The 57,671-nt window shown below is 36.4% G+C and carries 41 protein-coding genes (1 of these 41 cut by a window edge); 27 read left to right on the top strand and 14 right to left on the bottom strand.

Annotation, left to right across the window (positions count from 1 at the left end):
- Nucleotides 1-234: 234 nt before the first annotated feature.
- The gene (locus tag K5X82_09915) at nt 235-1,518 is read right to left on the bottom strand and encodes an IS1380 family transposase (protein ID QZT35638.1); all 1,284 of its coding nucleotides are present in this window, start codon (nt 1,516-1,518) and stop codon (nt 235-237) included.
- Nucleotides 1,519-2,157: 639 nt separating this feature from the next.
- Between K5X82_09915 and K5X82_09910 the strand changes: the two genes are divergently transcribed.
- Both K5X82_09910 and K5X82_09905 read left to right on the top strand, forming a co-directional pair.
- The gene (locus tag K5X82_09910; protein ID QZT35637.1) at nt 2,158-3,390 is read left to right on the top strand and encodes an insulinase family protein; all 1,233 of its coding nucleotides are present in this window, start codon (nt 2,158-2,160) and stop codon (nt 3,388-3,390) included.
- A 16-nt stretch (nt 3,391-3,406) separates the two neighbouring features.
- Entirely contained in the window at nt 3,407-4,048 is a 642-nt protein-coding gene (locus K5X82_09905; GenBank protein ID QZT35636.1) for an O-methyltransferase, read from the top strand.
- Between the two features lie 86 nt (nt 4,049-4,134).
- Here K5X82_09905 and K5X82_09900 read toward each other — a convergent pair whose 3' ends face one another.
- Complete coding sequence (locus K5X82_09900) at nt 4,135-5,898, bottom strand: chloride channel protein (protein QZT35635.1); 1,764 nt, start codon at nt 5,896-5,898, stop codon at nt 4,135-4,137.
- 246 nt (nt 5,899-6,144) lie between these two features.
- On the opposite strand from K5X82_09900, the gene K5X82_09895 reads away from it, so the two are divergent.
- Together K5X82_09895 and K5X82_09890 are read left to right on the top strand one after the other, a co-directional pair.
- Complete coding sequence (locus tag K5X82_09895) at nt 6,145-6,450, top strand: hypothetical protein (protein QZT35634.1); 306 nt, start codon at nt 6,145-6,147, stop codon at nt 6,448-6,450.
- A gap of 73 nt (nt 6,451-6,523) precedes the next feature.
- The gene (locus tag K5X82_09890) at nt 6,524-7,372 is read left to right on the top strand and encodes an IS3 family transposase (GenBank protein QZT39111.1); all 849 of its coding nucleotides are present in this window, start codon (nt 6,524-6,526) and stop codon (nt 7,370-7,372) included.
- A gap of 521 nt (nt 7,373-7,893) precedes the next feature.
- On the opposite strand, the gene K5X82_09885 is transcribed toward K5X82_09890, so the two are convergent.
- The 5 genes from K5X82_09885 to K5X82_09865 all read right to left on the bottom strand — a co-directional run bounded on the left by K5X82_09885 (nt 7,894) and on the right by K5X82_09865 (nt 19,607).
- Nucleotides 7,894-8,901, bottom strand: a complete 1,008-nt coding sequence (locus K5X82_09885) for a hypothetical protein (protein ID QZT35633.1) — start codon at nt 8,899-8,901, stop codon at nt 7,894-7,896.
- 6 nt (nt 8,902-8,907) lie between these two features.
- Complete coding sequence (locus K5X82_09880; protein QZT35632.1) at nt 8,908-10,539, bottom strand: SusD/RagB family nutrient-binding outer membrane lipoprotein; 1,632 nt, start codon at nt 10,537-10,539, stop codon at nt 8,908-8,910.
- Between the two features lie 10 nt (nt 10,540-10,549).
- Nucleotides 10,550-13,714, bottom strand: coding sequence for a SusC/RagA family TonB-linked outer membrane protein (locus tag K5X82_09875; GenBank protein QZT35631.1), 3,165 nt, complete (start codon nt 13,712-13,714; stop codon nt 10,550-10,552).
- Nucleotides 13,715-14,783: 1,069 nt separating this feature from the next.
- Complete coding sequence (locus K5X82_09870) at nt 14,784-16,403, bottom strand: RagB/SusD family nutrient uptake outer membrane protein (protein QZT35630.1); 1,620 nt, start codon at nt 16,401-16,403, stop codon at nt 14,784-14,786.
- Nucleotides 16,404-16,430: 27 nt separating this feature from the next.
- Nucleotides 16,431-19,607, bottom strand: a complete 3,177-nt coding sequence (locus K5X82_09865) for a TonB-dependent receptor (GenBank protein ID QZT35629.1) — start codon at nt 19,605-19,607, stop codon at nt 16,431-16,433.
- Between the two features lie 725 nt (nt 19,608-20,332).
- Between K5X82_09865 and K5X82_09860 the strand changes: the two genes are divergently transcribed.
- The 12 genes from K5X82_09860 to K5X82_09805 all read left to right on the top strand — a co-directional run bounded on the left by K5X82_09860 (nt 20,333) and on the right by K5X82_09805 (nt 39,877).
- Nucleotides 20,333-21,286, top strand: coding sequence for a nitronate monooxygenase (locus K5X82_09860; GenBank protein ID QZT35628.1), 954 nt, complete (start codon nt 20,333-20,335; stop codon nt 21,284-21,286).
- Nucleotides 21,287-21,564: 278 nt separating this feature from the next.
- Nucleotides 21,565-22,815, top strand: coding sequence for an insulinase family protein (locus K5X82_09855; GenBank protein QZT35627.1), 1,251 nt, complete (start codon nt 21,565-21,567; stop codon nt 22,813-22,815).
- A gap of 3 nt (nt 22,816-22,818) precedes the next feature.
- Nucleotides 22,819-24,108, top strand: coding sequence for an insulinase family protein (locus tag K5X82_09850; protein QZT35626.1), 1,290 nt, complete (start codon nt 22,819-22,821; stop codon nt 24,106-24,108).
- 310 nt (nt 24,109-24,418) lie between these two features.
- Nucleotides 24,419-28,552: a DEAD/DEAH box helicase gene (locus tag K5X82_09845; GenBank protein ID QZT35625.1), complete on the top strand. Its 4,134-nt coding sequence runs from the start codon at nt 24,419-24,421 to the stop codon at nt 28,550-28,552.
- Between the two features lie 595 nt (nt 28,553-29,147).
- Nucleotides 29,148-31,040, top strand: a complete 1,893-nt coding sequence (locus K5X82_09840; protein QZT35624.1) for a hypothetical protein — start codon at nt 29,148-29,150, stop codon at nt 31,038-31,040.
- A gap of 57 nt (nt 31,041-31,097) precedes the next feature.
- Nucleotides 31,098-31,652, top strand: coding sequence for a membrane lipoprotein lipid attachment site-containing protein (locus K5X82_09835; GenBank protein QZT35623.1), 555 nt, complete (start codon nt 31,098-31,100; stop codon nt 31,650-31,652).
- 51 nt (nt 31,653-31,703) lie between these two features.
- Nucleotides 31,704-32,804 carry a hypothetical protein gene (locus tag K5X82_09830; protein ID QZT35622.1) on the top strand — a complete coding sequence of 367 codons (1,101 nt, stop codon included), beginning with the start codon at nt 31,704-31,706 and terminating at the stop codon, nt 32,802-32,804.
- A 989-nt stretch (nt 32,805-33,793) separates the two neighbouring features.
- Nucleotides 33,794-35,074, top strand: a complete 1,281-nt coding sequence (locus tag K5X82_09825; protein ID QZT35621.1) for a DUF2851 family protein — start codon at nt 33,794-33,796, stop codon at nt 35,072-35,074.
- Between the two features lie 51 nt (nt 35,075-35,125).
- Nucleotides 35,126-36,151, top strand: coding sequence for an NAD-binding protein (locus K5X82_09820; GenBank protein QZT35620.1), 1,026 nt, complete (start codon nt 35,126-35,128; stop codon nt 36,149-36,151).
- 203 nt (nt 36,152-36,354) lie between these two features.
- Nucleotides 36,355-36,624 (top strand): 30S ribosomal protein S15, encoded by a 270-nt coding sequence (gene rpsO / locus K5X82_09815; protein QZT35619.1) that lies wholly within the window; start codon nt 36,355-36,357, stop codon nt 36,622-36,624.
- Nucleotides 36,625-36,709: 85 nt separating this feature from the next.
- Nucleotides 36,710-38,941 carry a polyribonucleotide nucleotidyltransferase gene (locus tag K5X82_09810; protein QZT35618.1) on the top strand — a complete coding sequence of 744 codons (2,232 nt, stop codon included), beginning with the start codon at nt 36,710-36,712 and terminating at the stop codon, nt 38,939-38,941.
- Nucleotides 38,942-39,208: 267 nt separating this feature from the next.
- Complete coding sequence (locus K5X82_09805) at nt 39,209-39,877, top strand: polyprenol monophosphomannose synthase (protein ID QZT39110.1); 669 nt, start codon at nt 39,209-39,211, stop codon at nt 39,875-39,877.
- 151 nt (nt 39,878-40,028) lie between these two features.
- Here K5X82_09805 and ribD read toward each other — a convergent pair whose 3' ends face one another.
- Nucleotides 40,029-41,102 (bottom strand): bifunctional diaminohydroxyphosphoribosylaminopyrimidine deaminase/5-amino-6-(5-phosphoribosylamino)uracil reductase RibD, encoded by a 1,074-nt coding sequence (gene ribD, locus K5X82_09800; protein QZT35617.1) that lies wholly within the window; start codon nt 41,100-41,102, stop codon nt 40,029-40,031.
- A gap of 260 nt (nt 41,103-41,362) precedes the next feature.
- Between ribD and prmC the strand changes: the two genes are divergently transcribed.
- Both prmC and K5X82_09790 read left to right on the top strand, forming a co-directional pair.
- A complete protein-coding gene (prmC, locus tag K5X82_09795; GenBank protein ID QZT35616.1) occupies nt 41,363-42,202 on the top strand; it encodes a peptide chain release factor N(5)-glutamine methyltransferase in 840 nt (279 codons plus the stop codon).
- A gap of 7 nt (nt 42,203-42,209) precedes the next feature.
- Nucleotides 42,210-42,707 carry a RecX family transcriptional regulator gene (locus K5X82_09790; protein QZT35615.1) on the top strand — a complete coding sequence of 166 codons (498 nt, stop codon included), beginning with the start codon at nt 42,210-42,212 and terminating at the stop codon, nt 42,705-42,707.
- Here the strand turns inward: K5X82_09790 and K5X82_09785 are convergent.
- Nucleotides 42,644-43,426 (bottom strand): hypothetical protein, encoded by a 783-nt coding sequence (locus K5X82_09785; protein QZT35614.1) that lies wholly within the window; start codon nt 43,424-43,426, stop codon nt 42,644-42,646. The two genes, K5X82_09790 and K5X82_09785, sit on opposite strands and share 64 nt — an antisense overlap.
- 221 nt (nt 43,427-43,647) lie before the next feature.
- On the opposite strand from K5X82_09785, the gene K5X82_09780 reads away from it, so the two are divergent.
- From K5X82_09780 to K5X82_09770, 3 genes are all read left to right on the top strand, one after another.
- Nucleotides 43,648-44,187, top strand: a complete 540-nt coding sequence (locus K5X82_09780; GenBank protein QZT35613.1) for a 30S ribosomal protein S16 — start codon at nt 43,648-43,650, stop codon at nt 44,185-44,187.
- Between the two features lie 148 nt (nt 44,188-44,335).
- Nucleotides 44,336-44,875, top strand: coding sequence for a ribosome maturation factor RimM (rimM, locus tag K5X82_09775; protein ID QZT35612.1), 540 nt, complete (start codon nt 44,336-44,338; stop codon nt 44,873-44,875).
- A gap of 19 nt (nt 44,876-44,894) precedes the next feature.
- The gene (locus tag K5X82_09770; protein ID QZT35611.1) at nt 44,895-45,596 is read left to right on the top strand and encodes a DUF2807 domain-containing protein; all 702 of its coding nucleotides are present in this window, start codon (nt 44,895-44,897) and stop codon (nt 45,594-45,596) included.
- Nucleotides 45,597-45,792: 196 nt separating this feature from the next.
- Here K5X82_09770 and K5X82_09765 read toward each other — a convergent pair whose 3' ends face one another.
- Nucleotides 45,793-46,365, bottom strand: coding sequence for a threonylcarbamoyl-AMP synthase (locus K5X82_09765; GenBank protein ID QZT35610.1), 573 nt, complete (start codon nt 46,363-46,365; stop codon nt 45,793-45,795).
- A gap of 296 nt (nt 46,366-46,661) precedes the next feature.
- Between K5X82_09765 and K5X82_09760 the strand changes: the two genes are divergently transcribed.
- Genes K5X82_09760 through K5X82_09740 form a run of 5 tightly spaced genes read left to right on the top strand, consistent with a single transcriptional unit; the run spans nt 46,662 to nt 51,647 of the window.
- Nucleotides 46,662-46,964, top strand: a complete 303-nt coding sequence (locus tag K5X82_09760; protein QZT35609.1) for a hypothetical protein — start codon at nt 46,662-46,664, stop codon at nt 46,962-46,964.
- A gap of 18 nt (nt 46,965-46,982) precedes the next feature.
- Entirely contained in the window at nt 46,983-48,905 is a 1,923-nt protein-coding gene (gene mutL, locus K5X82_09755; protein QZT35608.1) for a DNA mismatch repair endonuclease MutL, read from the top strand.
- 17 nt (nt 48,906-48,922) lie between these two features.
- Nucleotides 48,923-49,726: a rhomboid family intramembrane serine protease gene (locus K5X82_09750; GenBank protein ID QZT35607.1), complete on the top strand. Its 804-nt coding sequence runs from the start codon at nt 48,923-48,925 to the stop codon at nt 49,724-49,726.
- A 2-nt stretch (nt 49,727-49,728) separates the two neighbouring features.
- The gene (locus K5X82_09745; protein ID QZT35606.1) at nt 49,729-50,613 is read left to right on the top strand and encodes a rhomboid family intramembrane serine protease; all 885 of its coding nucleotides are present in this window, start codon (nt 49,729-49,731) and stop codon (nt 50,611-50,613) included.
- Entirely contained in the window at nt 50,610-51,647 is a 1,038-nt protein-coding gene (locus K5X82_09740; protein ID QZT35605.1) for an endonuclease/exonuclease/phosphatase family protein, read from the top strand. The genes K5X82_09745 and K5X82_09740 overlap by 4 nt, the downstream gene beginning before the upstream one ends.
- An 80-nt stretch (nt 51,648-51,727) precedes the next feature.
- Here the strand turns inward: K5X82_09740 and trxA are convergent, their stop codons facing one another.
- From trxA to K5X82_09720, 4 genes are all read right to left on the bottom strand, one after another.
- On the bottom strand, nt 51,728-52,045 hold the full coding sequence (gene trxA / locus K5X82_09735; GenBank protein QZT35604.1) for a thioredoxin: 318 nt from the start codon (nt 52,043-52,045) through the stop codon (nt 51,728-51,730).
- 63 nt (nt 52,046-52,108) lie between these two features.
- Entirely contained in the window at nt 52,109-55,741 is a 3,633-nt protein-coding gene (gene dnaE / locus K5X82_09730; protein QZT35603.1) for a DNA polymerase III subunit alpha, read from the bottom strand.
- A gap of 76 nt (nt 55,742-55,817) precedes the next feature.
- On the bottom strand, nt 55,818-56,483 hold the full coding sequence (locus K5X82_09725) for a hypothetical protein (GenBank protein QZT35602.1): 666 nt from the start codon (nt 56,481-56,483) through the stop codon (nt 55,818-55,820).
- Between the two features lie 13 nt (nt 56,484-56,496).
- Complete coding sequence (locus K5X82_09720; GenBank protein QZT35601.1) at nt 56,497-56,982, bottom strand: RNA polymerase sigma factor; 486 nt, start codon at nt 56,980-56,982, stop codon at nt 56,497-56,499.
- Between the two features lie 233 nt (nt 56,983-57,215).
- Between K5X82_09720 and K5X82_09715 the strand changes: the two genes are divergently transcribed.
- Nucleotides 57,216-57,671: the 5' portion of a hypothetical protein gene (locus K5X82_09715; protein QZT35600.1), read on the top strand. It continues 426 nt past the right edge of the window; the window shows 456 of its 882 coding nt (coding positions 1-456); it begins with the start codon at nt 57,216-57,218; its stop codon lies off the right edge, out of view.

Genomic DNA, 57,671 nt, shown 5'->3' with positions numbered 1-57,671 from the left:
CATAATTAATAGACATGGTGTTTTAGCAAATTTAGTTCTTAACCTAAAATACGCAGATGTTTTTCTTGCATACCTCAAATCTTTATTATGGGGTAATATCCTGATTTTAAGCCTGCATTTGGAGATACTACGTGCTACATCTATGAATTTAGACCTTTGTTAGACACAACCTCCCTTACCCACTTATGTCTTAAGGCTAATGAGGGAGAGCCAATACCAGTTCCGTTTATCATTCTATCCAGCCTTTGTAGATTTAATTAGTTTCTTATTGTTTGTTGCTAAATGAACAATCACTCTTCGCCCACTTTTGGTAATCTTAGCTGCCACCGTAACAAAGCGAAATATAAATGCTTTGAGTCTACTTGTTGTCTTTAACCCGTCGACTAAATCAGCAAACTTTGATATTATGTATCGATATAGAATGTGTGCTACAGCCATTATTATCAAGTAAACAGTGTTCTCTTCTAAGTTGCTGTGAGGCATTGATTTCCAATTAAAATCATTGTTCTGAATGTCAAAAACCTTCTCGCTAGCTCCTCGTTGATTATAGAATATAATAGCTTGTTCTTCTGTAATATCCCAATCATTGGTTACTATAAACTGATAACTCTTCGCATCATTGGTTATCAATGACATTTGATTGGACTTATTGGGTTTTCGGTATGCGATGATTCTATGTGTATATTGACCAAATTCATATTTGAAGCTATTGACTTCATATGCTTGATTATTTATCTCACAACAAGACCAATTATCTGTTTTTGATGCTTTTGATAGTAATACGTTAGAGTGAGAGGCTCTAATCGAAAATAGAATACCCTCTTGATGAAAGTAGTCTGTAACCTCTTTGATATATGAACCACAGTCCATTCTTGCATATCGTAATTTTACACCTTTGGATGCCAACAACTCTAATGCTCGTTTATGGGTCTCTAATTGAGCCGTTTTAACATGACAATTTCCATTTCGTCCTTCAATATATACAGGAATGTTACCTATGGTTGCGACTCCTGGAAAGTATCCTTCTGTCTTCTTATAGCTATATTCTGCATCACTCTTTTTAGTGGGAATAAACTGGTGATCAAAATCATAGATAAGATCAGAAGCATTAGGATCTAACTGTTTAAACTTAATAGCACTAGCCAACAAGAATTTATTCATTAGTGTGTTAACATTTATCTTTTGGCCTTTAATTGTAGTCTTTCCTTCGATAATCTCACATGGAGTAGAAAGCTCCACATCTCCTCTTAGAATGGTATCAGCAGAAGGGATAGAAATTGATCTCAAGTTATTCAATGTATTATCCCGAAGATAGTTAATATCTTCCGTAGCACTACCTCCACAAAAAGTAGTATATATGCGTGGTAATAACAAATCAGAGAACTTATAGATACACTTTGGACCTCGGTCTACTAATTGCTCATTAATAAATTGAATAATGCCGTTTGAAATTAGCAAATCATGAATTAAATATATCCCACCAAATGGAGTCACCTTTGAATTAAAATCTTTGATCATTCACCTAAATAGGTGATTTTTTCTGAACATATAAAAGCCTTACTATGCATTGTCTTACTGATGTTTACTTAAAATTAATATAATACACGTGCGGATTCAAGGTATTAAACAGACTTACCCTTAAGTTAGACCCTAACCAAACAGTAATTAAACAGTGAGATCAGAGGGGTTTAATACGGAATACAAACGGTTCGAATACGGTGATGATTCAAGTATCGCTCGAAGTTCCTTCGAAGTTGATTCGATAAAAAGGCCAAATCTTTGAAGGAACTTCGAAGGAATATTGAACAAACTATGAATCATCACCGTATTCGAACCGTATAAAACCCGTTTTAAGACGGTATTAAAGCAGGGGAAAGCAACTGTCAAGTAAGGGGAAAACCATAGTGAACCAAGTTGGGATTCATTATTGGATGTATAATTCGTGTTTATCGCGACAATCTAGTGAGATAACACAAACATAACCAAAGAGTTGCACTAAGTAAAACAAACATATAACGAGTAGATAAATAGAAAAGGGAGAGCCTTCATTTTACCTCGAATGTAGATCTTAGTCACACGATCATGAAAAAAGGAGTTCAAAGTGCTAATTGTAACAATATTAAATCCTACTTTTGCAGTTCGATAAAATCATAATAAATGCAATATAACGCTTTTACATTAGCCAACGGCATACGTTTACTACATATACCTTCTCAATCGACGGTTGCTCATTTCGGAGTTGTCCTCAATACAGGATCAAGAGATGAGACAGATGACGAAATAGGTATGGCCCATTTTATTGAACATGTCATATTTAAGGGAACAAAAAAAAGAAAAGCATATCATATTCTTAGTCGTCTTGAAGATGTTGGAGGAGATCTAAACGCCTACACAACGAAGGAAGAGACGGCTATCTATGCGACATTCTTAAAAGATGACTATACTAGAGCCATTGAATTACTAAGTGATATTCTCAAGAATAGTACTTTTCCTAAGCACGAGATAGATAAAGAGAAAGAGGTTATTATCGAGGAGATCAATTCATATTTGGACAGTCCTTCTGAACTAATATATGATGATTTCGAAGATCTCATCTTTAAAGGACATCCTATTGGAAGACAAATATTAGGAACGCCAGAGAAAATCATGACCTATGATAAGAATGACATTGAGCGTTTCATGAGTAACAATTATAACACCGATGAAATAGTATTGTGTTTCGTTGGTAATATTCCATTTGAGCGACTTAAGAGACGAATACAATTCTATTTTGAAGATATCCCTGAAAATAGGCGTAAACACACTCGTAGTCATTTCACAGATTTTAAACCCCAACAACTTATCCTTGATAAAGAGACCTATCAAAACCATACGGTGATTGGAACTGTTGCCCATGAAATGGGAAATAAAGATCGTACTTCAATGGTCCTTCTCAACAACATTATGGGTGGGACATCTATGAATAGTCGTTTGAACCTTGCCATCAGAGAAAGGCATGGTATGGCCTACAATATTGAGTCAACACTTACCTCTTATTCTGACACAGGTTTACTCTCCATCTATTATGGAACAGATCCTGAGAATGCTCAAAAAGCACAAAATCTCATCTTTAAGGAGATGAAAAAATTAAGAGATACTAAATTGGGATCTCTTCAGTTGTCTAAAGCAAAAAAGCAGCTATTTGGACAGATATCAGTTTCACAAGAAAATAGTGAGGAAGTTATGTTATCTGCGGCCAAAAGCTTTATGTTTTTTAATCAACTATCCTCTTTAGAGCAAATTCATCAAAAGATTCAAAGCATTACTGCGGAACAACTTATTGAGGTAGCAAATCAGAGTCTTATAGAAGATCAAATGTCGATTCTTACATACCAATCCAAAGAGTCATAATTTTAGAAGTGAAATAATGAATAATACATCACTAGATTTAGAGCAATATATTTTAGGACATATAGATAATGAAGATCCTATCTTAGCAAAACTAGATAGAGATACCCATGCGAATGTATTATATTCACGAATGTGTTCGGGGCACCTACAAGGAAGTATCCTCACTTTCCTAAGTAAACTAATCCAGCCTAATCGCATATTAGAGCTTGGAACATTTACAGGGTACTCTGCTATTTGTTTGGCTAAAGGACTTCAAGCCGAGGGAAAGTTGCATACCGTAGAAATAAATGATGAACTGGAAGAATTTGCTTATGGTTACTTTGAACTTTCAGGCCTTTCGGAATCGATCATTCAACACATTGGAAATGCTGAAACGATCATACCTGACCTAGACGAAACATTTGATTTAGTCTTTATGGATGCAGATAAGCGACGATATGTTGAGCATTATGAATTGGTTATTGATAAAGTAAGACCCGGAGGAGTCATTCTTGCAGACAATACCCTATGGGATGGAAAAGTAGTAGAGCCAATTTCGAAGAATGATTTACAAACCAAAGGTATTCTAGCTTTTAATGACTACGTAAAGAATGACCCAAGGGTAGAGACTACGATTCTACCTCTTAGAGATGGGATAACAATGTTACGAAAGAGATAATACCAATTGAATTATGAAATGAGCCATAGAGCATGCGAATATATTTAGCAGGGAGTACTTTTCAATCTACTCCCCTTCTACTTTTACTACATGATCTTATTCAACATTTTCTGATATACCGAGAATACATTAGCTCTAGAAATAAAACCAAGATATTTTCCATCTTTATCAATAACAGCCATATTGTAACGACCAGAACTATTAAACATGTCTACAATTTGACGCATTGGCAATGTTGGCTCACAAACAAAATCAGGATAATACATTAGCTCTTTTAATGTGATAGTTTCATATTTCTCAGGTTTAAATATAAGATGTCTAATATCATCCATCTTAACCATCCCTACAAGTTTCCCTGACTTATCAACAATGGGGAAAAGGTTTCGATGACTCTCTTCGACGCCTTTCACCAAGTCTCCTAATTTAGAACTATCATCTAAAACAAAGAAATCAGTCTCTAAAATATCATAGATCCTCATCATGGAAAGAGCATTTTGATTTCTATCATGAGTCATCAATTCATTCCTATTTGCCAACTGATATGTATAAACAGAATTTTTAAAGAATAGCTTGGTAACCATATAAGAGATGACTGATACAATCATCAAAGGAACAAGCAATGTATAGCCTCCAGTAATCTCTGCAATTAGAAAAACGCCTGTCAAAGGTCCGTGCAAAGTTCCTGCAATCATACCTGCCATACCTAACAGCGCATAAGTTGTTAGATCCATCTCAGGGTACCACAATGCCTGAACTATCATTCCAAATAAAATACCTGCATGAGCTCCCATAAACAGTGTAGGTGCAAATATTCCACCAACTCCTCCGGCTCCAAAAGTAAAAGAGGTAGCAAACACCTTAAATAGAACCAGACATAAAATAATTATGTAGATCCCATACCTCCACTTTGCTACAATATCAACTAAAAAATAGTCATGCAGATAACTAAAATCTCCTTTCAAACAACCATTAATAGCCTCATAGCCTTCACCAAATAATGGTGGGAATAATACAATGATAAGGCCTAATGATAGGCCACCAAATAACCATTTCTTGGTCATACTCCCCATATCCTGAAACCAATGCCCAACCATCCGATAAATACGATTAAAATATGCAGTGCATAATCCCATCACCACCCCAAGAATAATATACCATGGGAGATCGGTTAATTCAAGTCCATGAGATATCGGAACGAAATAGATAGCTTTCATTCCTAAAAAATAATATGAAACCAATACCGCTGTTGCAGATGATAAGATTAAAGGGATAAGAGAAAGAGCAGTAAGATCAATCATAATCACCTCTACAGCAAAAACAATCGCTGTAATTGGAGCTTTGAAGATTGCAGCCATAGCACCCGCACATGCACACCCAAGCATTATCACCATCTGTTTATAAGTCAACCGAAAACTAGATGCTAGGTTCGAACCAATAGCTGCTCCTGTAGCAACCGTGGGCCCCTCCAATCCAACAGAACCACCAAAACCTACAGTCAATGCACTGGTCACAATAGAAGAGTACATGTTATGTCTATCGATCTTTCCTTCTCTTTGGGATATAGCAAATAGTACACTAGGGATACCGTGACCTACAGGCTTTCTATTTATATACCGAATAAACAAAATTACCAATAGAAGTCCTATCGATGGTAAGATAAAACGAAGATACTCTTGGAACGCAGTAGGAAAAGCAAAAAGGACAAAATGATGCATCATCTCCACAGAAGTCTTAATAACAACAGCAGCCAATCCTGCAGCAATACCAATTGTAATACTTAAAAGGTATAGAAAAGTTCTTGGCGACAGATGTTTCTTCTGCCATAGATAGATACGGTCAATCAAATGCATAAAGTAATTTCAAATGGATGGTTCTATTATTTCTTATCAACACAAAACTATAAGACTAGTTTGCTTTCTCGCCATCACAAGATATGTTATATAACCTAAAATAGATGAATGTAGAATATCTTAAGTCTATACACAAGAAAGGGCTTGTTCATAAAATGAAGACCTATTAGAAGGTCACTCGTTCATATTTGGATTGGATGTACTACATTTGATCGGACATTTAATTAAGCTCCTTATCTTTAGATTATGAGAAAGCAAACAAGAAAACGTTACGACAAAGAATTTAAAATTATGGTTGTCAATTTGTGTTTTAGTGGCAAAACAGCACAATCAGTAGCCGCTGATATGGATCTTGAAGTAACAATGGTTCGCGAGCACAAGAAGTATGAATGCAATAGTTTTCAAGAAAATGGTAATCCTGTTCGGACTGTAGAACAAGAAGAAATCGCAAAACTAAAAGCAGAGATACGCCAGACACAAATAGAATGTGATATATTAAAAAAGGCAGTGAGCATATTCTCCAAGAGCGACAATACAAATTTAAGTTTATAAAAAAGTATAGGACTGAATTTACTGTCGAGGATATGTGTGGTATTTTAAAAGTAAGCCGAAGTGGTTTTTATAGCTGGGGTTATCAAGGGATGGTAGCCCAAGAACTGTTGCTTTAGAAGAGGATACGGTTCGTATACGTAAAATATATACTGAATCAAAGGCTCGCTATGGTAGTCACAAGATTGCGACGGAATTAAAAGCCCTAGGTGTCGTTACCTCTAGAAATAGAGTAGCGCGAATAATGAAGAAGGAGTCTATCAAAAGCATTGTAAATAAGAAATATAAAGTCCAAACGACAGATTCAAATCATTCCAATTCGATATCCGAGAACCATTTGAATAGAGCTTTTAACCCAATTAGACCATCGGAAGTTTGGGTTTCCGATATTACCTATATACCAACTGATCAAGGATGGCTTTATTTGACTACTGTTATTGATCTTTTTGATCGTAAAGTAATAGGTTGGTCTCTGTCCAGTAATATGACTACAGAATGCACCATTATTAAAGCTTGGCAAATGGCTAACACAAATCGTGAAAGTAGGCCAGGTATGATATTTCACTCTGATAGAGGCGTACAATATACAGCGAAGGAGTTTAGAGAAAAGTTAGTTAAGAATGGAATAATTCAAAGCATGAGCCGTAAAGGTAATTGCTGGGATAATGCGGTAGCCGAAAGTTTCTTTAAAATAATCAAATCTGAAATGATAGATCATAAATACTATTACTCACATTTTCAGGCAAAAGTGGACATTGTGGAATTTATTGAAGTGTGGTATAATAGACCGAGAAGACATGCAACACTAGAGTATCTGACGCCTATTGAATTCGGAAAAATAAACTATGTAAACGTAAGTACATCAACCTATTTAGTTTATGTTATTAACTCTGATTATTTAGAATATTTAAATATCTGTAAATAAGTGTTTTGTCTTTAATTAATCATATAGAAATAGCATAAAACACATCATTGCGAGTACTTAGCTTAATTAAATGTCCTATATTTTGTTGCATATCCAGAACTCATACATCAATCTGATTTAGGAATCCAGTACTACTGTGATTAATATCAAAAAATGCTAAAGAAACACAAGGTGATAGTAAGTATGAGTGAATCATATTCTCCTTAGGAGAATGCTATTCCAGAAAGAGTAAATGGGATCATCAAGAATGAGTTCGAACTTGAAAAACATGCACGAAACCGGAATGTATCCGCAAGACTTGTAAAGAGTAGTATCGAAACATATAATAAAATGAGACCATATCTCTCACATAATATGCTTAGACCTTAGTATTTACATCAGATGAATGTGGGGAATAAAGAAGTGAGTAAAAAAGATGTAGCCCACAAGTTTGAACTTGCAGGCTACTTATAGTGTTTATATTTTATCACTAAATAATTCCATAACTCTTATTTAGGACTTATCTAATTTAAAATAACACTTTATTTTTTTGTAAAAGTATACTTTAGCTTTTCAAAATATTTATTGGTAGAAGTGTAAGTAAATTTACCTCCAGTAAATTTACCATCCATCGTATATTCTGAATCAACAATAGTACGACTATACAGGTTATATTTCCCACTTGTAGATGATGTATAAATAAAAACAGGTCCCAAATCATATAGTACCAATTCTCCTTCGATAGGTAAAGAAGCTCCAAAATGTTTCTGTACGACTAATGTGCCAATACCTCCTAAATATCGACCAGTAATTGTCATCTTTCTACCCTCTTTTGCAATCTTCACTTCTGCTGGATCAGTATCAACCCATGCACTAGTTCCTTCATCAAAATAAGAACCAACTAAAGTGTAATCTCCAGATTCTATTTCATTCACATCACCTAAAATTGAATAACTAATTGTTGGATTGAAGATCACATAATCTATCACATCATTCGAATAATTGTCAATTCTTTTGATTACTTCAACATCTTTCAAAATAGGCTTTCCGTCCTTATCAAGCAACTTATTCCCATCTTTATCCTCTTTTTCTTGTTGCTCGATTATCTTATATTCTGTAAAACGAGTAACAATAGTTCCCGAAGAAAATCTCATGTTATCAGCATACACAACTAGTGTTGAACCAGCAAGATTCTTTTTGTCAACAGCACTTCCAAATGCAGCCTGTAAATCACTATATGTGAAAGATACCTTACCTGGCATTGTTTTTAAACTTGTAACCACCTCAGTTAGTACAGCACCTTTCATTGTTTTAAGCTCAGCTACAACATCTAAAGATTCAAATGAATCCGAAAAACGGCTAATGAGGTTTACATCTAATTCAAATACTGTATCATCCAATTTTGATAGAACAATATCAGTTGTCTTACCTTCAGGCAATTTGAAATTTGGGAAAGTAGCATACTGCTCTGTGTCAATATCATTTATAATCTCCCTTTCACATGAGAAAAGAGAGAAAATTACTAGCAGAGATAATATTATCTTTTTCATATTATATTACTTTTTTAAACTCCAGAATAAATATGTTTGTGAAAGATCACGAGCGCCATACCCTTTATCTTTGATTGTGATATTGCTTATCACACTACGGTTCGAATATGGTAATACATTTGGATATTTATGGGTCGCATACGTATCCTTTGAACTATCTGATTCTGGATCCCAAACCTTTGGAAATCCCGTTCTTCTATGATCACAATACGACTCGTTACTATTACCAAAGTCTGCAATCCATTTCTCTGTCATAACTACTTCTAATTTTACTTGATCAGAAGCTGCAACATATTTATCTGAGATATCTTTTACATACTTATCTGAAACATCCGCTTTTATTAATGGAACATCCGCATCATATGCTGCCATCTTATTACAGTAACTAAAAGCAGACTTAATCCCCTTCTCTAAATAACTTTTAGCATCGACCGTCGCTTTTCCACTTAAAGCTAATTCTGCCAAAATAAAGTCTACATCATGTTCATTAAAAATTCTTGTAGGAACAACACCTGAACCATCTAAATCTTTATCTTTACTATTAGCCATTTTCAGTGTCCCATCATCGTATTTTCCACCACAAACATAAACACCTAAAGTTGTAAATCCCTTAAAATTGGTAGACTCATATTCTCCTTTATAACCAAATTGGAAAGTATGGAATTTATACATCTCAACTGAATAAGGAACCTCTTTTCCTTTATCTTTAAATTGTCTATAGAAATAATAAGGAACTCTTGGATCTGTGATACCCTCAAGAAAACCGATAAAACCTTTGTCCCCTTGCATACTTTGATAAAACCAATGACTAATAAAGTAATCAGTATCTTCTGCATCATCATATTCAGCAGCATACATAGGGTTTCTGTTCTCGGGAGTAATTGATTTACCATAAACTAACTCGAACTGACTATCTGAATCAATAAAATTATTCTCAGTAATCAAAGCATCTAACTGACCTTTATATGTATCAAACAATTCAGTTCCTTTAATTTGATTGATCATACGAAGTTTCCATGAATTAATAAATTTAACCCACTTATCAACATCTCCACCATATATCACATCCCCCTGTGCAAGTGAAGGAACAATTGCCGTCTTCTTATCCAATAGATTCTTCTTAGCATCATCTAACAAGCTAAAACATGATACATAGATCTCTTTTTGCTTATCATATTTAGGATACATTATTTTAGGTGCTAAACCCGCTTCTGCAAAAGGAACATCACCCCACATATCCACGGCAAGGATCGAAGTTACAGCTTTTAAAGTTTGTGCAACACCTTTATATTGCAGTTGATTGTTCGACTCTGCATTATCCAATATGATATTTAATGTACTAAATTCAGTCATAAAAAGAGATGACCATGGCTGTGTAATACAGTGAGAAGTTGTCTCTACATTATAACCATTAATACTCTTATTAACCATATGATGGGCAAGTGTTCCCGTTGCTCCCCCTATAGACGCAGACATATATCCTGCAGTAGAATTAAATAGATTTACTTCGACAGTAGGTAATAAAAGTTCTATTTTTGGATCAGTTGGCTTATTGGGATCAGTATTTACATCAAGCCAATCTTGACACCCCACCAATGGTAGAAGTGTCAATAACATTATGATATATCTTTTTTTCATCTTAATCAATTTAGAATGAGAATTTTAAATTAAATGAAAATCTTCTCAAAGACGGTGCAGTATTAAATGACATTCCTTGTGTATTTCCTGAAGCGAATGAGTTTACTTCTGGATCAAAGTTCGAATGTTCGGGGAAGCCTGGTGCAAAATACAATAGATTGTTCGCCAAAACACCAAAAGTAGCTGAATTGAAACCAAGAGCTTTCACCCATGCATCAGGAATATTATATGACAAAGAAAGCTCAGATAAACGATATACTGTTGCATCGTATACCTTAAATTCATCAAAAGCACCTGAACCCATTCCTCCTGTATCAAAATAGTATGAATTCGAAGTAACCTGAATTCTATTAGGAATCGTATTACCATTCATATCTAAAATTGGCTTTCCTGTATTTGTATCACCTATAACACCTGGAATCACATGATTTCGTTCTCTATCTTCAGTATCTTTTGTCACACCTCGTCCTAATAACTGAGGAACTACAGTAGTATACATCTCTCCACCACATGTTGCATTAACCACAGCACGTAAGCTCAACCTCTTATATCTAAATGTATTGGTAATACCAACAAGGTAATCTGGATTAGGATCACCTAAGATAGACTCCTCTTTTGATTTAATCATCAAACCAGTTTTTTGATCAATCAAAATATTTCCTTGATCATCTCTAGCTGCTCCATAACCTTTAAATACACCATATGGTAGACCTTCTTTAATATATGAGTGAATCCCGTTAGAATACAAGTTACGAGTGTTTGTTTCTGTTAGTCCATCAATAAGCTTCACGACTTCATTGGTATTTTTACTAAATACGGTAAAGATACTCCATGAAAAGTCTTTGCTCTTAATTGGCGTCAAATCAAGTGATAATTCCACTCCTTTATTGGTCATTTCACCAACATTCGTCAAATATGAATAATAACCTGATTCATCAGGAATTGATACATTCATAATTTGATCTGTTGATGACCTGCTATAATATGCCGCATCAAGTACAATTCGACTATTGAAGAACTCTAGGTTAGTTCCTATTTCAAATTCAGAAGTAAACTCAGGTTTTAAATTTGTATCAGAAACAGAGTAATTAGGAGCCATCATACTCGTTCCATTAAATGGAAATCCAGTATATCTAATACCTCCAACGTTACCATTATTACCATAGTTCACGTTGTAAGTCTGATTAATATCATATACACCAGCATCACTACCAACTTTTGCCCAAGATGCACGAATTAAACCAGAATTAAACAATGAACTCTTCAACCCCAATGCATCACTAAACACATAAGAAGCTGATAATGATGGATATAAGTAGTTGTTATTATCTTTTGGTAAAGTTGAAGACCAGTCCATACGACTAGTCGCTGACAATGTTAAGTAATTATTATACCCTATTGACACTTCTCCAAATACAGAAGCCAATCTCTGTTCTGTTTCACGACTTTTACCCGTTGTGTCTTTTATATTATTTAATTGATAAATACCGGGAATAATATAGGGACTACCATATGCTCTTAATCTATTAAAGTTTCGAACATTAAAAACCTGTCCTAAGGTTACTCGCAGACTAAATTTATCAGTGATATTCTTACGAAAGTTCAGCATAGCTGTTCCTTCCATTTCTCTATTAAATCGGTCATACATATCAAGATCACCCAATTTATCATCTAATACATTACTAGAAACTTCAGTAACATTTTTAGTACGACGGATCAACTGATTGACACTAAATTGGTAGGACAATGTCAGATAATCTGTGATATCCCATTGAGGCTTTACGCTTGCGACTATACGGTGCTGATCTTCTTGTCCATAGTTATGCCTGAATGACCATTGTGGGTTATCTGTTGTCTTAAAATATAAATTCTCCCCATTAGGTCCCTCATACGGTAAAGATGTATCCCATGAACGTCCTGTATAAAGAAAGTAACGAAATGCACCAGTATTTCCCTCAAATGGACTTCGTTTATCCATATATGCATACTGGAAATTTGTACTAACTTTAAATTTCTTTGCTAATTGCGCATTCACACCTAAAGATATAGACGTTCTATTAAAGTGACTTTCAGGAATATAAGAACTTTGTCTCGAATCAGAAATAGTCAAAGACATAGATGTCTTTTCACCACCACCAGTGATATTCACTGAGTTATCCCATAGACTACCGTTTCTTAACATATTTTCCACATTATTTGGTTGTGGTTCATACGGCATTTCAGTAGTATATTTATCTGGATATGCTTTAGCCCATGCATCTGAAAAAGCAAGTTTATCTACATCACTAAATCTCGCACCCCAAGACCCCCAATAATTTGCTGCTTTGAAATCAGCACCATTACCATATGTATTTTGAAAATCAGGAAGAGACGCAATCTTTTCAACACTATAAGAAGAACTTACTGTAGTTACGAATTTCTGGCCTGATCTTGATGCTCCTGATTTAGTGGTAATAATAATTACCCCATTTGATGCTCTTGAACCATACAGTGCCGATGCTGCTGCACCTTTTAGAACAGTCTGAGACTTGATATTATTCGGGTCAATTGAAGCCAATACACCTAAGCCAACAGGAGAAGCATCTCTCTGTCCTGTATCTTGATCATTTGAGAATGGAATTCCATCAACAACAATCAATGGTTGATTATTCCCAGTAAATGAAGAGTTACCACGAATAACAATTCTCGTTGGGCTACCAGCAATAGACTGAGATCCTGAAATCTGAACACCTGCCACTTTTCCTTGAAGTCCTTTAATCGCATCAGGTTCTGATTTTAATGCAACCTCATCTCCTCCAACTTCAGAAACAGCATAAGTCAAGGATTTCGCAGATTTCTTAATACCCATTGCAGTAACAACGACATCTTCAGTAACTACTGCATCAACTTTCAATTTTACTTTGAAAGCTCTCTTATCTCCAATCTCTAGCAATTGTGATTTCATCCCTACATAAGAGATCTTAATTTTCTTAGCTCCTTCAGGAACTTTCAGTTGAAAATTACCATCAAAATCTGTAACAGTTCCAACCGTAGTTCCATCAACAACAACAGAAGCACCTGGTATAGAAGAACCATCTTCTGCTGAAGACACCACACCCGTTAAAACCCGAGACTGTGCCCAAGAAGTGCTTATGCCTATAAATAGACATAGCATTAGTAATAATACTCGATTCATAGATGTATCATATTTGATTTATACATAGATATAATTGATTCCCCATCTCAAATTGGAGAATTAATTTCAAAAATTAAAAGGAGAGAATCATTAATTATAAATGAAAAAAAATGTCTATGAAATCATTTAACTTACGAAATTCACAGTATACATAACCTCTCCTCATTAGACATATGCAATGTGTAATACCAAGAGAATAAATTTTCGAATTGAAAATTTTGTAGAAGAATATATTAGTTGTAAATTACCGTATAATATACTAAGACACGGGAAGTTTTATTCTTACTACTTCTCTCTTTAACCCAGGTCCGCCAACCTGGGTTTCTTATATTACCAAAATCTATATCTACTTACAACAATAAATGATAAGTACTTCCAATGACGTAATTTATGATATCTTACGATACGTGACACCATATATATATCACTCATTTTTAATCACTTAAACATAAGTATCAAGCAAATATAATAACATAAACTAAATAGAATGATGTACTTAGTTATAAATAACTTTACTTATTAATTAAAATTCTAATGCCAAGTTAGCCATAAAAATTCACACTTTTAGCTGACTTTAAACATACATAGACTTTTATTAATATTGCAGATCTCAAAATTAACAATCATTACTAAACAAAACAAGTAGTATATCTGTTTTAACTTCGACTCATTTTATTATGAATTATAATCAAGACACAGCACTATACTATCAATCTCAAACATTACTTATTAGTTTATTATAACAAACAATACTTAATTAACTTATCATTCACTTACACTACACAAAGGTCACCACAACACATTAAACCACTGTATATGAGCACTAAAATAAACACAACTTAAACTTAGACTCGTCTCCGAGACAGTAGATTTAATGAGCTTTTCAATCACAAAAGACAGAGAAGCAATTCAAGAAGTATATGCTCCGAAATAAATCATCAGAACCTACCTAGTAATACAGTTCAAATCATAATAGTTTATAATGATTACAAACAACAAAAAGGGTTACCTCCTATGAAGTAACCCCTTATAGTATAAAATTTATGACTATTTACAATATTACACTTTATTAGTTCTGGTCCGCATCGTTAATATTAGGATTTGCATTTACTTCCTCACTTGGTATTTTAAATAACCACTTAGAGTTAGTTGATGGTTTATCTTGCTTATATCCATCAGAATATAGCGTTGAACTTGCACCTGATCCTTCAAGATCTAAAGCCTCATCATTTCTTAACATATCTAACCATCGATGTCCTTCACCCCATAGTTCTATACGTCTTTGAACAAGAATTTCTTGCAACAAAGCATCTCCTGTTTTGGTACTTTTCACATAAGCTGCATCTCTTGAAGAGACTAAATTATACAGCGCAGTAGCTGCAGCATCATCTTGACCACCACGACATAGTGCTTCCGCTTCGATCAAATACATTTCCGAGACTCTCATATACATTACATCATCTGAGTCAATTGAACCCGGATTCTTATTTAAGAATTTCACCGACATATAAGGTGTCGTGTAATGTCGACTTGTAATACCATATTTCGTCATAATGACTTTCCTATCTGCTTCAAAAGATGCTTTAGCAGCATCCTCTAATACTTTTTTCTCCTCATCCGTAGCATCATCAGGGATTAATGGAGCATAATTTGGATCCTTTAATGCTCCTTTATAGCTATCTGGTGCATCTTCTAACCATTGCTTTTTACGAAAATCTGTATCAGATATCTCTGTAAAAAGCTCACGGTTAATTATTTTCGGATTCGTTCTATTCTGTGTTCCATTAAAATTTGTTCCAATATAATAGAACCAAGCATAATAATAGGTCGTTTGGTCACTTACGATATGTCCTGACCACATCATCTCTGGAAGTGTGTAACTATTAAAACCTTTCAAATAATCAGATTCTGTCATCAGGGAATGTCCAGCCTCTGCAAATTTTGCATACTCCGCTGCTTTCGTCCAATTTCCTTTGGTCAAATATACACGAGCAGCTATTCCTTGTGCTACAGAAAGTGAGATATTAGACAAATCGCCCGAATCTGGAGCTTCATTTAATAGAGACACAGACTTCTCGATATCCGAAGTTATCAATTCATATACTTTCTCCACAGTCTCTCTCTTGGTTCCTAGATATGGAGCTTTAGTCTCTAACACAATTGGTAAACCAGGATCTGATGAAGGGTTACCCCAAGTATAACTATTAGCATACAACTGTACCAACCTAAAATATGAATAGGCACGATAAGCATATGCCTGCCCTAACACATTTTTTAAATCATCAGTCTTAGTCATTGCCTCACCTGCATTGATGATATTGTTCACGTTGGCTACCAAATGATAATAGTGGATCCAAGGATATCTGGCATCAGTAAAATCAGGGTTAATATGTGTCAACCACTTCAACCGAGATCTAAACCACCCATTACCTCCAGAAGAGTGTAACATATCGCTAGCACCAAACTCTAACAATGGCATAATATACCCCTCTCCAGCTCTATTAGAAGCTTTCTCAATCGGAGATTGTTGATACATCAAACGATGCACCCCATTAAGTGCGGTTCTCATATTTGCAGGAGAACTTATTACATCTGCTTTACCAACCGAATCAGTAGGAGTGACCTCTAGGAAATCCTCACTACAAGCGAAGGTAAATGCAACTAAGAATATATATATAAGCTTTTTCATCTTATTCAATTTTATATCTATTCAACATTAAAATGATACGTCTAGTCCAATAGACATGACTCTAGAAGGAATAAACGTGTTACTTGTAGTTCCTGCAAATGACTCTTGAGGATCCATACCCGTACGCTTAGACCATAAGAAAAGGTTCTCTCCTGTAGCATAAATACGAACTTTATTCAGCCCTGTAGATTTAAGTAGAGACTTATTGAATGTATAACTCAATGTTATATTCTTTAATGCTAAATAAGAAGCGTCGGTCAACCAACGTGATGATGTTGGAGAAAGATTTGGATTATCAACTTGCAAACGAGGAATGTCAGTAATGTCACCAGGCTTTTGCCACGCATTCAAATGATCCACATGCATACCAGATCCTAGATCTTGAGAACTCATCAATCCTGCATAATTGTAATCGAGAGTCTTTCCACCGACAGAATAAGTTGCCAATACAGAAAGCGTAAAATTGTGTACTTTTAAATTTGAAGTAAAAGAACCATAAAAATCAGGGATTGAAGAAGCACCAACATATCCTTTGCCAGCAGCAGAATAATCTGAAACAAGCACTGGATTACCATCTGCATCTAATTCTCTTACACGTCCTCCATCTTCTGTATCTTTATACTTATAATAAAGTGCTTCTCCATTATCTGGGTTTACACCATAATAGTCATAAGTATAGAAATCATAGATAGATCTACCTACATCCCAGCGTTTTGATCCAGTAATTGCAGGATCAGGAATATCAGTAATTTCGTTTTTAATCGTTGATATTTGGAAATCAGTTGACCACTCTACATTACGCTTCTTAATCCATTTGAAGTTCAATCCAACCTCAACTCCACTATTGGTTAATGATGCAATATTTCTATTCTGATTCATAAAACCTTGAGAAGGAGCTAAAGGCATCGAGTAAAGTAGGCTCTTCGAATCCTTACGATAATACTCAATCGAACCATCGACAAATCCATCAAACAAACCAAACTCTAATGCAAAATCATAACTAGTATTCACCTCCCATTTAAGGTCCTCGTTACCCACACTACTCCAGATCAAACCAGGACTCGTTCCGTTGGGATTTGTTCCATAAAGTGCTTGATAAGCATAATAATCTGTTGTGGTTGTTCCTGCAAAATACAATCGATCATTTCCAACCTCACCAATGGAAGCTCGGAGTTTTAGATTATCTATCCAAGAAACATCCTGCATAAAGTTCTCCTCTTTGATTCTCCAAGATGCACCAACAGAGTAGAAACCTCCCCAACGGTTCTCTTTATTAAAGATAGAAGAACCATCATAACGATAAGAACCTGAAAGATAGTAACGATCGTTATAGTCATACTCAAAACGACCTAAATAACTCTCGATACGCTTCTTATCTGTATAACCATTAAGATTCGTTGGTGTAACAAACTGAGCCATCTCATAGATTCCTTGTGTAATCACCTGTTTCTTACTTGTTGAAATACGTTCGTAATCATAACTATAGCTCTCATGACCTAACAGTACATTAAAAGAGTGACCAGAATCTAGTTCTTTTTCATATTTCAAAAGCTGATTAGCATTGATAGTAGTACTGATATAGCGATTATCGGCAAAACGACCAGATGGAGCTCCATCACCTACTATTGTATTTTCAAAATATTGATATTTATAGTTTCGAATATCAATACCAACATTAGTAGTAAATATCAAACCTTTCATCAACTTAATATCTACATTAAAGCGATCACTGATCGTGTTGGTTTTCACCTCTTGGTTATTATACTCCATCTCTGCAACCACATGACGACCAGGGCTCGATGCAGATGGTCTAGCATTAATATTGTGCTCTGCATATCCACCACCTAGATCATATTGCTTATTCCCATCCTGATCTAAAATATATTTACCAGTACCTGGTTCTACCATATATACTGGGTAAATAGATCCCATTCCTCTCGCGAAACTAAATGGGTTATTATAACTAGTATTACCTGTTCCTACACTATACTGTGACTTACTTGTTGTAAAAGAAACATTGTTGCTAATTTTCAACCAATCATTTACATTAAACTCTGAAGATAAACGAGAATTAAATCGCTGATAACCAGTACTAACAATATACCCTTCTTCATCCAAATAACCTACAGATAGAAAATGAGACCCTTTCTCTCCACTAGAAGAAATATTGGCTGAGTAATTCTGACGTTTCCCTGTTTGCTCCAATGGCTTAAACCAGTCCAAATTAGGTGCAACCACTCTTGCATCTGGATTCACAACACCATTGTCCATCATGATCTCATCATTTGCCACATTAAAAGGATTGTACTTCAACTGACCATAAATACCATTTACAGCATTACTTAAAGCCGTCGCAGCATCTTGTGATTTCCCATATTGCAATGAATTCTTATAGGCTTCCGTAGACAATTGATAGTAGTCTCTTGCTCCTACTTTTTCATACTGTGGAATAGCACGAGAAACCACACCATAAAGGGCTTTTACATTTACGATTGTCTTACCTCCTTTTTTCCCTTTTTTTGTATTTATTAATACAACACCATTAGCTGCTCGAGAACCATACAAAGCAGCTGAAGACGCATCTTTAAGAATAGTCATGGATGCGATATCTTCAGGATTGATATCAGACAGTGTACCGCTATAAGGAACGCCATCCACCACATACAGTGGATTAGAATTACCATTTAATGATCCAAAACCACGAATTCTAATCGCAGGAGCTGAACCAGGCTGACCTGATGCAGTTGACACCTGAACACCTGTCGTAGAACCTTCTAACGCTTGACTTACACTAGTCAGTGGACGTGTTTCCAACTTTTCTGCAGTTAATACTCCCGCAGAACCAGTAAAACTCGCTTTCTTGGCAGTACCATAAGCCACAACTATCACTTCATCAACATCAACGGCTTCTGATTTCAATTGGATTTTAAAGGACAGCTTATCTCCGATCTCTACTTCTTTTGTTTCTAATCCAATAAAAGATAGTACTAACGTTTTAGCAGATAAAGGCACCTTTATCTTAAAGCGGCCATCAAAATCTGTAACCGTCCCAATAGACGTGTTCTTTATTACAACGGAAACACCAGGTATAGTGGTTCCATCTCCTGCAGAGGTCACCTCTCCTATAAGGACTCGCGACTGTGCACTTAACTGAAGTAGGCCTAAAGTACAAAGGACTACTAACATCAACAATACTCGTTTCATAGATGTATCATATTTGATTTATACATAGATAGATATATTAGCTCGTCGATAAAGACGAGAGACTAATCACAGCATAAATAAGAAAGAGGAGGGGTACTGTTTTTATTTACTATTTGTTCCCTAACATCAAACATCTATGAGGTGAGTAAAAAAATATACCACCTCCTCTTAAATATCAAATAGATTGCTATTGGAAGAAAAATAGTACGGAGAAATATAAGACAAGCGTATAAAACACTTGAAGAATTGTGAGGAAAAAACTATCTTGCAACTCACAATTAGAAAATGCCGATATATTTTCAATTGTACTATAAGCCCAGGTCTGCCAACCTGGGTTTTCTTGTATAATAGAACCTGAATTTACTTATTATGTAATTTATGGAATCTAGATCTTCGTTTAATATCTTAAGGAAAACTTAATAAGATGTTAAAGTTATTAGATTTATTATGTGTAAGATTTTTCTTTTCAGATCAATACCTAAAAAGAACTCAAAGCATCAATTCTTAACATTACTTTCGCAATATATGATAATTTTGTAAACAAAACCAAACCCAACATGTGATTTTTGTCACAGACAAACAATTTTTAACATAAAAACAGACATAAAGAACTTTTTATTCTCTTCTATTGTTATGTATATTTGAACTAGTTAATAGTGAGTTTACAAAAAGACACTGAATCTCAATATTAACTTTTACTTAACAATTATTAGTTCCTTATATTTATGAATACAATATGTAAACTTTTCAATATAAAATATCCTATCATCCAAGGTGGTATGGTATGGTGTTCTGGATGGAAATTAGCTTCCGCAGTCTCTAATCAAGGTGGACTAGGGTTATTGGGCACTGGTTCAATGCATCCTGAAGTGCTCCAAGAGCATATCCATAAGATGAAAAAGGCGACGAATAAACCATGGGGGGTGAATCTTCCTCTTCTCTACCCCGAACTAGATCGTATTATTGATCTAATTATTGATGAAGAGGTGAAGATTGTTTTCACCTCTGCTGGAAGCCCAAAGAAGTGGACGTCAAAATTAAAATCTCATGGTATCACGGTTGTCCATGTAGTTTCTAGTTCTCTCTTTGCAAAGAAGTGTGAAGATGCTGGTGTTGATGCCATAGTTGCGGAAGGATTTGAAGCAGGAGGCCATAATGGTCGAGAAGAGACCACCACACTATCCTTAATCCCTCAAGTTCGCAAAGCCACCTCTTTGCCACTTATCGCAGCAGGAGGAATCGGGTCTGGACAGGCGTGGATGGCAGCACAAAACCTAGGAGCAGACGGTGTTCAAATTGGGTCACTGTTTGCTGTAGCCAAAGAGTCTTCAGCACATCCCAACTTCAAAAAAACGGTATTTGATGCCAAAGAAGGAGACACCAAACTATCTCTTAAAGGGCTTGCTCCTGTACGTTTGCTTAACAACGAATTCTTTCAGACCATATATAAGATGGAACAAGGTGGAGCATCGTCAGAAGAGTTAAAAGAGACATTAGGGAAAGGAAGAGCAAAAAAAGGTATGTTCCTCGGAGAGTTAGACGAAGGAGAGTTAGAGATAGGTCAAGTCTCTGCAATGATCCAAGAAGAGAGAACAGTACAACAGATATTTGAAGCCCTCATGTCCGATTATCTCATGGTAAAAGAAGAGATTACCAACAGCTCAAAATATCAGTTCTAACCCTTTCATCAATGACGTGTTCTTATCATCTGTATAGGATTCCATCTATATTTTATTCAAACGAAAGCCAAGAATGAAAGCATCAACTTTCCCTTCAGGATATATTTTAATGATATATAAACGACATAAAACAGAAGGATATCGCTCATTTAATGATTTAATTGGTATTAATTAATTATCACTACATTTGTCCCTTAGAGAAAGATTTCACGACCTCTATGGGACTCTTTTTTTAGTCAGAGAAAGTCGTACTTCTCCAACTTCATTAACAATGATATATGATTAAATATAATAAGCATACTCTAAACAATGGACTTAGAGTTATTGTACACCAAGATAAGTCAACCCCATTTGCAGCACTGAATATTCTTTATCGTGTAGGAGCGAAAGATGAATCGGCTGATAAAACGGGGTTTGCACACTTTTTTGAACACCTTATGTTCGGAGGCTCTATCAATATTCCGGACTACGACCAAGAGCTACAAAATGTCGGTGGTAATAATAATGCATTCACATCGAATGACATCACCAACTACTACCTTACCGTTCCTGCACAGAATATCGAAACAGGATTCTGGTTAGAGTCGGATCGAATGTTATCCTTAGCCTTCTCTAAAAAAAGTTTTGACACACAACAACAAGTGGTTATCGAAGAGTTTCGTCAAAACTACATCAACCAACCCTATGGCGACATATGGCATTTGATTCGCCAACAGACCTACGAAAAACATCCTTACCAATGGCCAACTATCGGTAAAGAGATCAAACATATAGAGGATGCCACATTAGAAGACGTAAAAGAGTTCTTTTTTAAACACTATGCCCCAAACAACGCAGTACTGGTCGCATCTGGCAATGTCGAATTTGATCACATCGTCTCTTTAGCAGAAAAATGGTTCGGCCCTATTCCTCATCGTGAAGTCGAAGAACGTAGCTATCCTAGCGAACCAGAGCAAAAAGAGTTCAAAACACAAACCGTTTATCGTGATGTTCCTAATGACATGCTGATATGGAGTTGGCATATGGGGGCTAAAAACACCGACAACTATCGTTGTGGTGACTTTACATCCGACGTACTTGCATCAGGAAACTCCTCACGATTCTATCAGAAGTTAGTCATAGAGAAACAACTGTTCATCGATATCGATGCATTTATCTCTGGAGAAGAAGATCCTGGACTATTCCTTATCATTGGAAAACCAGCCGATGGAGTTGACCTTCAAGAAGCAAAAAAGGCAGTCTTTGAAGAGTTAGAACAGATAAAGAGGGACATGATCGACACCAAAGAGTTAGAGAAGATCAAAAACAAATTCGAAGCCAACTTGCTTTACTCTGAGAGCAGCTATCTAGACAAAGCGATGCAGCTGGCTGCTTATGAACTTGCAGGAGATGTGGACTTGATAAACACACAAGTGGATAAATATAGAGCCATCACCACAGAAAAACTACAAGAGTTTGCACAAAAAACTTTTGCAGACACCAACTGCAATGAGATATTCTATTTAAGTAACGCAAAAAAAGAGTCGTAATTTATGTCTGATTTTAGAACAAAAGCACCCATACATCATCCTGTTACCCAAATCGATCTTCCTAATGTCGACACACTTAAGTTAGACAATGGAACCATAAGGCACAATTTAAGAGCAGGCGAACAAGATTTGGTGAAGTTGGACATTATGTTCCATGCTGGACTGAAAGCAGCATCCAAACCTTTGCAATCATCCATGACTGCAAAGATGTTGACAGAAGGAACCCAAGAGTTCTCAGCACAAAATCTAGCAGAACAGTTAGACTATTATGGTGCCTACCTACATATCACTCCTGGTTATGATTTTAGCGTGATGTCTTTCTTGACATTATCCAAACATCTTGACGCGATGCTTCCTTACCTTAAATCGGTTATACACGAACCCGTTTTTCCCGAAAAGGAGTTTGAAATACTACGAACCAAACGACAACATAAATTCATCGAAGACAGTGAGAAAGTAAGTGTGATGGCACAACGTCGTTTCTTCAGACACCTGATGGGGCCTGAACACCCATATGCTCCTTTTGAAGACATACAAGTATATCAAAACATACAGAGAGATGATCTTGTCGAATTTCATCAAAACCACTACCGTCCTAACGATCTAAACCTTATCGTTTGTGGGCAAGCTTCCGATAAAGCACTATACCAACTAGACAATCTACTAGGCGATGCTTCGTGGAAAAAGAATGATATAGCACAAAACCAAAGTCAACCCTTTCAACCAATATTTGGAACCGAATGGATCGAAAAGAAAGGGGCGACACAAAATGCCATTGCCCTTGGGATACCTCTTCCCAACAAGATCAGTGACGACTACTTTAAACTACGTGTACTTATCACTGCCCTTGGAGGATATTTTGGTTCTCGACTTAATATGAACATCCGAGAAGACAAAGGATACACCTATGGCATTCGTGCATCTTACCTCTCATTTCAAGCAGGTGGAGCCCTTTTTATATTCTCAGAAGTCGGCTCACATGTTTGCCAACCAGCATACGATGAGATCCAAAAAGAGATCATAAAACTGAAAGAGGAGAAGATATCCGAAACCGAGCTCCACATGGTGCGCTCCTATATGATGAGCAAGATCATGAGTGAAGTCGATGGACCATTTGCAAGAGCAAACACACTAGAGTCACTTATTGGCTTTGGTCTTGACTGGGATCACTACAAGAAACTGATCCACACCGTTCAAACCATCACCCCTGAAGAGATTCAAGAAACAGCTCAAAAATACTTTGATCTAGACAAACAGATCACCATTATTGCAGGACAAGTTCCTAATACATAAATAACAACTCCCGAAGTGATCAATCCTATAGATCACTTCGGGAGTATCTAACCCTCATCACAACACTTCCTTATCAGGGGCAATAATTCCCAAGACAACTCAGCATTGAACACCAACGAAATTAATATGCAATAAAGACTTGTGAATATATTTTGCTTACACAAGGCGAAGAGATAAAAACATAACCTTTTCCTACAGAGATGTCTTTTAACAAAGGAGAAACAAAATAGGACAAAAGGATATAGTTCATCTATTGATACAATTGGTATAATATTATATTTTAGCTTTCTGAATCTAAAATATGTAGAACATGGCATCTATAGATAAAACAAATAGCATCTATTCAAAAGAGTTATATATCATCACCTTCCATTTAATGGAATTAATGAAAGAGAGTAACTTATTCTTCTTCACACGAGTTCTTTGGAATCTCAATCTTCAAAAAGAAGGGGAAAAGAGATATTCACTCCTACAAGTAGAAAAATATATATCGGAATTAACCTCTAACAACTTACTCACACTAAAAAAAGGAGACACACTAGTATTCACGACTTTCGATTGGCAAAAGAAATATGGTAAAAAGATATTTAGTGATCAAAAGCTTGGTTCTATTCTCATTAAGAAATTAGAAGACGACACTTCCATCTCATATATAAATAAAATTAGTTCCCTCTTAAAGTTGTGCGATGTAGACACTGTAGCAAATTTCTTTGCACAAGAATTACTGTATAACATCTCGGAAAAGACTGGTATAAAAACAACTATCGAGGATAATGAGAAGCGATCTGCAATCAGAAAGGTCATATCTCACTCTGATATATATCAGAATACTGAATTTATTAGAGCTTTATATTCCACTATTTCTGCACAACAAAATAAAATTAGTAGGTCTTTACATGAAACTCTTTTATCCATATCCATCGACAATATTCAACATGAAATTCTTTTTAAGATAGTCGAAAATTATCCTAGCTTAACAAACCTAAAGAATCAACTCCTAGACTTTACAATAGGTGAAAAAATATTAATCGGAAACAAACAGGAGATAGAAGGTATTAAGTCAAAATACCCCTCATCATTCAATGATTATAAACTACCTTGGTTCGACGACCTGAACAGTCTAGAAACCATTCCTATCGACACAATCAACTTGTGGACAAACATTCACATGAACCAAAAATCAAAGAAGTTATTTGTCCCTGGATATAGAGGTATATTTATCGCTCTTATTTTAGTCAAAAATAATGATGACAAATCTATAAAGTCACTCTTAACCTTAGCCAATGATGGTATCAAGTACTACAAAGACTCTTCTTTAGAACTCACTAACGACTATATTATATCATATAAACTTCTAAAGCTCTATGTTCATGAATACCAAGGGAAAGAAGCAGATGGGGATTTAAAATGGAAAAGATTAATTCATGGACAAGATGAGTTCATCTCGCTCCCTACAATTATTGGACTATGGGTAGCCAAATGGCTTGGCAAAGAGAAATTCTTTGAATCCATATATCTAAAACATAGAGTAGAGTTTATAAAATACATTTCATACAGCTTTACACAGCGGATTGTTTTTGAACTAGAAGAGAGTAGCACGAATAAAATATCTAAATTAGTGAAGCTACCTTCCATCAATTTTAAAGATCGTAAGCACTTTTACTCCTACAACTTTGTTCCCAAAAAAGAGACGTGGAGTAAGGCATTAACATTAATTCGAACTCTTAAAAAAGAGGAAGAGAAACATAACCAATCTTGTATCATGTGGACAATAGATACAGATGATTACGATGAAGACATGATTCTTAGTGCCTACGAAAGATCTTTCAACAAGAATGGTTTAACTAAAGGTCATTACATCCCAACGCCACTTCTACATACATCTCCTCCCTCTTCTGCCACCCCTTTGGATATACAGATAGCCCGACTATATGAAAATTGTGACTTTAATGATGATCACGTATGGATTGCATCCATACTTTATGAATTGAAAAAGCATCCTCATGTATATACTGACAACAACTACAAAAATCGTGTTGAAATACTTGAGCGTCCTTTTATTGTAGAAATTGAAAAAAAGGAAGAAGAATATCATATCAGGGCAAACCAAAGAGTCAAAAAACCCTACTCCTATAAAGAGACAATAGATACTCAATTTACGGTGACCAAAGCAACGGGTACTGAGATAAGATTTTCTAAGATCCTCACTGAATGTGATGATTTAATTACGATACCATTCGAACAATGGCCTCAATTCCAAGAGAGCCTAAAAGGGCTGTCCACAAAACTTTTTATCGATGGAGACCCCTCGGATTCAACGATAACTATTCAAGAGAGTATCGCTCAACCCATCATCCAAATGAAACCATTAGGTGAACAGCTTAAAGCTGAATTCCGTATCAAACATCACGAAGCTCAACAATATAATAGTAAATTGAATGATAAAACACAAGAGATGATTATCGAAGGGGAAACAAGATCCTTTCTTGTGAGAACAGATAAACAGAAAGAGTCAAAACTAAAAAAAGAAATTATTAATACATTTAAATCATCTAACTTCCAACTAGATAAAGATGAACTATTAATTATTTCTAATGATCCAATAGACTCTTTGGAACTACTATCATTCATTAAAGACCAATTTAACCGATGGACCATATTATGGCCTGAAGGAGAAACGTTTAAACTTGCGAATCCTATTACAGAGAAGGATCTAAATATGCAAATAGTGACCACTAACGGATGGTTTGAGTTTAATGCCAATTGGCAGACAAATAACGACAATGTAATGTCGTTAGTCGAACTACTTAAACGCTCTAACAATGGTCATAATCGCTACATCCAACTTGACGACCAAAGCTATATCTCTGTAAGTGAATCTTTACAAAAGAAGATCCAACAGATCGCCTCTTTTGGTGAAATACCTCTACAAGAGGATCAACCCATTCGTATCCATCCTATGCTAATGGAGCTGTTCGACGATTGGTTCCAAAACGACCAAATCGAAATACCATCACAATGGCAAAAGAGAAGAGAACAAATACAAAAGGTTGACAAGAAGAAATTTACGGTTTCTAAAGACTATAAAGCCGAACTGAGAGACTATCAAGATGAAGGGTACCAATGGATGTGCAAGCTCTACGAACTGGGTTTAGGTGCATGTCTAGCTGACGATATGGGGCTAGGTAAAACGATCCAAATACTGGCGCTATTAGATAAATACAAAACCAATGGTCCATCTGTAGTGGTTGCTCCTTCAGCTGTTACCATCAATTGGGAGAAGGAGATTGCGCGTTTTGCCCCATCTTTAAACTGCAAACTACTTCCTTTGAAGAACAGAGCAGAGTTTGTAAAAACACTTACCAAAGGGGATGTATTGATTGTTAGCTATGGGGTGTTACAATCCAACACAACACTACTAGAAGAAAACAAATGGAATGTGGTGGCACTAGACGAAGCCCATGCCATTAAAAATAACCAAACATCACGCTCTAAATCGGTGATGAACCTAGAGGCTAGATTTAAAATTGCTGCAACAGGTACACCTGTTCAAAACCATCTAGGAGAACTGTGGAACCTATTCCAGTTCCTAATTCCAGGACTATTAGGCAACTATAAATCTTTCCAACTAAAATACATTACAGGAGAGCATGCCTCCCAAAACAAAGAACTCCTAAAGCAACTCTTCAAACCATTCCTTCTTCGAAGAACCAAAGAAGAAGTGTTGACCGAGTTGCCTGAAAAAACAGAGATCATACGTGAAATTGAACTGTCCAAAGAAGAAAAAGAGTATTACGAAGCCAGTAGAATTGTTGCACAACAGAACATCGAAAATGCCGATGATGGGAAAGCTCGATTCCAAATACTATCCGAGATCACCAAACTACGCCAAGCATGTCTATCTAGTACACTGGTCGACCAAAATACAAAGCTCGATAGCTCAAAACTAAAAGCCTTCGAAGAGTTGATATACACCATCCTCGATGGAGATCATAAAGTACTTGTTTTTAGTCAATTTACAGGATACCTGAAAATGATTGAAGCGAAAATAAAGGAGCTTGGCTACGAATATTGCTATTTGGATGGTAGCACCACCAAAGCCAAAAGAGCCAAACAAATCAAGACCTTCCAAGAAGGAACACCAAAGATATTCCTTATCAGTCTTAAAGCAGGAGGACTCGGACTCAACTTAACCGCAGCAGACTATGTTATCCATATGGACCCATGGTGGAATCCAGCCATCGAAGATCAAGCCACCGACAGAGCTCATCGTATGGGCCAAGAAAAACCAGTAACAGTCTATCGACTGATCACTAAAGGAACCATCGAAGAGAAGATCATTGCACTGCACGACACAAAACGCAATTTAGCCGATCAAATCTTAGAAGGTACTGACACCTCTTCCACATTAGATCTTAATGAACTAAAATCACTATTGTCCTAAAACATAATTAATCAATTCCCATAATGAAACAACCATCTTCATTATGGGAATCTTTCTTTTCAGCCAAAATATATGGATAAGTGATATGAAACACATATCTATCAATTTGTATCATCAAACGCCTACTGGAATAGATTCTATATTGTCATAATTATTATAGTGTCATCAGAAATGATCGATTTACATCATCAAAAGAGATCTCCACTACCGATATTAACAGGTCGAGTTATTCAATATAATCCATCTATTTTTGATGCAACAATGCACTGAAAGTGCATATTGTAACATGAGCTCGAAACAAATGAGTTAGTTCATTTGACCAATAAACTGATCTAATTTATGATGATAGATACTGACATAAACTAGAAGGTTGTTGCACTAGATATTGAGGATAATTTCTCAGAAACAAAAAAACATTCTTATTATCCACAAGTTTAAATCATTTACACTAAACATAATACATGTAACACTCTAATAAAAAACACATTACCTTCTTGTATATATGATCTTTAATTACTATCATTGCACTAACTTAAAATTTAACATTATTTATAATGAAAAAACTAATCTTTTCACTTATTGTATTAGGGGGGGTATGATGTCATGCCAACAAGAAGCCTTGGATGCAACAAGTAATACGGTAGATGCAAGTGCCTTTGAAATCTTACCTACTATTTCACATAGCGAAGCACAAACCAAATTCGCTCAGATTCTTTCAAAAGCAGTGTACAACGATGAAGCAGTAAGAAGCTTCATCCAAAAAGAAGCACTGAAACAATTCGATTGTGACTATGATATTCTTTATGGTAAAGTAAAGAATCAAGAAGTAAAAGAGGGGATCACCTTCAAACAAGCTTTGGATGTATATGCAGAAGATGTAAACTCACTGGATCAAATCGAAAAAAGTGCTCCACTAATCAATATTCTATTTCCTAACTTAGAATCATTCGGAGGTATGAACGCAGAAAAATGGGATATATCCGACCAATACATTGGAATTGTCACAGATCTTGGTAATCCTAACAACACCGTTCTGAGCAATGGAGATTCGGTTAGTTATATTCCTTCTAATGAGATACCAATGTTTCCACTCCTGATCGTAAAGAATAGTGAAAGAATGGAGGTGAAAACTCCTGCAACAAAATCCTCTCAAGCGATCTATAGCTTTAAGTATGATCAATTCAATCCAGCATACTATAATACAAAAACAAAATCAAGAGCATGGATTGAACCAACAAATATGGCGAACAAACATTGGACCACATATGGAAAATACTTATATGTAGAAGAAAGTGAGATAGATCCTCGTATAATAAAAGCATATAACGAGAATGACAATAACCTTTGTCAAAGAGAGTACATCTATTATAATTTAGATAAAAACCATAGAAGTTTTAATCATGACAATTTAAATAATAAGATTCGTGAACGTATCTATGCGATGCAAATCACCTATAATGGCTTAGAATATCTCTCAAAATCAGAGGTAGAACCATATGACCCTTCAATTAACGGCATGACAAAGACTGATATTGGTAGTAATGACCGAATAGTAGTACGAAAAGAAAAACATCGAGGACAAGATCTTTACAAAATGTTGTGGGACGGTTCGATATATACCTTTAAATTTGATATTGGAAAAGTCAAAGGAGATAAAGTTGATATCGAATCAAAAAGAATCATGCCAGTCAATATCAGAGAAGCATTTGACATTTCACATGTTCATATTGATCGGCTTACACCAAATTTTGGCAGAAGAAGTCGAGAATACTACACAGTTAGACCTGAATGGATTAAACCGAAATGGATTAAGTTCGATATTTTATCTAGACTCCAATATTGGGATCCTTTTACCGAGTCTAAAAGTGTACTTATCAATATCTTTGAACTCGACACTGGTATAGAGAAAGAAGTTACAACCACCACAACTTTTACTACAACTAATAAATTAGACATTTCAGGTGGGGCAAGTACGACCGTAGGGGGAGCAAGTACTGCCACAGGCACCAAACCTTCGGTAAATCTAAATCTAAATGCGGCATATTCACATCAATATCAAAAACAGATTTCAACTCAACTCAAATTTACAGTAACAGACTCTACAGATCTTGTTGGTAGTGAACACCTTAAATTCGAAGACGAAATTATCTTAATGGACCCCAAAGCTAAGCCCAAGAATCTTGATGGGAAGAAATACTATCCTATTAAACACATCCCATATGGACGCATTGTTAAACTTGCAGTTTTTCCAATGCCAACGAATTACAAACCCATCACCAAATCAGGACCGCCTAAAAGCACCTCACATTCACCTTCTAACACAAACCAACCAAAAGTTATTCTACCTCCAGGATTCATCAATCCAGGATCTCCGATTGCTAATCCAAACAATGGAATGTGCTCCCCTAATAGAAGACCAATGGTACTTGTAGCACCAGGAGAAGAACCTCCCATCTGCAAGAAAGATCCTTCTATGTATGAAGACTAAATTTAAAATAGTCCGATTGATATTAAGCCTCAATCGGACTTTATAAAAACTTACACCATGAAGAAATTAATTATTTTTGCATTAGCTCTAATTGCCCTTTCATCTTGTTCAAATGATGAGAATCAAAATAATATACCAAACCATGTGATCGGCAGATATAAAATGGTTAAATGGGAGTCTTCTGAGGATATTGATGTAAACCGCAATGGGAAACATGAGGACATGCTTGTTGAAGTAGAATCAGCCCAATTAGGATTTCGATCAGACTTTTGCAATTTTATGCTTGATGTACATAACTCTGGAGACAAAACATACTTTTCCTATACAATTCCCAAAGTATTAATCAGAGATTATGACGATCCCCATATGCTATCACTAGAATTTGATTTATGGACTATCAATAGTCAAGAGTGTTATCAAAATACTGATAAAAGTGTAGGTTTCAAAACAGATATTGCAACTAAATGGAATGATAATGACTCTTTTGAAACTATAGAATACCGAAACGACACCATCATTATCAACATGACTGCTGAGTTTCAGAATCTAAAAGATCCTAGATTTGTGTATCTATCAGACATTACAGTATATTACAAAAAAGAAGACCGATAACAAATTTGCTATCTCTTATTCAATTATCCACCCAAGACTAATTCTATTTGAATGAATTATCTCCATCTATATATATTCCTTGCTTCAATATTATTTAGTTGCAAACAAACAGATAGTTTAGAACCACAATCCAGCGAGACATTAGTGATCTATATGGCAGCAGATAATGACCTCAAAGGCAATGCGCTGTTGAATGTATATGATATGGTAGAAGGCATAAAGGAGGATCAGAAGGTGATTGTTTTTATGGATAAGGGGGATAAAAGCTCCTACCTTATGGAGCTCAACAAAAAGAATGGTACGGCTATCCACCGACAGGTGGTTAAACAATATCCCGATCAAAACTCGGCGGATAGCCATACCCTCCATCAGGTACTCAAAGAGGTGATCGAGAGATATCCATCCCAGCAGTATGGATTGATCTTATGGTCACATGGCACCTCTTGGTTTCCTGCCCCAAAACCCAAAACCAAATCATTTGGTGTGGACAAGCAATCTACGATGGAGATCCATGATCTCGCAACGGCATTGCCAACAAAATTTAAATATATCCTTTTCGATGCCTGTTTGATGGGAAGTGTAGAAGTGGCTTCTGAACTACAAAACACCTCCGATTATCTTATTGCTTCTCCAACGGATATATTAACCACAGGAATGCCCTACCAAAAGATACTGCCAGTTCTTCTTAATACACAGCTTACTATTGAAGACAGACTAAAAGAGGTGTGTAAAACCTATATTGACCATTACAAACAAAAAGAAGGGAGGATGCAATCCGCAAGCATTGCTCTGTACAACCTAAACCATATCCCAATGGTTCAACTTGTCATGCAAAAGGTCATTTCCTCTCGACCTAATACAAAAGTCAAAGCAACAAATGTGCAGAAATTTCATAAAGAAGCCGACTGCTATGATCTGATGGATATGATAGATAAAAACTATGGAACCAAAGCAGCAAATCAAATGCAAACAGCACTATCTTCTTTTATCCTCTTTCATGACCACACAGAATATTTTCAAGAAACACTATCACTAAAAAACAGCCATGGGATCAATTGCTATATTCCTGTTGACCCAAATACCTTCTACCTGGAATTCTACTCCAACCTTCAGTGGAGTAAAACAACCCAATACCACAAAGCCATCTTCTAAAACAAAAAAGAGAATCAGTAACATTTGAACTTGTGAATATTGACACATAAATCAAGCTCGAATAAGGTGCATTATGCTCACGACCTTAACCCTATCAACACGCAAACCACATCCCCCCAACGTCAACACACTGCTATCTATCCATTCAACATCCAATAGTGCTTAGTTTGTGCCAATTCATTGGCACGAGAGGGATGCCCCATCCATAGTGTTTTATCAAAAACAGGGATACAGTAGCAAGGCGCAAGGCGTGCCAATGAATTGGCACAAACTAAGCAAAACCCATTACAATGGAATGGATAGTATTGGGTTGGGTTGGATGTTCAGCTATTAAGACCGACGATGTAAACGGTGGACGGTGTAAAATTAAACACCGTCACACCGTCTTTACACCGTTGTCTAACTCTGTCTAGAGTTGATGAAAAACAGAGATAACCTTATACTTCCCTATGGAATACCCTATACATCCACCCTAGATAATCCGTCTCTCATCCGTCCTTAATATATCCTTAATCCGTCCTTTGTCCATGATTTGTCCATCATTGATCCATGGTTCAGCCATCAAAAACCCCGAAATCGATGGACGAACCATGGACGAACCATGGCTAAAGCATGGACAAAGGACGGATTAAGGATATATTAAGGACGGATTAGGGATATATTAGGGACGGACTAGGTGAGGAGAAGGTAGCAAGGAAGTACGATTGATGCAGGAGGATGACTTCTGTTTTGTGTGATGAGTAAATAAAAACATAGGCAATTTAAACTTTGCGATCGATGAATTGTATAATAGAGATAAGGTCTTTACTAAGATCCTGAACTGCACTATTTTTAATGTCTCTTAAGGAGAGGTCTACGGTACAATAATTTCTAGTAGCCTCTTCTATCAAAAAAAGAGGAGAAGGGGATGGATTTTGTATGCAGAGGGTGAAGGATATTTATCATGAGTAAGGGGCTGATTGTTGGGCTTTGATTCTATATATATTGAGATGAAATTAACCGAATTACATATACAACAGGCTTGGCAACACAGGCTGTATAGATTGGATAATCTGACGAGTAGTGACGGAAAGTTGATTGAGGTGATTCATCCTGGTTATCTTCATCATGATGCTGGTCCCGATTTTTTTCAAGCACGAATACGCATTGATGGTACGCTTTGGGTTGGGAATGTCGAGATTCATCACCGATCTTCTGAATGGTATAGTCATGGTCATGATAAACAGGCATCGTATGATAATGTCATTTTGCATGTGGTATTAGAAGAGGATAGGAAAGTATTTCGAAGAACGGGGGGAGAGATCCCGTGTCTAGAGTTGGTTTTGTTATCCGAATTCACAGAGAAGTTAGAGGAGTGGGAGTCTTGCAAGCAGTGGTTGCGATGTGATGTAATGGCAGGTGAAATTCCGATGCTTCACTACCACTTTATTCTTCAACGATTGGCGGTGGATCGTTTGGAGCGAAAAGCGGATGAGATGAAGTCGTTATTACAATGGAGTTTGAACGATTGGCGACATGTGTTTTACTATCTGTTGGCACGCAGTTTTGGATTCCGAATCAATAGCGACCCAATGGAGCAGTTGGCACGATCGATACCACTCACTATATTATCGAAAGAGAGAGATGGTATAGATCGTTTGGAGGCACTATATTTCGGACAATCGGGGTTACTTCCAGAGAAGAGCAGAGATCCATGGGTAAGCCGATTAATTTCGGAGTATCAGTTTTTGAAGAACAAGTATGGTTTGATACCGCTAGATAGAGGTATTTGGAAGTTTATGCGGACGCGTCCAACAAATTTCCCAACGATACGTATTGCACAATTTGTTTCGTTGATAGCACAGAGCACTCATCTCCTATCTCAGACCGTAGAAAAAGAGAACATCCAAGAGGTGGTAGCACTTTTTGATGTAACGCCGTCGGAGTATTGGCACACCCATTACCAGTTCAAGGGGAGCAGTACGTTTAAGAAAAAGAGGTTAAGCAAAACGGCGATCTACAATATTATTATCAATACTATCATTCCTTTTTTGATGGTTTATGGGGAGAAGCTCAACCGAGAAGATTGGAAAGAGAAGGGGTTACATTGGCTTCAGACAATTCCATATGAGAAGAACTACATCACGAAGATGTGGCAACAACGAGGATTCAAACTAGTTCATGCTATGGACTCGCAAGCACTCATTGCCTTACACCATCAATACTGTATGAGAGATAAATGTTTAGAATGTGACATTGGACATGTTTTATTGAATAATTTAAAGCATTAATTCTGAAATTGTGGTACATTTGGTAAAAAGGAAAATTAGTTATATCGCTTAATGAATCAGTTTAAACATAAATCAACAAAGACACTCAGAATAGGAATCTCTATTTTTGTATTAATTCTGACTTTTGGTATTGTTGGTTATATGGTTCTTGAAGAGTACAGCTTTATTGATGCGCTGTATATGACCATCATCACCGTCTCTACCGTAGGATTTGGGGAGATCAAGCCACTCTCAGAGGTGGGACGACTTTTCACTTCGGCATTGATATTGATGTCGCTCGGTAATTTGGCCTACTTAGGTACGGCAGTCGTGACCTTTATTGTAGAAGGCGAACTGTTTGAATACATAAAAAATAACAGAGTGAATAAACGTATACATAAACTAACCGATCATGTCATTGTTTGTGGTTTTGGCCGCAATGGAGAGCAAGCATGCTTGGAGCTTCAGGACCACGAGCAAGATTTTGTCATCATAGAGAAACGAGACAATGTTATCGATCGGATCAAAGAGTCTCCCAACATGTTATACATAAAGGGAGATGCCACCCATGAAGAGATTTTGATTGCTGCGGGTATAGATAGAGCAAAAGCTTTGATTGCCACCACACCTAATGATGCAGACAATGTTTTTGTGGTGCTTACGGCCAGAGAGATGAATCCCAATCTAAAGATCATTAGCCGTGCATCGGAAAGAGGCTCGGATATGAAGCTAAAGAGAGCTGGGGCAAACAATGTGATCATGCCTGAACGCATGGGTGGACAACGTATGTCAAAGTTGGTTATGCAACCTGATGTCGTGGAGTTTATGGAATATGTACTACTTCAAAGCAATAAGGATGTGGCCTTGGAAGAGATTGGATGTGACTATATGTGTCGCATGTTTGAGGGGCGCACTATCGACGAGTTGAAAAGAATTGATGTCTCTGGAATCAATATTGTGGGGGTAAAACAGAAAAGCGGAAAATATATCTTCAACCCGCAAGACAATTACGAATTAGACCGAGCAGATAAACTGTTTGTTTTAGGTTCAGTAGTGCAAGTTTCAGAGTTTAGAAAAACGCTAGAGAGAGGAAAATAAAAATGTTTTGGATAATGTATTTATCCTATTGGAATTCACAACATTGACAAAGCGATAGAAATATTCAAAATAAACGTATTATAATGGAGATTGGACAACAAAAAATATTAACTTTGTTGCGAATTTTCAGTTGATTCTGCGCGGTTGCGATATTAATTTATGTTGCTGCGTGGATATTGTATCATTAATTAAATTATTCTAAGATGTATTTAACTTCAGAAAAAAAACAAGAGATTTTTGCTAAACACGGAGAGAAAGCAACAAACACAGGTTCTGCAGAAGGACAAATTGCGTTGTTTACATTCCGTATTGCACACTTAACAGAACATTTGAAAGTGAACCGCAAAGATTTCTCTACACAACATGCACTTATCAAGTTGGTAGGTAAGCGTCGTAGCTTGCTTGATTATCTTAAGCGTAAAGATATCGAGCGTTACCGTGCGATCATCAAAGAACTTAACTTGCGTAAATAATTTTATAAAGAGAGGTTTTACCCTCTCTTTTCTGTTTTCGAAAGGCCCCACCCATTTATCTTTCGATTATTAATTTTTTGAAATTATGATTCAACCTGTAGTTAAAACAATCGATCTAGGCGATGGAAGATCCATCTCTATCGAGACTGGAAAGTTGGCTAAGCAAGCTGATGGATCGGTTGTAGTAAGAATGGGTGATACAATGTTGTTGGCCACAGTAGTTGCGGCTACTGAAGCAAAAGACAATGTTGATTTCATGCCACTTACGGTAGATTACCGTGAGAAATTTTCAGCAGCAGGACGTTTTCCTGGTGGATTTACTAAAAGAGAAGGACGTCCGTCAGATGACGAAATCCTAGTTTCTCGTTTGGTAGACCGTGCCTTGCGTCCACTTTTCCCAAGTGATTTTCACGCTGAGACTGTAGTAATGATCTCTCTTCTCTCTGTAGGAGAAGGAGATATGCCTGATGCCCTAGCTGGCTTGGCAGCATCTGCAGCATTAGCAGTTTCAAATGTTCCATTTGAAACTTACATCTCTGAAGCACGTGTTGCACGTATCGCAGGAGGTTATGTGATTAATCCAACCTATGATCAGTTGCAAGAGGCAGATCTAGATATTATGGTGGGTGCAACTTACGACAACATCATGATGGTAGAAGGAGAGATGGACGAAGTGTCTGAGCAGGAGATGCTAGATGCTATCAAAGTCGCTCACGATGCCATTCGCGCACAGTGTACTGCACAAGAAGAGCTTGCAAAAGAGCTTGGTGTAGAGAAGCGAGAGTATTGTCATGAGGAGTCAGACGAAGCTTTGGAAGCGTCAATCAAAGAGATGTGTTACGACAAATGTTATGAGATTGCAGCCATGGGGCTTGCAGACAAGCATAAGCGTAGCCAACTATTCTCTGAGGTAAAAGAAGCATTTGTTACAGCATATAGCGAAGGAAAAGAAGAGAGTGAGATTAACTCTTTCCTTATCAATCAATACTATCATGATGTACAAAAGGATGCGGTACGTCGCTGTGTACTTGATGAAGGCCAGCGTTTAGATGGTAGAGAGACAACAGAGATTCGTCCTATTTGGGGAGAGGTAGATTACTTACCTCGCGTCCATGGTTCAGCAGTATTTACACGTGGAGAGACACAGTCTCTTACATCTGTAACACTAGGAACTAAGTCAGATGAGAAGATCATTGACAATGCGACCCTACAAAGTAGAGAACGATTCTTGTTACACTACAACTTCCCACCTTTCTGTACAGGAGAAGCTCGTACTCCAAGAGGAATCTCACGTCGTGAGATCGGACATGGAAATCTAGCTTATCGTGCACTAAAAGGAATGATCCCAGCAGATTATCCTTATGTGATTCGTGTGATTTCAGATGTATTGGAGTCGAACGGTTCATCATCGATGGCAACAGTTTGTGCAGGTACTATGGCACTAATGGATGCAGGTGTTCAAATTAAGAAGCCTGTAACTGGTATTGCAATGGGCTTGATTACAGACAATGAGAAATTTGCTGTGTTATCTGATATTTTAGGTGATGAAGATCACTTAGGAGATATGGATTTCAAAGTGACAGGAACTCGTGATGGTATTACGGCTACACAGATGGATATCAAAGTAGACGGACTTCCATACGAAATTCTAGAGCAAGCATTAGAGCAAGCACGTCAAGGTCGTTTACACATTATGGACAAAGTAGAGGAAGTAATTCCTGAAGTTCGTGATGATTATAAGCCTTTTGTTCCACGTATTGTGAAGATGGCTGTACCAAAAGATATGATTGGTGCGATCATTGGACCTGGTGGAAAGATTATCCAACAAATTCAAGAGGATACACAATCTGTGATCTCTATTGAAGAGAAAGATGGTCAAGGTATTGTAGAGATTTCGGCGACTAACAAAGATACTATTGAGGCTGCACTAGCTCGTATTAAAGCTATTGTTGCTATTCCTGAAGTAGGCGAAGTTTACAAAGGAAAAGTAAAATCTATTGTTGCATTCGGTGCATTCGTTGAGATTATTCCAGGAAAAGATGGACTTCTTCATATTTCAGAAATCGACTGGTCTCGTCATGAGAACATGGACGGTTTGATGAAAGAGGGAGATGAAATCGAAGTAAAACTGGTTGATGTTGACAGCAAAACTGGTAAGTTAAAGCTTTCTCGTAAGGTGTTGCTCCCAAAACCAGAAGGTTATGTAGAGCGTCCACCACGTAGTAGAGAAGGTGGCAACCGCCGTGAAGGTGGTAATCGCCGTGAAGGTGGTGATCGCAGAGAGAATGGTGGCAATCGTCGCCCAAATAATAATTAAGTAGAACCTTTTAGATAAAGACTACTTTTACGAACGAACGAACGATAAAAGCCCACTCTCCATTTGGAGGTGGGCTTTTTTTATTCCATTTAAGTTAACAGTATTTTAAAATCGAAGAAATCACTGTCATAACCTTTTTTTTCTGATAAAAGTTTCGTAATCTTATCTATAATAATTCAAGGTAGTAGAACATCATAAACTTAATAACACGTGAAAGATTCCATCGTTATCATTCCCACTTATAATGAGAAAGAGAATATCGAAAAGATGATTCGTTATGTGATGAACTTAGATCATGACTTTCATATTTTGGTTATCGACGATGGTTCTCCAGACGGGACTGGAGACATTGTAGAGACCTTATCTCGTGAGTTTCAGGACCGCGTATTTATCGAACACCGATCAGGGAAACAAGGTCTAGGCACTGCATATATTCACGGTTTTAGATGGGCATTGGCTCATGAGTATGAATTTATATACGAGATGGATGCAGATTTCTCACACAATCCAGATGATCTGATTCGCCTACGCCAAAAGTGTGTAGATGGAGCGGATCTAGCTATTGGATCACGCTATATCTCTGGAATCAATGTTATCAATTGGCCATTGGGCAGGGTACTGATGTCCTATGGAGCATCCATGTATGTTCGTTTGGCAACAAGAATGCAAGTGATGGATGCCACCGCAGGTTTCAAGTGTTATCGCCGAGGTGTTTTAGAGAAGATACCACTTGATAAGATCAAAATGAAAGGCTATGGATTTCAGATTGAGTTGAAGTTCACATCATGGAAATATGGCTTTGAGGTTCAGGAAGTACCGATTATCTTCACCGACCGACAAGAGGGGACATCAAAGATGAGTGGAGGTATTTTTAGTGAAGCTTTTTTTGGTGTGATAAAGATGAAGTTTAATAGTTTTTTTCGAAACTATAAGTAATAGCTGCTACATATTTAAATGAGGTTGGTATAACAGAAACACTTTGGAGGCAGTCATACCAATTAAATCGTACGATAAAATTGTAATAGTTTCAAATATAGGGAGAAATACAGCTATGTTTTCTCCTATATTTGAAACCTATACACCCTTCTTATAATGGTTTTATCTCTTCTCTACGGAATACAATTAAACTAGAGTTATCAAGATAATCACGACTAATCATTTTACCAGGAAATCCAGGGGCTTTGACACCTGATTGGAAGAATCCGTGTCCTAGGAATACTCTAGCTTCATCCCATAGTTCTTGATCAATTAAAGACTTTAGGGTTGCAGGCCCACCTTCCACAATTAGGGACTGTATATCTCTACGGTGTAGGTCTTCTAGAAGTTGAGACCACAAAGGCAGGTCTTTATCTAACACAACAAACTCTGTATTATTTACAGGTGGTGTTTCAACGAAAGTGTATATCACTGTAGGTATCGAGCCATCGAACAGTTTTTGTTCTTTAGGGACACGTGCATTTAAATCTAACAAAACCCTTAATGGATCGCGTCCTTTAGTCCACTCTCTTACCGTCAATGATGGATTGTCTTTTACAGCCGTTTGTGTTCCAACCATAATGGCATCTTCATCAATTCGAGTTTTATGTACGGCGACCTTCGAAAGCTCATTGGTTATCCATGTTGGTTGACCATAGTTCTCCTGTGTGCGGTCGATATCCATGTAACCATCAAGAGTTTGTGCCCATTTTAGAATAATATAAGGGCGTTTGTATTGATGGAATGTAAAGAAACGACGGTTGAGTTCATAACATCGATCTTCCAAGAAAGATTCAATGACTTCCACTCCAGCCTCTTTCATCATCTGTATCCCTCTGCCCTTTACTTTGGCAAAAGGATCTTTAATGCCCACCACCACTCTTGGCATTTGAGATTTGATAATGAGTTCGGCACAAGGAGGTGTTTTACCATAATGAGCGCATGGTTCTAATGTCACATATATAGTAGAATCACTAAGCAGTTCTCTATTTTTTACGGCAGCAATAGCATTAACCTCAGCGTGAGGACCTCCATACACTTGATGGAACCCTTCACCAATTATTTTGTCTTGATGAACAACAACAGCTCCGACCATTGGGTTTGGAGCAACACGGCTCATTCCAAGACGGGCAATCTCTATGGCACGCATCATATATTTGGATGCAACATCAAAAGGGTAGTTCATAGTATTGATGATAATTTCTGTGGCTAATTAAATGATATTTTATTAAAGGAACTTATACCCATTACAACGAAGGATATCTTTGTGTTCAATTCCAAGTATATTTCATTTTTTAAATATCACCATAGGGCGAAGGCTATGCCTCTATTGCCCCCTAAGCAGCATGAAATATAATCGAAACTATTTATCTCTCATTTTAAAACAGAATAGGTATAAGATCGTATCTTTGCGTACAAAGATAAAAAATGCTGTAAAGTTATTTCATGAAAGAGGATTTCAATTCACTACAAAGATCATTAACTGAACATTATGACCCACAGGAAGCACAGGGTATGATGAAGCTTCTTGCAATGCACTACTTAGGTATCACCTCACTTCAGTGGTTCACGAAAGATTTTGGGGATGTGGAGACCGAAAGATATCAAGAGTTAGTAGTAGCTGTCGATCGTCTTCTTCAGAACGAGCCACTACAGTATATCGTTGGAGAAGCTGATTTTTATGGATTCACGTTTCATGTCAGCCCATCAGTACTTATCCCAAGACCTGAGACGGAGGAGCTTATCGAATGGATCTTAACAACAACAGAGGATGGGAAGAAGATTTTAGATATTGGAACTGGAAGTGGTTGTATTCCTATAACATTGAAGAAACACCTGCCAAAGAGCCTGTTGTCAGCGATTGACTACTCATTAGATGCTATAAAGGTAGCCAAACAAAATGCAGAACTACTACAGGTAGATGTAGAGTTTTTGGAAGACAATGCTCTTGCGCTGTCCCAAGATATGATCGATCGAAAATGGGATGTTATCGTTAGTAATCCACCTTATATCCGTACTTTGGAAAAAGATGAGATGCGAGATAATGTATTGCTTCACGAACCAGATATGGCTCTTTTTGTTAGTAATGATGACCCGTTAATTTTTTATCGAGAGATTGGAAAGTATGGGATTTCGAATTTAAATGATGGAGGCACTCTATTTTTTGAGATCAATCAATATTTAGGAGAAGAGATGGTTTCACTACTAAACGATTTAGGTTATAGAGAAGTAACTCTTCGAAAGGATTTATCGGGTAATGATCGCATGGTTAGAGCCGTAAAGTAAGATGGGAATGAGAGTGTATACAAAAGAGCAAGCATTACAGAGAGTCGCTGCTTTATGTAGCAAAGCAGAGAAGTGTGTTTTTGATATTGAGAAGAAGCTCTATCAATGGGGAATGGATCAGGATGACGTAGATGCCATTATTGAACGCCTGCTTGAAGAGAAATTTATCGATCAAGAGCGTTTTGTGCGCTACTATGTAAAAGATAAACTCACATTTAATGGGTGGGGAAAACAGAAGGTGTGGTTTAACCTACAGCAGAAGCACATCTCTTCAGATCTGTTCCAAATGGTGTGGGAAGAGATGGATAAAGAGCAATATAATGAACAACTCGTTAGACTACTACTTAAAAAACGTAGAAGTCTAAAGAGTGTGAATCCATGGGAAGAGAAGCAAAAGTTGATGCGATATGCTGCTGGACGAGGATTCCAGATAGATGAGATCTATCGTGCACTAGATGTGGTAGCGGCAGAAGACGACGCGGCGGGTGCTGATGGAGAGGTATAACTTTCCCCCCAGTTTAGATTGTAGGTCATGGATGCTTGAGACTGAAGCCTTGTAGAGGAAGCACTTTCATAGACATTCCCTACGATCTCAAACATGACAGCATCTCCATTATTGACCTCTACATTGTTATAGCCTTTACCATCCGTAAGTGTTATTACTCCATTTGGATCCCTCGAGAGAGAAGATTGACTTAGCATCACATCTCCTTTATAGACATAGGCTCTATAGTTCGCAGCACTTGTCATCCAATTCCACGTTAGCTTATAACTGTTGTTTTCAGCATCATATACAATGGTATATATTTCTGTTGGGAGCACAATAGATTGTCCCAGAGTATTCTCTTTTACTCCCGAGCTACTATCATCCACATTCGTTGCTGAAAATTGATAAGTCCCTATTACCGGAAACTCTTTCACATATGAGCCATTATTGGTAGGAAGAATCCATGACTTATCCTGTCCTACGAATTTCGACATTAACAATGTCTTAGATTGAATATATTCGTCCTCCTCATTGGTATATGCAGGAACATCCAATGTCACATTGGCTATATTCTGATAAGAATAAGCATAAGCAGTTAGAGCGTATAGTGTATCATTTCCATCTTTACGTATTTTTGTATATACATCTACGTCCCAATCTAGAGAGGAAGAAGAAGTACATGAATTAAGCATCATTAAAGCGATGAATATCACTAAAGTCTCCAAGGTTTGTTTCATATTATTGTTGTTTTGGTCCATTCTCAATATTTTCCCATCTGTAATGCAAAAATACAAATTTAATGTCAGCCCATTGATTTCCAAGAATAAAAATCAAATATTCAGCCTTTATAATATTGTTTTTTAACGCAATAAAGAGATAATAATGGCATAATTTTAGGAAAATGTACTACCTTTGCATCGCAAATTAATTAGTTTATTATTATTAAGCATTTTTCATTATGCCAGTTAAAATTCGTTTAGCACGACACGGTCGTAAAAGAAATGCCTATTACTACATTGTTGTAGCTAATAGCAGGGCACCACGTGATGGTAAGTACATTGAAAGAATTGGATCATATAATCCAAACACTAATCCTGCTACCATCGAGCTTGATTTTGACAAAGCTCTAAACTGGATGCTAAAAGGAGCTCAACCAACTGACACTGCAAGATCAATCCTTTCTGAAGAGGGAGTTCTTTTCAAGAAACACGTTCTTGGTGGTGTGAAAAAAGGAGCATTTGATGAAGCAGCAGCAGAAGCAAAATTTGAAGCTTGGAAATTAGCTAAAACAGCTAAGCAACAAGCAGGCAAAGATGCTCTTACTGCAGCTAAAGATTCAGTGAAAGCTGAAAAACTAGCTAAAGAAGCTGAAATCAAAGAAGCTCGCACACAAGAGTTGGCGAAGAGAAAAGCAGATGCTGCTGCTGAAGCTGCTGCTGCTGCGCAAGCAGAGGCTGCACCTGAAGCTGAAGCGAACGCAGATACTGCAGAAGCTTAATTTATCGACTAGATCTACATCTGCATCGACAGATGTCTTTCAGATAAATTATTTAAAGTATAAAAGGCGATGGAATTCCATCGCCTTTTTTATTTTTGTATAAATCATTATTTTTTATCCACTGTTTCAACGGAATTAATACAGAGATATGTGTCGTGATATAGATATAGCAGAATGCACCTCTATTGGGTTCATACTAAAGACCCATGGTTTACAAGGTGAAGTTGTCGTAAAATTTAGTCCATCTTATGGAGATACTCTTGATGAAGTAGACTTTCTCTTCTTAGAGATTGAAGGGGGATTGGTTCCTTTTATGGTTGAAGAGGATACCTTAAGATATAGAACAAGTGAGACGGCTAACATCGCCTTCCAAACTTATGATGACGTCGATGCTGTCGATCCTTATGTTGGTTGTAAGATATATGTCTTCAATGAGGATTTAATTATCGATGAAGAGGTTTTGGACTACTCTATCTTAGAAGGGTATGATGTAGAAGATGCTGACAAGGGAGACCTTGGAGAGGTAATCCGAGTGGATGACTTTTCTGGTAATATCATCCTTGTTATTGAGATAGATGGTGATGAGAACATGATTCCATTCAACACGGAGATGGTAAAAAATATTATGCATGAACAAAGGAAGATTTTAGTCGATCTGCCAGAGGGATTGCTTGAATTAAATGAATAGCAATAAACCACATTACATCATGAGACTATTTATTACATCATTGCTTGTTATGCTATTAGGAGTAGCACAAGCACAGAAAATAGAGAAAAGAGAGCTTGAACCTTTCTCTGAAATTACATTAAAGATTGAAGCGCAACTTCATTTTGTACAAGATGATGTGCAATCAGTAGAGATTAAAGTTGCCAAATCAAGCACCATGTCAAAGGTGATAACGGAAGTCAAAGACCGTAGCTTGATCGTAAAGTATTCTAATAATGACAGATGGCTTAAAGATTGGGAACCTGGCTTGGTTGAAATCTATGTCACAGGTCCTAATATCGAATCTTTAAACGTAGATGGTTCAGGTTCAATAAAAGTAGAAGATGAATTAGACTCGCGTATTGTTGACCTTAATCTTAATGGAAGTGGAGACATCACTATCGATTATCTTAAGACAGAGAAGATGGATGTCACTGTAAAGGGATCGGGATCGATTAAAGTCAACCACTGTACAGAGGTAAAAGATTTTAAAGCATTCATATCGGGATCAGGAGATTTCTTTGGTCTTGCAATACCAACAAAGAAAGCTAACATTAAAATCTCTGGATCAGGAGTTTGTGAGATTACCTGTGATGGTAAGATCGATGCAAAGATCGTTGGTTCAGGTAAAGTATTATATAAAGGAAACCCTGATATCGACACCAAAATAATTGGTAAAGGTAAGGTTACCATTAAGAAGTAGAATAGTACCAACTAAATCATGAAATGAGTTATATTTTTGCCTTTTATACTGTTTATCCTTAGTTGAGACAATAACCACAGGAAAAGCTACACATCCATTTTTGTGTACCGTGTATAAACAAAATATATTCACAATGGACCCTATAGTTCATTTCATAATTCAATTGAAAATAAGGCATCCATAGGATGCCTTATTTTTATTTTCTTAGAATTTCGATCTGTCCACCAGCACCTAACAATATGATTGAGGATGACTGCTTCTTCTCGGTGTCATCTTGTCGATATTGAACTACATAGTCCACACCACTCTTTATCTCATCTGATATTTCATCAAAATTAGCAGGAGTTGGTTCTCCCGAAATATTGGCAGAAGTAGACACTAAAGGCTTACGCATGCGTCTAATCAAATCACTAGTAAATTTTTCTGATGTGATCCTTATTCCTACTGTTTTCTCTTCAGGGATAAGATTGGCAGCCAAATTCTTCGCATTAGGATATATGATTGTCAATGGTTTATCTGACACTTCAATCAACTCCCATGCTACCTCAGGCATCTGATCAACATATCGATCAATAAGACCTGGATTTTCCATTAAAACTAGCATACTCTTGGAGTCGGCGCGCTTCTTCAACTCATAAATCTTTCGAACGGCTTCTTCGTTAGTTGCATCACACCCAATTCCCCAAACCGTATCTGTAGGATAAAGAATGATTCCACCTGCCTTGATAACTTCAATGGCTTTATTGATATCCTCTCTTTCGTACCTCATTTGTAATAACTTTAATAACCAAACAAATATACAGAAATCGATGGTTAGTTCAGAATAAAACAAACGTTAAACATGATATAAAACCAATGTCTATCCTCCCCCTTTCGTCTATTTTTTGATATATTTGATAAAGACTATAACATAAGGAGGCCACAAACTAAGAAATGAAGCTTGGTTATCAACAGCTCCTTTAATACAGTTGCAAAACGATATATCTAAATGTATCTTCCTAACATAATGAGAGAGAAAAGTAGGGAAAAAAAGGTATATTTGTATAAATATAAAAAAGGCTATTTATGGGGATGAAATTTTTCCACTTGCCTCGTAATCGATCTTTTCATATTCCTTACCGTTTTCATGATCCAGAAAAAGAGGAAAGAAAAGAACGAGAGGGACGTTTAAAGAGAGAGTTGAAAATAGATGAATCGAATAATGATACTGTTCATACTAATCGTATTAAAGGATCTTTTCGTTCTGATTCAAAAATTCTTAGCAAAGGAGGATTTACTTTCGGCAGAAATGAGAAACGTAAATCCAATCAACGTGTTTTTATCATTATTCTTGTAATGTTAATCTTGATTTACTTGTTCTTTTTATAAAATTCAACGTGTTTACCGATGTCAGATATCATACACTTACTTCCTGATTCCGTTGCGAATCAAATAGCTGCTGGAGAGGTTGTCCAACGACCTGCGTCAGTAGTAAAAGAGATGGTTGAAAATGCAATTGATGCAGGTGCTACTAAGGTGACCATTAATCTTAAAGATGCAGGGCGTACTCTTATTCAGGTTATTGATAACGGAAAAGGGATGTCACCAACAGATGCTCGGATTAGTTTTGAGCGTCATGCAACTTCTAAGATACAGAAAGCTGAAGATCTTTTTGCTATTCGAAGTATGGGGTTCAGAGGTGAGGCTTTGGCATCTATTGCAGCAGTATCTGAGATTGAATTAAAGACACGAAAAGAGGAAGATCAGATTGGAACACACATCCAAATAAGTGCATCTGAGGTGAGTTCACAAGAGGAGGTAGTTTGTGAACGTGGATGTAATTTCACCATTAAGAACCTATTCTACAATATTCCAGCAAGAAGAAAGTTTCTTAAGTCGGATCGTGCCGAGTTAAAACATATCATGGTGGAGGTACAACGTATCGCTTTATCTCATCATGATGTATCTTTTAGACTGTATCATAATGATTCGATCATTTATGATCTACCGATGTCTAACCTTCGTAAAAGAATTGTCAATCTTTTAGGAAAGAATATCAATCAAAACCTTATTCCTGTAGAGGTAGAGACCTCTATTATCAAAATAACAGGATATATTGGCCAACCTAAGTTTGCACGAAAAACTTCTGGGGATCAATTCTTTTTTGTGAACCAACGCTATATGAGACACCCTTATTTTCATAAGGCTATAACCAATGCTTATGAAAATATCATTGCGAGTGATACTATTCCTGCGTATTTTCTCTTCTTTGAAGTTGACCCTCAAAATATTGATGTAAATATTCATCCAACAAAGACTGAAATTAAGTTTGAGGATGAGAAATCGGCATGGCATATTATTCATGCAGCAGTGAGAGAGAGTTTAGGAAAATTCAATATTGTACCATCCATTGAGTTTGACCAATCTGGGGCAATAGATATTCCAGCACTGTTAGAACAAGAACAGGAGGATATGGCTACACCTGCAATTGAGGTGGATCAAGCCTATAATCCGTTTGACATCTCTCGTAGTGTTGAGAATAATTTTCGACCAACAAATCAAGTCAATAATGCCCAACGTTTTAATAACAATCGGAGTAATTGGAATGAATTGTATAATGGCGTTGAAACAGAGAAGGTCAATCAAGAGATTCAGGCCAACCTTGAAGCTTTTGAAATGGATATTCCCGATGCTGAACAAAATGAACCCTTCTTTAACCAACAAGGTGATGCAGTTCAACAAACATTGGATATTGAAGAGGATACTAAATTAGGTAGATTTCTACATCTTAAGAACAAATATATACTTACACCTGTTAAATCAGGATTGATGGTTATTGACCAACGTAAAGCGCACCAACGTATTCTGTACGAAGGCTTTTTGCAACTGGTAGAGACTCAGCAGACCGTTAGTCAACAACAACTCTTTCCACATACTATTGAGCTAGGCTTAATGGATGGAGAGGTACTCAAGTCAATACTAGATGAGTTAAATAAATTTGGTTTTGACATACAACAAGCAAATGATCATGGCTTTATAATCAATGGGATACCAAGCATCTTAGGCAAGATAAACCCTGTGGGATTGCTTGAAAGAATTATAGAAGAGGTCAAAGGTCGACCTTTTGATATCAAAGAAGAGATCAATAATTATGTTGCTAAGATCTTGGCCAAGACATCGTGTATTCATAATAATAAAGCGATGAAAGACCCTGAAGTTGAACAACTCTTTAATGATCTATTCTGTTGCAGTCATCCAACAATCTCCCCATGGGGAGATCCTGTTCTTAAGATCATGGCACTGGATGATTTAGATAAATTTTTGAAGTAACCAGAAAATAATCTCAAGTGAACTATCAACGTATATTACCTAATACCCCTCCTGCTGTAAAAGGATTACTTCTTGCAAATGTTATCATGTTTGCCCTCTCCTATATATTTGGAGATGTATTCATGAAACTATTTGCACTGTATATCCCTGCTTCAGAGTATTTCTTTCCACATCAGTTTATTACACATCTTTTCATGCATGGAAGTATATCTCATATCTTCTTTAACATGTTTGCATTATGGATGTTTGGTAAGATACTAGAACAAGTATGGGGTTCAAAAAGATTCCTTGTATACTATTTTGTTACTGGACTAGGTGCTGCACTTCTACATACATTAGTTAACTACTATGAATTACATTCATTAAATGTAGCTGGACAAGCATTACTCAACACCCCAACGCCACAGTTATTTGAAAGTTTTGTTCATAAGTATATACAATACCCATCTAAAGGATTAACTGAGCTAGTTTATGAGTTTGCCAACAATCCTGACTCAGAGACAATAAAGGCAACTCTACCAGACATAGTTCACAGAATATCTGAAATAAAGATTAATATCCCAACAGTAGGTGCTTCAGGTGCAGTATATGGAGTTCTTTTGGCTTTTGGTATGCTATTTCCAAATACTGAGTTGATGCTTATCTTCCCACCCATACCAATTAAAGCAAAATATATGGTTATTGGGTATGCAGTGTTAGAGTTAGTACTAGGTGTTTCGCAGCCAGGAAGTAATATTGCACATTTTGCACATCTTGGTGGCATGCTTTTTGGATGGATTCTTATTAAATATTGGAGTAATAATCGAAATAACTTTTATTGATTATGATGAGCTTATTTAATGAGCTTCGCAACGCTTATAAAAATGGTGGTTACTTAACAAGATTGATCTATATCAATGTAATCATCTTTTTCCTGATTCGAGGAATTGATGTCATTCTATTTCTGATGGGGCTTCCTATGGGCACAATCCTAAACTATCTAGCACTTCCTAATGACTTAGGACTTTTGCTATATAGACCATGGACTCTAGTCACCTATATGTTCGTCCATTATAGCTTCTTTCATATCCTATCAAATCTTCTTTTTCTCTATTGGTTTGGTAGAATATTCTTGCAATACCTAAATCAAAAGAAGTTATTATCAACATATATCATCGGAGGTATTTGTGGTGGATTATTGTATCTCATCGCATTCAATTCGTTAGGAGTATTTAGCCAAAGTAATTCTATACTCTTAGGTGCTTCGGCAGCGGTATTTGCCATCGTTGTGGCAACAGCAGTATATGCTCCTAACTATCAATTGTATTTGATGTTTATAGGTCCTGTAAGGATCAAGTATATTGCTCTGTTTTATATTGCACTATCCACTATTTTGATCACATCAAACAATGCAGGTGGAAATATCGCACATCTTGGAGGTGCACTTTGGGGGTATCTATTCATACACTTTTTAAAGAAAGGGAAAGATATCGGCAGCTGGATTTACCCTATTCTTGATAAGATTATTCATATTTTTAGTAGTTCATCTAAAAATATGAAAGTAAAATATAGACGTTCAGCATCTGATATGGACGATCAACAATATAACATAAACAAAAAGAGCAAGGAGAAAGAGACCAATCGTATTCTTGATAAGATTGCAAAGTCAGGGTATGATAGTTTAACACAAGAAGAGAAAAATCATCTTTTTAAAATGGGCAAGAAATGAAAAAGAAGAGAGGAATTATTTCTTTCATCGGGGTTGTCGTAGCTATTCTAACAATTGTGTCAAGTTTAAGTTATCATATTCCCCCAGATTTATTGAGTATCTCTGGATTCTTTAGCCTACTATTCCCACTATTTTTTTTACTAAATGTTATACTATTTATCTTTTTCTACTCTAGACTGAAGAAGAGATACTCAATTATTGCAATACTAATCTCTATACCTCTTTTAAATAACTTTCTAAGTTTCGATGCATCAAGAGAAGTATTTGGTGAATCTGATCCATTTAAAGTAATTAGTTACAACATTAAATCTCATAGATTAATTTCGCCTAATAAGATAATAAACAAAGATATTGGTAAGCTGATACAGACGAATAGTCCTGATGTTGTTTGTTTACAAGAAGTCAATATCTCTGGGCTGGTAAATAATAAACAATTGATCATTGGAGGAAAGAGTTATTATATCTATCATTCAGGTAAATCAAATGTCATTCTTTCTAGATATAGGTATATACACAAAGAAGGCATCGATATTGGCGACACAAATAATAGTGTCATCTATGCAGATATTGAAATTAATAACTCTAGGATTAGAGTGTACAACTGCCATCTACAATCTTTTAGGATTAATCCTTCAGAGTATAAGTTATACGATACACTGCGTTTTAAAACAGAGAAGCAGCGTATGATTAAGGGGAAGGAGTTCCTTAAGAAGATGAATGCAGGATTTAAAGTGAGAGCAAAACAAGCCCGAATAGTGAAGGAACACGTCTCGGCATGCCCTAGTGCTGTACTTGTTTGTGGCGATTTTAATTCAACACCCTCATCTTATACTTACCATATTCTAAAAAAAGGATTAGAAGACTCCTTTGTAGAAAGAGGATATGGTTATGGTGCAAGCTATCGACGAAATTTAGTTGGTGTAAGGATTGACTATCTTTTGCATTCCGATGATATCTCCACTAATAGCTATAAGACCTTCACTGAGAGCAACTCTGACCATGTCCCCATAATGGCTACTTATCACATAAAATAAGAGGAGATATACAATATCTCCTCTTATCGATTGTTTATAGCGAATTAAGTTGCTATATGCTCCGTAAATGTAAAAGTATATTACAATAAAGAGTCAAGTTTACTAGCCAAAATAGTCTTAGGAACAGCACCAACTTGCTTGTCTACTACTTCGCCACCTTTAAAGAAAAGGATTGTAGGAATATTACGAATTCCATACTTAGCAGCAGTACCTTGGTTGTTGTCCACGTCCATTTTTGTAACAACAACTTTTCCTTCATACTCTTTAGCCAACTCTTCAACAACAGGAGTTAACATACGACAAGGTCCACACCATTCTGCCCAAAAGTCCACAAGAACAGGCTGTTCAGACTGAATAACTACTTCGTCGAAATTCGCATCAGTTACTTCAATAGCCATGATAATATAATGTTTTAAGTTTTAAAAATTCTATTCTTTTATCTACTTGTTCAAATTTACAAATTAATTTAGTTTAAACGTAATCTCTTCATATTTTTGTAAAAATGAAAGGAAACTGTCAGACAAAAATACACGTTTATTTCTAGATATCAGTGAAATCTTCTGTTTTTTACTCTTGTTCACAAAAGATAACGTTAAGAGTGTCTGACCATTATTTTGATCCACAATATCTTGAAATGCATTATTAAAGTCTTGATCAATCAGATCGCTAGGGATTTCAACATCAAGACTTTTAACCTTTTCTCTTAAATTTGATAAGAATTCAACGAATGTAACATTAAATTCTAGCTCTCCTGGTCTAAACATGCTCTGTTCAACACGCCCTTTAACAAGTAATAGTGATCCAATTTTACAAAATTTTGAGTAATTCTCATGATTTTTCCCAAAGAAAAAGAACCTAAAGTTTCCTGAGAAATCCTCAAATGTCATATTTGAGAATGGTTTTCCCGTTTTAGTCATAGCCTCTTTTGCATCAGTCACCATCCCTGCAATAGCCACTTCTTTACCTACCAACTTATCAAGATTTGATAAGTCACTTACTTTAAATTGCTTTGATGCAAAGTGGTCTATCTCAAACCGATAATCATCTAAAGGATGCGAGGATAAGTAAATACCAATTAACTCTTTTTCTCTCTCAAGAAGTTCCATTTTTGGCCACTCTTCTGCAATTGGAACATTAGGTTTTTTCACTTCAATCGGCGCCAAATCTCCAAATAAAGAACCCATTCCATTACCTTGTTGATCAGACTGAATCTTATTCCCATAAGCGATCAAATCCTCAACAAATGTAGTGCTCGTTCTGGTTGGTTCAAAAAATTGAGCTCTATTAATCTCTTCAAATAGATCAAATCCACCAGACACTGCCAATCCTTCGATATTTTTCTTATTGACTGTTTTTAAAGGGATACGCTCAACAAAATCAAAGATATCATTAAATATGCCATTATTATCTCGCTCTTCAATAATTGCATCCACAGCACCTTCTCCAACTCCTTTTACTCCAGCTAAACCATAACGTATTACTCCTTCTTTATTTACAGTAAACTTTCGATATGATTCATTCACATCTGGACCTTTAACATCAAGTTCCATATGCCTACACTCTTCCATAAAATTGGAGAGCTTATCTATATTACTTAGGTTCCGACTCAATACAGCTGCCATAAATTCAGCAGGGTAATGTGCCTTTAAATAACCGGTCTGGTAAGCAATATAAGCATAACAAACAGAGTGTGATTTATTAAAAGCATAAGATGCAAAAGCTTCCCAATCACTCCAAATCTTTCCAATAAGTCGATCTGGATCTTTTTGGTCGACCTCACAGCCAGTCATAAAATCAACATTATTCTTACACCCCTCAATAAATTTTGCTTTAAGCTCTTCCATCAACCTCATATTCTTCTTTCCCATTGCTTTACGCAATGTATCAGATTGACCTCGAGTGAAATTTCCAAGAGCACGAGATTGAAGCATCACTTGCTCCTGAAAAACGGTAATACCATAAGTGTTTTTCAAATAAGGCTCCATCATAGGATGATCATATATGATATCAGAAACACCATGTTTACGATTAATGAAGTCTGGGATATATTCCATTGGTCCTGGTCGATACAATGCATTCATAGCAACCAAATCTTCGAATCTATTGGGTTGCAACATACGAAGATACTTTTTCATACCTGGGGACTCAAACTGGAATATTGCAGTTGTATCTCCGCGGCTAAAGAGTTTATATGTCTCTTGGTCATCCATAGGTATTCCATCGATATCAATATCAATACCTTTCGACAACTTAATATTATCTAGCGATTCTTTGATAATAGACAAAGTCTTTAAACCTAAGAAGTCCATCTTTAGAAGCCCAATATCTTCAACAAAACGTCCATCATATTGGGTAGTCAATAGCGCCTCTCCTTTGGTTGGCATTACTGGAATATTCTGAGACAAAGTATCACGCCCAATAAGAACACCACAGGCATGTACTCCTGTTTGTCTTACACATCCCTCTAGAGATTCGGCAAGTGAAATTGTTTTTGAAACAAGTTGGTCTGTCCCTCGTTTTTCTTTTTCTAAATCAGGATTCTCAGCGTAAGCCTTTTTTAGCGTCATTTTAGGAGCTTCAGGCACCATCTTAGCCAATCTATTAGCTTCGGATAATGGTAGCTTTAGAACCCTTGCAACATCCTTTAATGCCATCTTTGCAGCCATTGTTCCAAAAGTGCAAATATGTGCCACCTTATCATGTCCATACTTCTCCGTTACCCAATCCAATACCATTTGACGACCATCATCATCAAAATCAATATCAATATCAGGCATCGATATACGATCTGGATTTAGGAAACGTTCGAAAAGAAGATCATACTTAATCGGATCGACATTAGTAATTCCAATTGCATAAGCAACAGCAGATCCTGCTGCAGATCCACGACCTGGGCCAACAATTACCCCCATATCTCTAGCTGCACATATAAAATCTTGTACAATTAAGAAATAACCAGGGAATCCCATGGATTTAATCGTCTCAAGTTCAAAATCAATACGTTCCTTTTTATCCTCTGTGAAGTTGTCTGGAAACCGATCTTTCACCCCTTCATATACCAAGTGAGCTAGATAGTCCGACTCTAACTTTACACGCAAGGCTCCTTCGTATCCTCCCATTCGATCTAGTGACCCTTTAAACTCACTTTCAAGATCTTTTTGGTTATATTTTTCTTTATACTGCTCAAAAGTTGCAAAACCAAGAGGAATAGGGAACTCTGGCATAATTGGAGCAGAGTTCAGTTCATAATATTCGATTTTATCCGCAATATTATCCGTCTCAGAAACTACATGGGGAATGTCTGAGAACAACTCATACATTTCATCTGATGTTTTAAACCACTCCTGTCTTGTATAACGCATTCTATTGGGGTCATCATAATCTTTTCCTGTATTCAAACAGATTAGAATATCATGAGCCTCTGCATCTTCTTTATTCACAAAGTGAACATCATTTGCTGCAATGACCTTTACTCCATGCTTTTCACCAAGCTCTAGAATCTTTTGGTTAACCAATACTTGGTTTTCATAGATATTAGTTCTAAGACGAGGATCCTGACATGGATGACGTTGAAGTTCAAGGTAATAATCTTCACCAAAGACACTCTTGAACCACTGAATCGTTTCATCAGCCTTCTCCATTTCACCTTTCATAATCCACTGAGGAATCTCACCACCTAAACATGCAGAAGTGACGATAATTCCCTCGCGATATTTCTCAAGAAGATCTTTGTCAATTCGAGGACGATAATACATCCCATCGGTATTTGCAACAGAGATTAGATGTAACAAGTTCTTATACCCTTGTTCATTCTTTGCTAACAGGATTAAGTGATGACCAGAACGGTCAACCTTCTCTTTTTTTGTAGATAAATTTCTTTTTGCAACATAGGTTTCACAACCTAAAATTGGCTTTATATCATTGGCTTTACATGCAGCATGAAACTCTTTTATTCCAAACATCGTTCCATGATCGGTCAAAGCAACAGCTTTCATTCCATTCTCTTTTGCCTTTGAGACCAAAGCCTTAACCCCTGCAGCTCCATCTAAAATAGAATACTGAGAGTGAACATGTAAATGCGTAAATGGTGTCATAATGTTTTTGTCATATTATCTCAGGTTAAATGATAAAAGACTCCATTTATAATAAACTAGTGTCCTTTCAAATTCATTAACTTGAGATAGAGTTTAATTCCTCGTTTAATTCTTCTAGTCGCTTCATATATTTACCAAAAAGCAGGTTAAACAACCAAACATAAATTCTACGTACTAAAAAGAATATAGAAACAAAAATAACAATTGAAGTAATAATATAGATCAAAAGGAATAGATTATCTCCATTATTAACTTTTAAAACAATATTCGAGGTGATTCCTTCATATAATGAATAAATTGTACCCAATGCTCCACTGACTAACAATGAAGAGATACAGAAGAAGTAGTTGCGACGAAATCGCTTAAGAACAGATAAAAATTTCGTTATAGAATCCTTTACTTGCGTAGAGGGAAGGTTATGCCAGTCAATTTTGTTAACCTTATACACGAAGAACAAAAGGGCTATAGAGCACCATGCAGCAAGGCCATAATCAACCATAGACAACCACAATGGCAAACTTCTATTTAAAAAATCAGCAATAAAATAGTCCAAACAAAATTGAAGAACCCAAAAAAACATGATTAACATGTAGGCAACTCGAATACTAGTCTCAATTTTAGCAAACTGAGTTGCACCCTTTGAGTGAATCATGTCCTCTAATTCCTTTACAGAGACACTTTCGCAACACTCCTCTTTCTCCGTAAGGGCTTTCCAATTATTTTTTAAATCTTCTAATTCCATTTATTCAGCGATACTAACTTGGGTTCATTATTTTTCTTAGTTTATCCTTAATTCTCGACATTTTCACCCGAACATTATTCTGAGTGATCCCCATTATTTCAGAGATTTCATCATACTTTTTCTCTTCAAGGTACAATAATATAATGGACTTTTCAATGGAAGATAATGTCCCGATAGCACGATGAAGAAACTCGACTCTCGCTTCAAACTCTTCATCTCTTCCATCATCTGTTACATGAAACACCTCATTTTCTATACTTTGTGTTGAAATATTACGTTTCTCTTTCTTAAAATAGGTGATTGCAGTATTAAATGCAACGCGATACATCCATGTACTAAACTTAGCTTCTCCTTTAAAAGAAGGATAAGCTCTCCAAAGCTGCACGAGAATCTCTTGAAACAGATCTTTCCTTGCCTCTGAATCAACACAATACACACTACAAACTTTATGAATGATCTTTTGATGTTCCGATATTTTATCTAAAAATTCTTGTTTCAAAATAAGCTTTTTACAATTAAGAATCAATGAGCTAATTCCATATCAGAGATGAAATCTGATAAAAATATATAAATTTTACACATATAGGTAAATATCACCCAAGCTTAACATTCTATAACCATATATTGTTAAATAATACGTCATATCTAAGTAGTTTATAGATTAAATATTTTACACAAAACATTGTATACAACACTCTTGTTTAAAAGGTATAATTTATACGCAAAGACATCATGAAATATATTTTTATCCTATCCTTCATTATGCTATTCTATTCATGTAATCGCGAGGTTGAACCACGTATTGATAAAATACACCCCTTTCCATCTAAATACATAACAGAAAGGAATGTTGATATTTGGTTGCCGTCAAACTACACTAAGAATAAAAAATACCAAGTATTGTATATGCATGATGGACAAATGTTATTCGATAGTACTACAACATGGAACCACCAAGCATGGATGGCAAATAGCATACTACAGGATTTAATTACAAAGCAAAAAGTCCCTGAAACAATTATTGTTGGAATATGGAATATACAAGACCATAGAACTTCTGATTATTGGCCTGCAAAACCATTCTACAATTTACCTAAACATCTTCAAGATAGTTTAATCAAAGAACGACTGCTACGTACTCCTGATTCTGACAACTATCTAAAATTTATTATTAACGAACTTAAGCCT

The sequence above is a fragment of the Prolixibacteraceae bacterium genome, from assembly GCA_019856515.1.
In the GTDB taxonomy this organism is placed as follows: Bacteria; Bacteroidota; Bacteroidia; order Bacteroidales; family Prolixibacteraceae; genus Halosquirtibacter; species Halosquirtibacter xylanolyticus.
Note: the sequence above shows the minus strand (reverse complement) of the source record. Positions and strands in the feature narration are given on the sequence as shown.

What these genes read in the sequence shown, in the direction of transcription:
- K5X82_09770 (QZT35611.1), top strand. Translation starts at nt 44,895, where the DNA reads ATGAGACTATTTATTACATCATTGCTTGTTATGCTATTAGGAGTAGCA.
- K5X82_09820 (QZT35620.1), top strand. Translation starts at nt 35,126, where the DNA reads ATGAATCAGTTTAAACATAAATCAACAAAGACACTCAGAATAGGAATC.
- K5X82_09825 (QZT35621.1), top strand. Translation starts at nt 33,794, where the DNA reads ATGAAATTAACCGAATTACATATACAACAGGCTTGGCAACACAGGCTG.
- K5X82_09915 (QZT35638.1), bottom strand. Translation starts at nt 1,518, where the DNA reads ATGATCAAAGATTTTAATTCAAAGGTGACTCCATTTGGTGGGATATAT.
- K5X82_09830 (QZT35622.1), top strand. Translation starts at nt 31,704, where the DNA reads ATGAATTATCTCCATCTATATATATTCCTTGCTTCAATATTATTTAGT.
- K5X82_09870 (QZT35630.1), bottom strand. Translation starts at nt 16,403, where the DNA reads ATGAAAAAGCTTATATATATATTCTTAGTTGCATTTACCTTCGCTTGT.
- mutL (QZT35608.1), top strand. Translation starts at nt 46,983, where the DNA reads ATGTCAGATATCATACACTTACTTCCTGATTCCGTTGCGAATCAAATA.
- rimM (QZT35612.1), top strand. Translation starts at nt 44,336, where the DNA reads ATGTGTCGTGATATAGATATAGCAGAATGCACCTCTATTGGGTTCATA.
- K5X82_09765 (QZT35610.1), bottom strand. Translation starts at nt 46,365, where the DNA reads ATGAGGTACGAAAGAGAGGATATCAATAAAGCCATTGAAGTTATCAAG.
- dnaE (QZT35603.1), bottom strand. Translation starts at nt 55,741, where the DNA reads ATGACACCATTTACGCATTTACATGTTCACTCTCAGTATTCTATTTTA.
- K5X82_09725 (QZT35602.1), bottom strand. Translation starts at nt 56,483, where the DNA reads ATGGAATTAGAAGATTTAAAAAATAATTGGAAAGCCCTTACGGAGAAA.
- K5X82_09810 (QZT35618.1), top strand. Translation starts at nt 36,710, where the DNA reads ATGATTCAACCTGTAGTTAAAACAATCGATCTAGGCGATGGAAGATCC.
- rpsO (QZT35619.1), top strand. Translation starts at nt 36,355, where the DNA reads ATGTATTTAACTTCAGAAAAAAAACAAGAGATTTTTGCTAAACACGGA.
- ribD (QZT35617.1), bottom strand. Translation starts at nt 41,102, where the DNA reads ATGAACTACCCTTTTGATGTTGCATCCAAATATATGATGCGTGCCATA.
- K5X82_09780 (QZT35613.1), top strand. Translation starts at nt 43,648, where the DNA reads ATGCCAGTTAAAATTCGTTTAGCACGACACGGTCGTAAAAGAAATGCC.
- K5X82_09785 (QZT35614.1), bottom strand. Translation starts at nt 43,426, where the DNA reads ATGAAACAAACCTTGGAGACTTTAGTGATATTCATCGCTTTAATGATG.
- K5X82_09850 (QZT35626.1), top strand. Translation starts at nt 22,819, where the DNA reads ATGTCTGATTTTAGAACAAAAGCACCCATACATCATCCTGTTACCCAA.
- K5X82_09880 (QZT35632.1), bottom strand. Translation starts at nt 10,539, where the DNA reads ATGAAAAAAAGATATATCATAATGTTATTGACACTTCTACCATTGGTG.
- K5X82_09910 (QZT35637.1), top strand. Translation starts at nt 2,158, where the DNA reads ATGCAATATAACGCTTTTACATTAGCCAACGGCATACGTTTACTACAT.
- K5X82_09835 (QZT35623.1), top strand. Translation starts at nt 31,098, where the DNA reads ATGAAGAAATTAATTATTTTTGCATTAGCTCTAATTGCCCTTTCATCT.
- K5X82_09855 (QZT35627.1), top strand. Translation starts at nt 21,565, where the DNA reads ATGATTAAATATAATAAGCATACTCTAAACAATGGACTTAGAGTTATT.
- K5X82_09845 (QZT35625.1), top strand. Translation starts at nt 24,419, where the DNA reads ATGGCATCTATAGATAAAACAAATAGCATCTATTCAAAAGAGTTATAT.
- K5X82_09865 (QZT35629.1), bottom strand. Translation starts at nt 19,607, where the DNA reads ATGAAACGAGTATTGTTGATGTTAGTAGTCCTTTGTACTTTAGGCCTA.
- K5X82_09885 (QZT35633.1), bottom strand. Translation starts at nt 8,901, where the DNA reads ATGAAAAAGATAATATTATCTCTGCTAGTAATTTTCTCTCTTTTCTCA.
- K5X82_09790 (QZT35615.1), top strand. Translation starts at nt 42,210, where the DNA reads ATGAGAGTGTATACAAAAGAGCAAGCATTACAGAGAGTCGCTGCTTTA.
- K5X82_09895 (QZT35634.1), top strand. Translation starts at nt 6,145, where the DNA reads ATGAGAAAGCAAACAAGAAAACGTTACGACAAAGAATTTAAAATTATG.
- K5X82_09905 (QZT35636.1), top strand. Translation starts at nt 3,407, where the DNA reads ATGAATAATACATCACTAGATTTAGAGCAATATATTTTAGGACATATA.
- trxA (QZT35604.1), bottom strand. Translation starts at nt 52,045, where the DNA reads ATGGCTATTGAAGTAACTGATGCGAATTTCGACGAAGTAGTTATTCAG.
- K5X82_09860 (QZT35628.1), top strand. Translation starts at nt 20,333, where the DNA reads ATGAATACAATATGTAAACTTTTCAATATAAAATATCCTATCATCCAA.
- K5X82_09840 (QZT35624.1), top strand. Translation starts at nt 29,148, where the DNA reads ATGATGTCATGCCAACAAGAAGCCTTGGATGCAACAAGTAATACGGTA.
- K5X82_09760 (QZT35609.1), top strand. Translation starts at nt 46,662, where the DNA reads ATGGGGATGAAATTTTTCCACTTGCCTCGTAATCGATCTTTTCATATT.
- K5X82_09740 (QZT35605.1), top strand. Translation starts at nt 50,610, where the DNA reads ATGAAAAAGAAGAGAGGAATTATTTCTTTCATCGGGGTTGTCGTAGCT.
- K5X82_09875 (QZT35631.1), bottom strand. Translation starts at nt 13,714, where the DNA reads ATGAATCGAGTATTATTACTAATGCTATGTCTATTTATAGGCATAAGC.
- K5X82_09900 (QZT35635.1), bottom strand. Translation starts at nt 5,898, where the DNA reads ATGCATTTGATTGACCGTATCTATCTATGGCAGAAGAAACATCTGTCG.
- K5X82_09805 (QZT39110.1), top strand. Translation starts at nt 39,209, where the DNA reads ATGATTCGTTATGTGATGAACTTAGATCATGACTTTCATATTTTGGTT.
- K5X82_09745 (QZT35606.1), top strand. Translation starts at nt 49,729, where the DNA reads ATGATGAGCTTATTTAATGAGCTTCGCAACGCTTATAAAAATGGTGGT.
- prmC (QZT35616.1), top strand. Translation starts at nt 41,363, where the DNA reads ATGAAAGAGGATTTCAATTCACTACAAAGATCATTAACTGAACATTAT.